Raw genomic sequence first — 56127 nt, 5'->3', positions numbered from 1 at the left:
GGGTGCCCACTATGCTGCAGCGGGTGTTGCGCCTGCCCGAGGAGGTCAGGCGAAAGTTCCGTGCACCCGACCATGTGATGGCATTGCATTCAGCAGCTCCATGCCCGGTGCCCGTCAAACGCGCCATCATCGACTGGTGGGGACCCATCCTCATGGAGTATTACTCCGGTACCGAAGGCGTCGGACTGACAATGCTCGGTTCGCCCGAATGGCTGAAGCATCCGGGCTCCGTGGGGAAGACATGCAAGGGTGTCCCGCATGTGCTGGATGATGACTGGACCGAGTTGCCGGCGGGCGAAACCGGGCGCATCTTTTTTTCCGGTGTCACGCCGTTCCAGTATTTCGGGGATGCCGAAAAAACCGCCAACAGGACCAGCCCGCAGGGCTACCAGACCCTGGGGGATATCGGCTATGTGGACAGCGAAGGGTATATGTACCTGACAGACCGCATGGACGACATGATTATTTCCGGCGGTGTGAATATTTACCCACAGGAAATCGAATCGGCCATCATGGAACTTCCCTGCATCATTGATGCCGGTGTGGTGGGGATGGCCGATGATGAGTTTGGCGAGCGCCCTATCGCTTTTGTGGTGGGCGACGGCAAGCAGCTGCAGCACGAAGTCGAGGCGGCAGTCAGCGCCCATTGCAGTATGCGGCTGGGCCGCATCAAGGCACCTGCGCGATACGTGGTACTGGAGCAGATGCCGCGCTCGCCTACCGGCAAGCTGATGCGCCGTGAACTGCGGGACATGCTGCGCAGTATGTTTCCGGCGCAGGCCGTCCGGGGTTTGCCGTGATTGCATTCATATGTATTGTAAAATATCATATGCATACGTAAATAAACCGGGAAAATGAACTGTGATCGCAGCAGTGGCGTCCCGCGATCAAAACCTAAAACGGAGACAAACCGCATGCGTCTACATCGACTGACAGTCCTCAGGGGCATCGGGCTGGCTTTGCTACTGGCTGCCCTTGGCGCCCAGGCGCAGGAGGGCCAGCGTTATCCGGCAAAGCCGATACGTTTCATTGTTCCTGCAAGTGCAGGCGGGCCCAGCGATGTGATCGCCAGGCTGATTGCCGAGCGGCTGACGCATTCCCTGGGCCAGCCGGTGCTGGTTGAAAACCGGCCCGGCGCATCCCTCATTCTCGGTACCAATGCCGTCGCGAAAGCGGATCCGGACGGCTATACCCTGCTGTTCACGACCAGCACGCCCATCGTGATGGTACCGTTTACGGTAAAGAAGGTTCCTTATGACGTGCAGAAGGATTTCACGGCCGTCTCGCACGTGGGGACAACGCCGCTGGTGCTGTATGTCAATGGCTCAACGCCGATTACAAACCTGCGCCAGTTGTTTGACGCGGCCAGGGCAAGGCCTGAGTCGGCAAACTATGGTTCCTATGGGAACGGCTCCAGTGCGCATGTATTGGGAGAGTTCCTGATCCGGCAGTCGGGGGTCAAGATGGTCCATGTGCCCTACAAGGGCGTTGCACCAGAGTTGCAGGACCTGGTGGGGGGGCAGTTGCTCACGGCCGTGGCAGACATTGGTTCGGCGGCGCCGCTGGCAAAGGCGGGGAAGATCCGGCCGATTGCAGTGACCGGTACAAAACGCTCGCCGGTCCTGCCCGACATTGCCACCTTTGCGGAGCAGGGCATTGCGGGGATGGAGCCGTTTTCTCCCTGGTGGGGGCTTTTTGCACCCCAGCAAACACCCAGGGCCATCGTCGACCAGTTGTCTGCAGAGGTCGCGAAGATCGTCAAGGTGCCTGAATTCAACGCAAGGCTGGTGAGCTTCGGCATTGACCCCAGCGGCACGACATCTTCGCAGGCCAATGAACTCACGCGCACGGAGATGGCCAAATGGCAGCTCATTATTCGTGACATGCCGCATATCAGCTTCGATTGAGGTTTTGCAGATGATGTTGCCAGCCATGCCCCGGGATGTCAGATGAAAGCCATTGTTTGCGAAAAGTGGACGCATTACAGCGAGCTGAAAATCCATGAGACTGCACCGCCCGTGCTGTCTGCCGGGCAGGTCCGCATTGCTGTGTATTTTGCGACTGCGGGCTTCGGGCAGACGCTGGTTATCGCAGGCAAGTACCAGCGCAAGCCGCCGCTGCCGTTTGTGCCTGGCACGGAGATTTCGGGCGTTGTCCTGGAGGTGGCGCCCGGCGTCACGGAGTTTTCACCAGGCGACCGGGTTGCCGCAGCCCTGGATTGGGGAGGCTATGCGGAGGAGGCGGTTGCCACGGTGGCAACGACCTGGCATGTGCCCGACGCGGTGAGCCTTGCAACCGCAGCAAGCGTTCCCCTGACCTATGGCACGGCATATGCGGCCTTGCATTGGCGCGGCCGGCTCAAGGCCGGGGAAACGATGCTTGTTTATGGCGCTGCGGGTGGCGTGGGCTTGCCTGCCGTCCAGCTGGGCCGCCTGGCCGGCGCCAGGGTGATTGCAGTCGCGGGCAGCGAGGACCGGGTAAAGGTCGCCATGGCCTATGGGGCGCATTCCGGAATCGTTCATGGCGGAGGTCAGCTGAACCAGCAGGTCAGGGCCAACAATGGCGGGCGGAACGTGGAGCTTGTCTTCGATCCCGTGGGCGGCACCTTGTTTGATGAGGCCCTGCGCTGCCTCAGGCCGGAGGGGCGGATACTGGTTGTGGGTTTTGCCAGCGGCGAGGTACCGAAGATCCCGGCCAACATCCTGCTCGTTAAAAATGCAGAGATCATTGGTTTTAACTTCGGCCTGTATATAGGGTGGGGCCTGACGGACGAGCGGGAGTATTACATGGACCGTTTGCGCGACATGATGCAGACCCTGTTTGCACAGGTCGCAAGCGGTGAGCTTGAGCCCATCTCGTCCACGCCATACCCGCTGGAGTGCTTGACCGAAGCTTTTGATTCGGTGATCGAACGCCGCTCCGTCGGGCGTGCTCTTCTCCAGATCGTGCCCGACTCTGATCTTTGACATATACACAAGATTGCCGTCATGCAAGCCAAGGACAACGAACCTCTTCTGGCCGGCCTGCGTGTGCTGGACCTCAGCCAGGGCATTGCCGGGCCTTATTGCGGCGCCATCCTGCAGCAGCAGGGCGCCGAGGTCATCAAGGTGGAACCCCCTGGCGGCGACTGGGCGCGGAACATGGGTATCGAGCGGGACGGTTTTTCTGCGGTGGTGCTTGCCTATAACGCGGGTAAATCAGGCTTGTGTGTCGATGCGGGTGTTGATGCCGGACGCGCCGTTTTACAAAGGGTCGCGCAGCAGGTTGACATCGTCATCCAGAACTTCCGCCCGGGTGTGGTGGATAGACTGGGTATCGGTTATGAAACGCTGGCGTCCCTGAATGAACGGCTGGTCTATGTCTCGATCTCGGGCTTCGGCCCCGACGGGCCATTTGCGGACATGCCGGCGACAGACAATGTCCTGCAGGCCATGTCGGGCATGATGCACGCGAACCGCGGGGCCACGGGCGTGCCGCAAAAAGTGGGGCTTTACCTTGCCGATATTGCGGCAGCCGTTTATGCCTCGCAACTGGCCTGCGCGGCCTTGTACCGCCGCTCCATTACCGGGCGTGGGCGCCACATCCAGCTAAGCCTGCTGGAAGCCTGCGCAGCCATACAGAGCAGCAATATTCTGGATGCGGTTTTTTCCTCGGGCCTGTCGCCAGCGCGATCGGCCACTGCGCCCGGCGGAGTATTCCGGGTCAGCGACGGTTTTATTACGCTGGCCACACTTAACAACGGCATGTTCACCCGGCTCTGCAATGTGATTGGCGCCACGCACCTGCTGCAGGACGAACGCTTTGGCTCCAACCAGTCACGCCTGGCCCATGCGGAGCTTCTCAATGAACAGGTCGCCGTGCAGTTGCGGGGTGAATGCCTCGCACACTGGTTGCCCGGACTGAAGGCCGCGGATATCCTGCATGCGGCTGTCGGTAACTATCAGGACCTGCTGGCAAATACGCAGGTCAGCCATGCCGGGATCTTTGGTGAGGTTCGCAATGCGGGGTTGGCTGCATTGCCTCGCGCCCGGCATCCCGGCTGTCCGCGAAGCGCTGCTGCAGAGTCTGCGCCGCGTATCGGCGAGCATACGGCCAAGGTGCTTGCCGGCTTTGGTTTCACCGCACGGGAAGTCGGGGAGCTTGTCGCAAGCCGGGTGGTACGCGTATCGGAGCACGCCGGAAAATAAGGTTCATCCGGCGAGTCATCGCCGGAGTACCTGACGTATCAGCAGCCCTGTGCGGCAGCCGCGGTTGAAGGCGAGGGGGCGGCATACCTCTCGCGCAGTACCCGCTTGAGCAGCTTGCCGTTTTCGCTGCGGGGAAGCTCATGAGCAAAATCCACGGTGCGGGGACACTTGATGCGCGATAGCTGCTCGCGGCAATATTCAACCAGTTCGCCCGCCAGTTCTGTGGAGGGCTGGAGGCCGGCCTTCAACTGGACAACGGCCTTGACCTCCTGGCCAAAGTCCTCATTTGGAACGCCGATGACTGCCGCATCTGCGACCGAGCCGTGTGTCAGCAATACATTCTCCGCTTCCTGCGGATAGATGTTGACGCCCCCGGAGATGATCAGGTCGGTGCGCCTATCGCTCATGAACAGAAACCCGTCCTCATCCAGGTGGCCCATGTCGCCGTAGGTTCCCCAACCGCGCCTGTTGAAGACGGATTGCGTTTTTTGGGTGTCGTTGTGGTACTGGAATCCGACGCCGCCGTTAAAGTAGATCAGCCCGATCTCGCCGGGAGCGAGTTCCCTGTCCTCGCCGTCATCGGCCATGATGTGGACTTCGCCGCATATGGGCTTGCCGACGGAACCTTTGCGGGACAACCATTGCCCGGCATCGATGTAGGTGACGCCCACGTTCTCGGAGCCGCCGTAATACTCGTTGATGATGGGGCCCCACCAGCCGATCATGGCTTCTTTCACATGTTTGGGGCAGGGCGCCGTTGCATGCAGGGCGACACGCTGGCTCGACAGGTCGTAGCGGGCACGGACGGCCGGGTCGAGTGCCAGCATGCGGCTGAACATGGTGGGCACCCAATGCCCATGGGTGATGCGATGGCGTTCGATGGCCGCCAGGGCGGTTTCGGCGTCGAACTTGCGCATGATGACGCAGGTGCCTCCGCATTCGATGACCCGGATATTGAAGCGGCCCGTGGCGTGGTAAAGCGGGGAAACCGACAGGAAGACCGATCCGGCATCCAGCTGGAACATGGCCCTCAACCTTTTTTCCAGCTCCGGCAGCTCACGGCGCCGGGCGTACGGCAGCAGGGGGCGGCGTATGCCTTTTGGGAAACCGGTGGTGCCGGATGAATACATGAACTCGCGTCCAACCGAACGTTCGGGCAGGTCCGCACTCGCGGAGCAAGCTGCCACCGCAATTTCATAAGGTTCAAAACCATCGGCCTGCCCGTCGACCATGAACCGGTGCGCGGGGGCATAGTCCCCGAGGGCACCCAGCGTGTCCGCGGCAAGGCTGGTGTTTGCGAGGCTGCTGATCAGGACCGTGGCGGCGCAATCGCGAACGATATAGGCCGCTTCATGGCCCGTCAGCAAGGTGCTGATGGGAACATAATACAAACCGGCGCGCCGGATGCCCCACCATAACTCGAACGTGCGCAGATTGTTTTCGAGAAGCAGGGCTACCACGGAGCCTTCCGCCAGGTTCAGCGAGAGCAGCCAGTGCGCCACCTTGTTGGCCCGCTCGTCGAGCTCCCGGTAGTTAAGGGCCTGGTCGGTGCCCTGCATCTGCACGGCAATCTTTTGCGGCTGGGTCAGTGCCCACTCATGCAGGAAGGTCATCGTGGTTTTCCCTTGGAAATAAATGGTGTGGTTGCATATTAACTGTGAGCATACTACACTGCCGCCATCCGAGCTGATATTCCGATCAACAACAATCATGGGCCACGCGCCCATGCACAGGAGACAAAGACATGAACGGTTCCCGGCGCCAGGTTCTGGCAGGTACTTTTGCATTGGGCTGCAGCGCACTGGCAAAGGGGGTTTTTGCGCAAGACGCGTGGCCGAGCAAGCCGATACGTTTTATCTCGGCCGGGGCGCCCGGCGGAGGCAGCGATATTTTCGTGCGTGTGCTTGAGACTCGCCTGAAAGACAAGCTGGGACAGAACCTGTTCATCGAAAACCATCCTGGCGCCGGCGGCATGACGGCCGCCGCCGTGGCCAACAGCGCAAGGCCGGACGGCTATACGTTTTTTATCAGCAACGTTGCCACCAACGGCATAGGTGTCAGCCTGTATCGCAAGCCGACCTTTGATCCAAAAAAGGATTTGCCGCCGGTCGCCCGCATAGCGACGTTCTCCAATGCCCTGGCCATACGTTCGGACCGGGGTATCAACTCGGTGGCAGACCTGGTCGCCTACCTGCGAGCGAATCCCAAAAAGGGCTTCTTTGGCTCGGCCGGCTCGGGAACAAGTTCGCACCTGTCCTCACTGTTGTTTGGTCAGCGCATAGGTGTTGAACTGACGCATGTACCCTACAAGGGCACTGCTGCCAACCTGAATGCGTTGCTGGCGGGTGAAGTCCTGTTCTCCATGGACAACCTGCCGCTGTACACACAGCACGCCAAGGCGGGCACCCTCAAACTGCTGGCCGTGACACGCAATGTGCGTTCACCGGGCAATCCGGACCTGCCGACCATGCAGGAGGCCGGTATCAAGGACTTTGACATCTCCAGCTGGTATGGCATTTCAGCCGCGACAGGTACGCCGCAGGCCATCATCGACCGCATGGGACTGGAGATTGTCAATGGCCTGGCTGATCCGTCGGTGGTCTCGAAAATTCGCGATATCGGGGCTGATCCAGCGCCGCTTGGCCCGCAGGCTTATGCGGCATTTATCAATTCGGAAATCCAGAAATGGATGCCGCTGGTCAAATCATCCGGAGCGATAGTTGATTAAGCGGAGGTGAACGCACATCAGGAAAGGCCGCCTTCAGCTCCAAATCTGCGCACAAGCATCAGCTGACATTGCGCTGGGCCTTTTCCTTTTCGGCACGAGAGCGCACCAGCGACTTGGCCTCGGCCCAGTCGTCTGGCGTCAACCGGCCCAATGCGGCGAAGGTGCTGGGGGCGGCCAGATGGTGGCCACCATCGAGGGCAATGTTTTGTCCCGTGAGGTATTCACAGCCGTCGGCCTGCAGAAAGGTCAGCAGATTGCACAATTCGTGCATGCGGCCGAAGCGCTGCATAGGCACTTCGTCCTTTGAAGCAGCGCCCACATTGGCTTTTGGAATCGGCGCGAGTTTTTCCCAGGCGCTTTCGGTTGGAAATGGGCCTGGCGCCACCGCATTGACGCGAATGTTGTGCTGTCCCCATTCGACCGCCAGCGACATGGTCATCGCATGGACGGCAGTCTTGGCCATGACCGAGGGTAAAACGTAGGCCGAACCGGTCCAGACCCAGGTCACCAGCATGCTGACTACCGAGCCCGGCAAGCCCTGGGCAATCCAGCGCTGGCCACAGGCCAGTGTGGCAAACAAGGCGCCGTCCATGACGGTGGAGCGCACCGCCTCGAAACCACGCGGACTGATCTCCACTGACGGCGAGATGAAGTTGGCGGCAGCGTTGTTGACCAGGCCCGTCAGCGGCCCGCCTTGCCAGATGTTTTCCACCATGGCCTCGATCTGATCGGCATCGCGCACGTCACAGAGATGGTACTGGGCGCTGCCGCCATGCTGCGCAGCGGCCTGCAGTTCAGCGACCGCGCCCTGCAGCACGGCTTCCCGGCGCCCGCAGATGTGGACGGATGCGCCTTGTGCGGTGAACTGGCGTGCCAGTTCCTTGCCCAGGCCGGTGCCGCCGCCCGTGATCAGGATGCGTTTACCAGCCAGGGCGTCGGCTCGAAACGGGGTGGCGGGCAAGACGCTCTCCTAGGCCTGGTGTTTGGCGGCGGCGGATGCCCCGGCATCCCTGCCGGATTTCAATCCGGCAAACATCTGGCGCCCTATGATGTGTTTCATGACTTCTATGGAGCCGCCCGCAATCTTGACGATACGTGCGTCGGCGTAAGCACGGGCAATTGGGTATTCCCACATATAACCCCAGCCGCCGAAAAGCTGCAGGCATTCGTCAACGACCTTGCAGTGCAGGTTGGTGAGCCACATTTTGGCCATCGCCGCATCAATTGCGTCCAGCTCGCCTCTCATGAAGGCGTCTATGCACCGGTCCACAAACTGCCGGCCCACCACGGCTTCGGTCTTGAGTTCGGCCAGCTTGAACTGGGTGTTTTGAAAATCCGCAATGGTTTTTCCGAAGGCCTTGCGCTGCGAGGTGTAGTCCACTGTCCATTCAATCACTGTCTCAGCCACCGTGGCCGAGCGTATCGCCTGTGCCAGCCGTTCCTGCGCGAGTTTGGTCATCATCAGCTCGAAGCCCTTGCCTTCTTCGCCCAGCATCGCCGAGGCGGGAACGCGCACGTCGTCAAAAAACAGCTCCGAGGTGTCTTGCGCCTTCATGCCCAGCTTGCTCAGGTTTTTGCCGCGCCTGAAGCCCGGCAGGCTGGTATCGACCAGGAACAGCGTCACGCCTTTCGCGCCGCCGGCGATGTCGGTCTTGGTTGCAAGCACGATCACATCGCAGAGCTGGCCGTTGGAGATAAAAACTTTTTGCCCGGAGATGACATAGTCGTCGCCATCGCGTACGGCCCTGGTACGGATCGCCTTCAGGTCCGAGCCGGCATGCGGTTCGGTCATGCCCAGGGAGCCTATGGCTTTTCCGCTCACCATTTTCGGCAGCCACTGTTTTCGCTGGGCCTCGCTGCCGAAAGCGGAAATATAGGTAGCCACCAGGTCGCAATGAATCATGAAGCCCGGGCCGGTAAAGCCCGAGCGTGCCATTTCTTCAAACACCACCACATCGAACAGGTAGTCGGCGCCGGCGCCGCCATATTGCTCCGGCACCGTGCAACACAGCATGCCTGCCGCACCGGCTTTCAGCCACAGCTCGCGCGGCACGATGCCGGCGCTTTCCCAGGCGGCGTGGTGGGGCGCGATCTCGTTTTCAATAAAGCGCCGCACCATGCTGCGGAACGCTTCGTGGTCTTCATTAAATAGTTCACGCTTTAACACGTTGGATTACCTTTCGGGGGTGGATTGGGTCAGCGAGGTGAAGGGGCCACCGCTCCAGGCCGGTGTGACACCGGCCAGGCAAGCGGCGACATCCAGAAAAACCGGATCGCCGGTGTCCGGTTGCGCCGCATACGCGCTGGCCAGGCGCTGCTGCTGCTCGATAGGCTGGCCGCGTAGGCCCTGCAATATGCTGAGCGGACCGGGGGTGTGCCAGGGCAGGCACCGAAGTTGTGTGGACAGGACAGTGGCGGCCACGGCGCTGCCGCCCTGGGCCGCGATGATTTCGAGTACGCGACCGTAAGGTCCGGATGGCGCCAGTACTGCCCAAGGTATAGCCGGGGCTGTATTGGCTGCTTCAGCGAGCACACGTAAGGCGATGCGATGGCGCTTGCCGTGCTGGTCGACAAGTTCAAGCGTATCGGCGGGCAGGCCTGCATCAGCCGCCTGCGGCAGCTTGATTTTTGCCAGCGCATCGGCCCAGGCTTGCCGCGCGCTGCTGATGGCTCCAAGGCCCATGCGTTCGATGCGCGCATCGGCTGGCGGCGCCAGTTCCCGTTCGGCGCGCAAACGTTCCAGAAACAGCGTGCCTATCATGTTGCCCGCCACCGGATTGAACATCAGGCGCAGGAACTGGTGCATTTCCACCGCAGTGGCTTCAGCCAGCGGTAGGCGCGCACCCTTGAGTACGCTGTCGATGATGGCGCTGTAGGCCGGGTAGTCGGCAAAGTCCTGCCCGCTGATGCCGTGCCGGGAGGCGATGGCGTGCGCCTCGGCCTCGCTGTGCGCGGGAACATCTTCTTGTGCCAGTTGCGGGAACTTGGCTGTGGCGTCATACACCTTGCCCTGCAATCCGCGTGCGACAACCATGGCCTCGTCCAGCAGCCGTATGGTCGGCACCGCCTGTGTAAACAGGCCAAAGCGCACAGCATCGGCCGGCGTGATGGAGCGGCCGCTCAGCAACATGTCCATGGCCGTTTCGAAGCCGGCCAGGCGGGACAAACGCTGCGTGCCTCCGGCGCCGGGCAACAGGCCCCAGCGTACCTCAGGCAGCCCGAGTTGCGTGCGAGCATCGTCGGCGACCAGCCTTGCGCGGCAGGCCAGCGCGAGTTCCAGCCCGCCTCCCAGGGCGATGCCATTCACTGCGGCCACCCACGGTTTTGATGAAGCTTCCAGCCGGACAAATTGGCGGCCCAGCCGTCCGCACAGCTCAAACATTGCATCCGCGCCCGCGGTACGGGCGGCATCGGTATAGCCGCGCACCATGACCAGGTCGGCGCCCGCCAAGAAGCCCGATTTTCCGGAGGTCAGCACCACGCTTTGCACGGCCGGGTCGCTGTCGACGCGGTCCATCAACATGTCGAGCGCATCCATCAACTCGACCGAAAAAACGTTCATGCTCTTGCCGGGCATGTCGATGGTCGCAAGCAGGATGCCGTCCGGCTCCAGGGTGGTATGAATCTGCGTGATCAAAAAGGGTGCTCCATGTTGCAAGGTGTTTAAGCGACCGTACGGTCCTGGCCTGCCCAAAGCTCCTGGCGCAACACACGCTTGAGGATCTTGCCGGCCGGGCTGATGGGCAATGCATCGGCAAAGCGGATGTCCTTGGGCACCTTGTAGCCAGCGATCAGCGTCCGGCAGTGCTGCATGAGTTCCTCCGCCGTTGCCGGGCTGTCTTTTTTGAGCACGACCACGGCCACCACCTTCTCGCCCCAGCGCGGATCGGGTGCGCCTATGACCGCCGACATCGCCACCGCACGGTGTTTCTGCAGTGCCTGTTCGACTTCGGCTGAATAAATGTTTTCACCGCCGCTAATGATCATGTCCTTGACCCTGTCCACGATGTACAGCAGGCCGTCGGTGTCGCGGTAACCGGCATCGCCGGTACGGTACCAGCCGCGCTTTAATACGGCGGCGGTGGCTTCAGGCTGGTTGCGGTAGGCCGCGAACAGCGATGGGGAGCGCACCAGGAACTCGCCGATCTCGCCATCGGGCAGCTCGTCGCCGGCTGCGTTGACGACCTTGAGGTCTATCAATGGCAGTGGTGTGCCGCAGGACTTGAGTTTGTCCTCCCGATTCAGGTCATGCTGCTCGGGACGCAGGATGGTGATGGCGCCGGAGCTTTCGGTCGCGCCATAAAACTGCATGAACTGGCATTTCATCTCGACCATTGCGCGTTTGAGCAATTGGGCATTGATGGGGGAACCGGCGTACATGGTCAGGCGCACGGAAGAGAAGTCGGTATCCTTTGCGGCCGGATGGTCCAGCATCATCTGTATCACCACCGGCGCCAGCACCAGAATGGTTGGCCGGTCGGTCTGCACCAGCCCGAGCAGCTTGCCCGGATCCAGTGCCGGGAGTATGGACACGGTGGAGCCGTTGTACATGGACTGCACCGGGAGCGCCGCCCCCAGCAGATGGAAGTTGGGCATCACCATCAGCAATACATCGTCGGCGCGCCACTGGAACACCGGTTCGAAGTGCTCGCACAGGCGCATGTAATTGAGCCCCTGGTGGGATATCTCGACACCCTTGGCTTGACCGGTCGTGCCCGAGGTGTACATCAGCAACGCGATTGATCGCGGGTCTTCGGGCATGCCGGGGTCGGTCGCGGGTGCGTCTCCGCACCACGCAGTCAGGCCGCTGTCGCCCGGTGCGGCAGAGTCGAAAACCACGATCCTGAAAGGCATGGCTGCCCCATCGCGAACAGCCTCCATCACTGCCGTAAACTCCTTGTCCACAAACACCAGTGTTGGCTGGGCATCGTTGACGATGGGAATCAGTTCCGCCGTCGCCAGTCGCCAGTTCAAGGGCAAGAGGGTGCAACCGGCTTTTCCGGCGCCCATCAGAACCTCAAAAAATGGGATAGAGTTTTTCCCGAAAAAACCAACAACCGCGCCTGGGCCAGCGCCGTGCCGCGTGACTACGCGCGCGATGCGGTTGGTCAAGGTGTCGAGCTCGCTGAAACTCAGCTTGCGCTTGCCTTCGATGAGCGCCGTTTTGCCCGGCGTGGTGCGTGCATAGTGACGCACGATGTCCGGCACCGACTGGATATCTGCATGAAGCCACATGATGCTTGCCTCCTTGGTTTTCCTTGACGCTGCGAGCCGGGTTCCTTCCGGTCTTTCAGGTCACATGTTTCTTGAAGTCCGGCTTGCGTTTTTCATTGAATGCCCGCACACCCTCTTTGGACTCTTCCGACTGGTAGTAATGCTTGACGGTCTGTATGCCCATAAAGCCTATGCCGCGTATGTTCTCGCTGTCGGCGTTGAAGGATCTTTTGGCGATGGTCAGGGCGGTGGGGCTCATCTGGTTGATTTCCCTGCACCATTGCTCAACCTCGGCATCCAGCTGCTCGTGCGCAACCACCTTGTTGACCAGTCCCATGGCCGCGGCCTCTGCGGCGCTGTAGCGGCGGCACAGGAACCAGATCTCACGCGCTTTTTTCTCACCGACGATGCGCGCCAGATAGGCCGTACCCCAGCCCGGATCAACCGAACCGACTTTGGGACCGACCTGGCCGAATGTGGCCTTTTCAGATGCGATGGTGAGGTCGCACATGGTCGCAAAGACGTTTCCGCCCCCGATGGCAAAACCCTGCACCTTGGCAATGGACACCTTGCGCAGGTCGCGCAGCGCGGTTTGCATTTCTTCGATCGGCATGCCCACCGTGCCGCGCGGGCCATACAGGCCATCTTCGCTCAGATGCACCTTTTGATCACCGCCGGTACAAAAGGATTTGTCTCCCGCACCGGACAGCACCATCACATTGGCGGATTTTTCTTCATCGGCGCGGCGCAGTGCGTCGATCAGCTCTTCAAGGGTCTGGTTGCGAAAGGCGTTGTAAACCTCGGGGCGGTTGATGGTGACATGTACGACCCCGTCTTTCACTTCATAGAGGATGTCTTTGTATTGTTTGCTCATGGATATCTCCTTAACCGTGCATGGTGAGACCGCCAGAGACACTGATGGTCTGGCCGGTGATGAAGGCCGCGTCGTCGCTGGCCAGGAAGGCTACGAGTCCGGGGTAATCGTCGGGCACCCCGATGCGGCCAAGAGGCACGCCACGCACCATCGCGTCACGGATCTTCTGGCCCTGTTCTCCGGTGCCGACAAAAGAGTCCATGGCCGGTGTGTCCGTCGGGCCTGGGCAGACCGTGTTGATCGTGATGTTGCTGCGCGCCACTTCACGCGCCAGAGCCTTGCCGAAAGCGATGGTGGCGCCCTTGCAGCCTGAATACACCACCTCGCCCGACGAGCCTACGCGGCCCGCATCCGAGGCAATGTTGATAATGCGCCCGGCCTTGCGGGCTGACATGCCTTGTGCCACGGCGTGTGTCATGTGCAGGGGGCCGAAGTAGTTGATGGACACGACTTTCTTCCAGAAAGCTTCATCCGTCTTGAGGAAAGGAATGGGTGTGTCCCAGCCGGCGTTGTTGACCAGGATGTCGGTCCCGCGTCCGGTGGCGGCTTCGAATTCGGATACCGCCTTGACAACGGCGCTGTAGTCGGTGATGTCGCAGGTAACTGCCACGGCCTTGCCGCCGGCCGCCTTGATGGCGCTCACTGTTTGCCCGGCCGCCTCGGCGCGGATGTCAAACACGCCGACCGTGACGCCCTCGGTGGCCAGTCGATGTGCAATGGCCTGGCCGATGCCGCTGCCGGCGCCGGTCACGATGGCGGTTTTGTCCTGGATGCCTCGCATCGGGATCTCCTGTGTTGGTTCGAGAAACGCATCAAGCTAATGCAGCAATAATGATAAGCTAGTGAACTATATGGTGGCAATCAATTTAATGCAGAATTGATTGGGGTTTTCCCTGTTATTTCTGTGTGCCAGTTTCTTTTTCCTTTGATGGTTTTGATAAAATGTATGCAAACATATTGTAATTAATGGGTCATATTGGCTGTGAGGTGTTATGGTCAAAAAAAATCACGGTATTGATTGGGAGCTCCGGCTTGGATACCTGATCCACGATGTTTCACGCCTGCGCCGCAGTGCTTTCGACCGCTGCATGAAACCTTTGAATGTGACGCGTGCGCAATGGTGGGTGCTGGCCTACCTGTCGCGTGAAGACGGCATGCCCCAGACCCGGCTGGCGGAAGAGCTTGACATCGGCAAAGTGGCTATAGGTGGGCTGATTGACCGGCTCGAAAAATCGGGATTCCTCAGGCGTGAACCTGATGCGTCTGACCGCCGCGTGAACCGTGTGTTTCTCGAGGCGGAAGGCCAGCGGCTGGTCACCAGCATGCGCAAGATCAATCACGGCATGAACGAGAAGATTCTGGCGGGTCTGGGTGATGACAAACTTGAGTCAACGGCTGCTGCATTGATAGCGATCAAGGTCAACCTGCTGGCCTATCTCCAGGCTACCGAGGTCTGAAAAAGGTCCGAGCGCAGGCCTTGAACCCAAACGCACCCCATCCGGACTGCTCATAGTCATCGGCCCGACAGGAGGCCGCACAAATTTCCTAAACGCCCCGCGTCAGGGCAGTTGGGCTGCCACCAATCCAGCGGCAGCGGGATTCAACCCTTCTCTTCAAATGTCACATCCTGCTCCCAGCTCGCGTTGTCAAGACGCTGCATGCGTGGATAGTGCTCGGCAAACACCTGGAGCAATTCGTCGCGCGGGATTTCATCGAACTCACCCCGAAAATTGACATACTCCATGTGGCGCTGGCCAGCTAGGTCCAGGGGGTGATAGATCGAGTCGGCTGTGCCGTCGAACTCCAGCGTATGAAGGTGCAGCTTGTCGCAAAGCTCCTTGTTGAATGCGGGTGTTGCCTTGAGCCACTGCCCGCCAATCTGGATGGCCGTGTAGCCATGGCAATAGAACATGTCGGTACCCATGACTTCGCGCAGCCGCGCGGTCGACAGATGGTTGCGCACGTCCGCCAGACCCACCCGCGCGGGCACGCCTGCAGCACGGCATGCGGCTGCCAGCAATGTGGCTTTGGTCACACACCAGCCAAAGCCGTCCGCCAGCGTGCGGCTGGCCTTCAGGCCATCAACCGACAGGTCGATCTTGTAGGGGTCGTAACGAAAGTTGTCGCGCACTGCGTAATACAGGTTCACGGCACGCTCGCGGTCGTCCGCTGCATTGTGCACCGCAGACTGGGCGAACGCCACGACCGCGGCGTGACTGGAGTCCACCATCGCGGTAGGACGAAGCGCGGCAGAGATATCGGTGATATGCATCAGCAGCCCCTGAAGACCGGCTTGCGGCGTTCTGCCTGGGCCGCAACACCTTCCTGCGCATCGGCGCTACCCGCCACGCGAGCCAGCGTCAGGGCCTCGTCTTCGAGTTGCGCCGCAAACTGCAAGGCCCCGGCGCGCAGGAACAAACGCTTGATCTCGCCGTAGGCCACAGTCGGCCCCCCGGCCAGCTCCTGCGCGAGCACCAGTGCCTGGGCCTGCAGTTCGACATCCGGGACCACGCGGTCCACCAGGCCGGCTTGCAGCGCGGCCTGGCTGTCCAGCACCTCGCCGAGCAGGACAAACCGGCGCGCCCGCGCGGCGCCCATGCGCGATGTGAATGTGACACTGGAGCCGGAATCGCAACTGAAACCTATCCTGGAAAATGCCGAACCAATGCGCGTTGATTCGCCCGCGAGCACCATGTCACAGCCCGCCAGTAGGGCGGCAGCGCCGCCCATGGCCCAACCCTGTACCGCAACCACCACGGGTACCGGCAACTCCCACAGGCGTTGCAGGCCCATGTGCAGGTCGCTGGTCCAGTTGCGTACCAGAGAGCCGAGCCCGTCGCGCTGCGGGTAAAGGGCCTTCAGGTCGCCGCCAAAACTGAAGTTTTCGCCATCGGCGCGCAGCAGCACACCGCGCAGTGCGGGCTTGTCCCACAGGTCCAGCACCACCTGTTTGAAGTCGCGTGTAAATTTGCCGTCGAAGGGGTTGCCGCGTGCCGGCTGGCAAAGGCTGATGATGGCCAGTCCTTGCTGCATCTCGACACGCATGCATGACAGGGCACTCATGCCGCTACCTCGCCTAGCGCCTGTAAGCGGGCAACCTCATCGCCTGTAAAACCCCAGTCCACCAAGGTCTGTGCCGTGTTGCTTCCCGGCACAGGTGGTGCATTGCGCAAAGAGGAAGGTGTCCGGCTGAAGCGTGGGGCTGGCTGCGGCTGTATGACGCCGTCCACTTCGGTGTAAACACCGCGTGCCACGCTGTGGGGGTGGGTCACCGCCTCATGAGGGCTGAGAACGGGCGCAAAGCATGCATCGCTGCCTTCCAGCAGCGTGCACCATTCATCGCGTGTGCGTTTGGCAAAAATCCCGGCCAGTCGTTCGCGCAGCCGCGTCCAGCCGTTTTGATCGTTCTGTTTGGGCAAGGTTTCATTTTTCAGGCCTAGGCGTTCCAGCAACTCTTCGTAAAAGCGCCGCTCGACGGCTCCGACGGAAACGTGCAGACCGTCGGAGGTCTCGTAAACGTCGTAGAAGGGCGCGCCTCCATCGAGCAGGTTTTCACCGCGCGGATTTTTCCACATACCCATTTGCAGGAGTGCGTATTGCATGGTCATCAGGCTGGCCACGCCGTCAACCATGGCGGTGTCAACCACCTGACCCTTGCCGGAGCTACGCGCTTCGATGATGGCCGCCAGCATACCCATGGCCAGGAAGAGCGCGCCGCCTCCGAAGTCGCCGATCAGGTTGAGCGGCACGGCGGGCTTGCCATGGGCCGGGCCGATGCCGTGCAGGGCGCCGGCTAGCGCGATGTAGTTCACGTCATGCCCGGCAGCAGGCGCCAGGGGGCCGTTTTGCCCCCAGCCGGTGATACGGCCATAGACCAGTTTTGGGTTTATGCGGAGGCAGTCGTCCGGGCCCAATCCAAGTTTTTCCATCACGCCGGGCCGGAAGCCTTCCGTCAAGGCATCGGCATTGCCGATAAGTCGCAGCAGGCTGTTCCGGCCTTCTTCGGATTTCAGGTTGATCGCCACGGAGCGTTTGTTGCGGTTGAGCAGGTCAAAACGGGACGGGAAATCAATCCCGCGATCCGATGCCGCCAGGCGCTCAATACGAACGACATCCGCACCCATGTCGGCCAGCAGCATGCCGCAGAACGGGCCGGGGCCCATGCCGGCCATTTCAATCACGCGAATACCGTGCAGCGGTCCAGCCATAGCCATCTTGCCTTTTTTTTGTGGTTCAGTGTGTGACGGACGCAGCAGCCGGGTTGCGCGTCTTGAATGTGATCGGGCTGCTTTTTTGTGCACATGCAGGCGCGCACATCATGCCGGCCGTCATTAGCTGGTCGACTTCGCCCTCGACTTTCAGGTCTTGCTGGCGGCGGCTGGCGCCTTCCTGGCGCAGGTCATCCAGCGCGAACAGCGCGGCGCCCAGCGCACCGGCGACCTGGGGGTGGCTGGGAATGATGAGTTTTGTATTGAGCGCTTCCTCAATATGCTTGATGGCCGCGATGTTGCGCGCAACGCCACCGGTCATCACGATGGGGTCGCGCTGCCCGACACGGGAGACCAGCCCGACGATGCGTTTGGCCACGGCCGCATGCACCCCGTCCAGAACGACGGGTTTGGCGCAACCTTCAGCCAATAGCGCGATGACTTCGGTTTCCGCAAAAGTGGCGCACATGCTGGTGACCTTCACGGATTCGGTGGCAGCCAAAGCCATTGTTCCCATGTCTTCTATCTCGACGTTGACAGCGCGCGCCAGCACTTCCAGGAATTTCCCCGTGCCTGCGGCGCAGCGATCATTCATTGCGAATTGCGCCACCAGTCCGCCGGAGTCCACTGCAATCACCTTGCTGTCCTGCCCGCCAATGTCGATCACCATGCGGGCCTCGGGCACCAGGGCCACTGCACCGCGCGCGTGGCAGGTGATCTCGGTGATCGTGCGGTCGGCGAGGTCCAGCATGCGCCGGCCATAACCCGTGGCGACACAGCGTTTGATCTCGTCAAGCGTGATGCCGGCCTCCTGCAGCGCGCCCGCCAGCGCGTGCTTCACCCCTTCATCGCTGACCGCCCCTTTTTGCGAGACGCAGGAAGCGACTACCGCGCCTTCATCATCGAGGATGACGGCCTTGCCCGTGGTGGACCCAAAATCAATGCCGAGTACATAGGTTGTCATGACAACTCCTGGTATATATGGGACGGGCTGCTACAGCCCCGCCGCAAGCACTGCCCGCAACCAATTTAAAAGCGATTGCGCTGCCGGCGCGCTTCGATCGCCTCAAGCATGGCCTCCACGCGGCTGTTGACGACCTCGTCCTTGTAGTAGGACTCGTCAACCATGTCGCCCTCGAACATGCAGGTCTGGATACCCAGGCGCTTGGTAACGGCCTCGGCGAGCATGAACTGTGGGTATGAGAAAGCGCGGCAGGTACGTGCACCGTGCAGCACCAAGCCGTCAATGTCGTAGAACTCGCAGTGTTCGATGACCTTGTCTATCATCTGCGGCGCTGAAATGCTGATCGGGCAGGTCAGGTAGTTTTGCGCCATGCCGTCCAGCGGGTCGCTCAGGTCAATCACTTCGGTTTCGTGCCAGAAACCCATGTGGGTGTAACGCCCGGCCACCATGCAGGCGTCATAACCGGCCATCTTGTCGGACAGCCAGCCGATCTTGTTCCAGTTCATGATGCCGTCCCAGAACAGGCGGTACTTCTCAACGGGGACCGAGCCAATCCCGTTGTTGACACGGTCCTGGATCTCGTCTCTTTTGATGGTGAAGTAATCCACGATGTCCTGGTTGCCGGGCAGGAAGTTGACGGGCGCAATGCTGTTCGTCCATTCAAAGAAATTGGCAGGAGAAGGCTTGGCATTGCACAGGCGCATGGCCTCGATCTTGATTTCGGCGGCCTTCTTGATAAAGCCCATGATTTCACGCAGTTTGTCGTGATCAAAGGGTTTGCCGGTGATGCCTTCGATAAAGCTGATGCAGCCGCGCAACTGTTGCACAAGAAAGTCGACCGACTCACGGTACTCGGGACCGCTCATGTATTTGGCCGAGGGTTTGTTGCCCCAGATCCAGGGCAGCGAAATGTTGAATACCGGAACCTTCTTGCCGAACTGGCGGTAAATCATGTCGTCCCACTGCTGACCGGTGCTGCAAAACGGATAGGCGCTGATGATCATGTCGGGCACGGGAATGCGAGAGGCCAGGCTGCGGCGCTCGGCCGGGTCGCTTGGCAGCATGATGTTTTTGGCTTCTTCGGTCGAGCGCTGGCTCAAGATGCCGCAGCCAATGTGGGTGCGGGCGTAGGAACACAACTCGCGGTCATAGCCCGCCGCCTCGGCGGCCTCTTGCGCAGGCCCTTCTTCATTGCGGGCGGCCATCAGTGCGGCGGCTGCCTCGCCATGGCACCAGGCGATGTCGGCGGCCTGCAGGATGGGGTTAATGGCCACGCCCTCATACCAGCATACCAGCTTGCCGTTTTCCTTGGCCTTGAAAAGATCTTCCCAGTAATCGGTGACCATTTTGTTGTTCAGCTTGGTCGCCTTCAGCCGGTTGGACCGCTTGACGACCGGTTCCTCGATGGTGCTTGTGTTCATTGCGAATTTCTCCAGTTTGGGTTTGTACTCAGGCCATTGCCGCGGTATTGACTTCATTGCGCCGCTTGATCATTTCGACGAAGGACTCGACGCGTGTGCGGATGTTGCCCGCTGCGACCATCTCGTGCTCGGTTTCAACCAGCAGGTGCGGCATGCCGTTGGATTCGAAAGTTTTCTTGATGCGCGGGTAGTAGAAGTAATGCGGTTCGCAGAACTTGGCCATCAGCACGATCATTCCCTGGGCGCCACAGGCGCCGACGGCCTTGAGCAGCCATTCGTCCCAGTCGGTCTTGGGGTCGATGCGGGTCGGGCAGGGCGCGCCCCAATTGCGGCCGATGTACCACCGGGCGAGCGCCAGCACCGGATCGCCGCGGGTGTCCACGTCGGTAGATACATAACGGTAGCCGTGGTACAGGTCGTCATCGACTACCGTCACGCCGCACTGCTCGATCAGGTCCAGCACTTCAAGCTTGGGCGCCTGGCACAGGTGACCGGACAGGTACAGGGGTACTTTGCCGACGTTGCCGTCACCTGTGCCTTGCAACTGGGCGGTCAATTCGCGCAGCATCCGGTTGTGTGTGGCCTTGTCCATCACCATGCTGGACTTGACGATATGCTGCATCTCGCTGGAACTCAGGCTCACCGTGCCTGCGCGGCGTTGCGCATAAAGGTTGCGGATGAGCTGGCGGTTCTCGTTGAACAGCGCAATGCTGGCGTGCAATGCTTCTTCCGTGACCGTGACGCCCAGTGTCTCTTCGAGGCCTTCAATCAGGCGGCGCAGGATGCGCACCGCATTTTCTTCCGACCAGGCATCACGCAGCGAGGGAATGAGCTGGTAGAAATGAACCTTGGTCTCGGGCATGCGCAGGCGCATCATGTCCGCCGCGCTCAGCACCTGCACGCAATGGTCGCCAAACATGATGGCGTCAACGAAGCCCAGGTCGCCTTTTGCGGCCTGGTCAACCAGGCTGCGCGTGTAACCGCAGTAAAAGGGATAAATCGATGCATGCCCGACGGTAATGGGGTCCTCCGCTTCCTGCAGGATCATGGGCAGTGCGCCCGCCGCATGCACGGCCTCGGCCGGGAAATGCATGGGAAACGAGCCGACGACCTTGCCGCCGGTTGCCTGTTTCCAGGCGACGGCGCTTGCGCCGGGCGCCGCTGCAGCGGCGGCAAGTTGTTCAAGGATCTTGTTCATCGTTGGGGTCTCCGGTAATTGTGTGTATGCAGGAAAACTGGCTGCTTTTGAATAATATAGTGAGTAATACTCACCAAGTCAAGCTGGGGATTAACCTGAAAAAAATCAGGCGGCTGAGATGCCGCCATTGGGGCTGATCGTCTGGCCCGTGATGCGTACGGCTTCTGGTCTTGCAAGAAACAAGATGAGGTGGGCCAGGTCTTCCGGCTGGGTCAATCCCAGGCTTGCCATGCGGGCTGCCTTTTCAAATAGCTTGGCGCTGAATCCATCGCGCGTAACACGGTCATAAGTGAGTGTTCCTTCTATAAGTGACGGTGTCAGCGTGTTGATGCGGATGCCGTCCCGTTTGGCTTCCATGGCCAGCGTGCGCGAAAACATCACAATGCCGGCCATGGCCGCGCCAATCACGGATTCGCCTGGCGTGGCCAGCTTGCCTGCATCCGAGGCGATGTTGACGATGAGTCCGCTGCGCTGCTCTCGCATCCAGGGCAGCACGATACGGCTCATCAGGAGGGGCGCGAGCATCTGGCCAAGCAGCATGGGTGCGATGTCTTCGACGGGTGTGTCGTGCAGCAGGCGTGGCACGATGGCGGCTACGGTGGAGTTGACCAGTACGTCAATGCGGCCCAGATGCTGGCGCGCCTTGTCTGCCGCCTGCATGGCTTGCGCCGGGTCATTGGCGTCGCCGGCGATGAACTCCACCCTGGCGGCGGGGGCGTGAGCGTGAACTTCGGCGCAGGCCTGGCGGCCCCGTTCCGCATTTCGCCCGACGAGGGCAATCCCGGGGGATCCCGCGAGGGCGAACTGTATGGCGGTGGCCAGGCCAACACCGGCGGTGCCGCCAACGATCAGCACGTGGCTTTCGGTGAGTGCGCGAGCGGGGGGTCTTTCATCTTGTGGCATGGAGTTCTTTCTGGTGATGTGGTGCGATGCTGATCGGCTGATATTTTTAATATTGCATATCTTGTGTTGGCATACTATATTAATTGCTTGGTTGTTAAAAAAGCTCAACTCACCATTAAAAAATATGAATTTACAGAGGAGATTACATCTAAGTGTGAAGTAAAACAATATTTTTCAATAGTCGTACTTACTGGTGTTTACCCCCATTTATGTGGAACCGTATTGCTCTATAAAATTCGCTTGCGTACTAAATTCGCAAATCAACAAAAGTTGCGAAAACCAAGATGCCCAAACTTACAGTTACGAATGCCCAGATCTTCTACGACGACTCAATAGAGGCGGTGCGTGACGTCTCCTTCATGGTTCCTCCTGGAAAGGTCATTACCATCCTTGGTGCCAACGGCTCCGGCAAAAGTACGCTGCTGAAGGCCATATCCGGAATCCTGAAGCCTGAGAAGGGCGCCCTCGTCGCGGGCAGTATCCAGTTCGGCGACGAGGACCTGTCGGTCACCCCGTCTGATGAAATTGTGCGGCAGGGCATCGTGCATGTGCCTGAGGGGCGGCGCCTTTTTGTCAACCTGACAGTTGAAGAAAACCTGATCATGGGCGGGGCAACCCGCAGCCGCGCAGACCGTGCGCAGTCCCTGGAGCGGGTTTACACGGTTTTTCCGGATCTGGTGGATCACCGGCAACGCATTGCCGGCTACCTGTCCGGCGGCCAGCAACAGATGGTGGCGATCGGCCGCGCGCTGATGTCGCACCCCTCGCTGCTGATGCTGGATGAGCCTTCACTTGGCCTGGCGCCGAAGATCGTCGAACAGATATTCGAAGTCATTGCGCGCCTCCCCGCGGAGCAGGGCATAGCGATCCTGCTGGTGGAGCAAAACGCCAGCCTGGCGCTGTCAGTTGCCGATTACGGCTATGTGCTGGAGCGCGGGCGAGTGGCCTTCGACGGCACGGCGGAAGCCCTGGCAAGCAGTTCCGAGATACAGGAGTTTTATTTGGGCATGAGTGCCACGGACACCAAGCGGTCCATGCGCGAGGTCAAACATTACAGGCGCCGCAAGAGGTGGTTGTCATGACTGCAGTTGATCCATTGCTGAGTATTCGCGGCCTGAATATGCGTTTTGGTGGCGTCAAGGCCTTGACGGACGTTTCCATGGACGTTGCGCCAGGAAGCATTGTCAGCATCATTGGCCCCAACGGCGCGGGCAAGACTACTTTTTTCAACATGATCTGCCGGCTGTACGAACCGAGTGCCGGGCAGATCCGGTTTCAGGACCGGGATTTGCTGCATTGCAAGCCGCATGACCTGGCCGGACAGGGTATCAGCCGCACATTCCAGAATCTTGCGTTGTTCCGTCATGGCACCGTGGTGGACAACCTGCTGGTGGGAATGCATGCACATCTGAAGTCCGGTGTCTTTGGCGGTGCCTGGTACTGGGGCAGGACCTCGCGTGAGGAGTGCATGGCGCGTGAACGTGTTGAAACGATTATTGAATTCCTTGAAATCGAGGAAATCCGCCATCAACCTGTATCGACGCTTTCTTATGGCCTGCAAAAACGGGTGGAGCTGGGGCGTGCGCTGGCGACCCAGCCAAAGTTGCTCTTGCTCGACGAGATGGTTTCCGGCATGAACCATGAAGAGACGGAAGACATTGCCCGCTTTGTACTCGACCTGCGTGATGAACTGGGTATCACGGTGCTGATGATTGAACACGACATGGATGTTGTCATGGACATCTCTGACACCGTGCATGTGCTGAATTTCGGTTGCATGATCGCTTCCGGAACACCTGCAGAGGTTGCCGGCAACCCGGCTGTCGTCGAAGCTTACCTGGGGGTCGCAAAATCATGACGATAGACATGGTACGGACGACGTTGCCGCATCTTTTGCGTTACCGCGCCGAAACAATCCCTGACAGGGTGGCAATGCGCGAGAAGGTGCGCGGCATCTGGCACCGCACGAGCTGGGCTGAATATGAGGACAGGGTCATCAACTTTGCAAAAGGACTGGCGGACCTGGGGTTCAAGCGCGGCGACCGCCTGGCAATTGCCAGCGAAGACACGCCGGAGTGGATTATTGCGGACATGGCCACGCAGGCGCTGGGCGGCGTTTCTGTAGGCATTTACCCGACCAATTCGTGGTTCGAGACCCAGTACATCGTGAGTCATTCCCGGTGTCGCTTCGTTGTTTGCGGTGACCAGGAGCAGACCGACAAACTTCTGCAGGCGGCCGCCAGTGAAGCCGGGCTTGCGCTGGTTGAAAAGCTCATCTGCGTTGACATGAAGGGCATGCTTCACTACAACAATCCGGGCATCGTGCCTTTCGAAACGGTTTCCGCCGCGGCAAAGCAGGTTCCGGCTACTGAAAAGCTGGCGTGGTGGCGGGGCGTGCTCGAGCAGATTGGCCCTGATGATGTGGGCATTATTGTCTATACCTCAGGCACGACCGGGCCGCCCAAGGGCGCACAGCTCAGCCCGTCGAACCTGCTGCACTCAGCTGATGCGCTGGCCAGGACCTACAAGCTCAATGCCGACAATTATTCGGTGCTTTGCTATTTGCCCTTGTGCCACGTGGGGGAGCGCATCTGTTCCATGACGGTGCATTTGCGCACCGGTGGGGTCGTCAATTTTGCGGAATCGATTGACACGGTTCAGCAGAACATCCGTGAGATCAGTCCCTCGGTTTTCCTGGGCATGCCACGTATATGGGAAAAACACCGCCTGACTGCGCTGACCAAACTCAAGGAGGGGCACTGGATACAGGGCCGAATCTTTGAGAAGATTTTCAATCGCGCCTATAGCAAGCTGGCGCGCGATGAAGCACGGGGCAGCGGGCAGCGGGGCAGGCTGTCGCGGATCGAGGACTGGTTCTACTGGCTGCTGATGTTCCGCAGCGTGATCCGCCATATGGGACTGGACCATTCAGTTGTCAGGATTTGCGGCGGATCCTCGGTGTCACCTGAAACCCTTCGCTTTTTTGAGGTCATGGGGCTGCCGGTATACCAGGTTTATGGCCTGACCGAAAGTGGCGGCATCACCTTTGCGCAGCACGACGAAGCGCGCCTGGCCGGTTGCGCCGGGCGGGCCATCCAGGGCATCGAATACCGCATCGCCGACGACGGCGAGATCATGATCAAGGGTCCGACAGTGTTCTCGGGTTATCTGTTTGATGACGAAAGCACCGCGAAAGTACTGGATCAGGACCGCTGGCTTGCCACGGGCGACATTGCCGAGCAGGCGGCCAACGGGGAAATCCGCATTGTCGACCGCAAGAAGGCAATCATCATCACCAGTGGCGGCAAGAACATCGCGCCTTCGGAGCTGGAGAACGCGCTCAAGGAGTCTCCCTATATTCGTGAGGCCATCATTCTTGGCGAAGCGCGCCATTTCGTTGCCGCGCTGATCCAGATCGATCCGGAAACGGTTGGCAAGTGGGCGCAGGAAAAAAACCTGGCTTACACCAACTACCGCTCCTTGGCCGTCCTGCCCGAGGTGAATACCCTGGTTTCGATCGAAGTGGATCGCGTGAACGAACGGTTTGCCCGTGTGGAGAGCGTCAGGAAATTCGCCATCCTGGCCAAAGAGCTGGACCAGGATGATGGCGAATTGACTGCTACGCAAAAAGTCAAACGCTCCGCGATTGAGAAAAAGTACGCTGACGAAATCGCGCGTATCTATGGAGTCGCCACGCAATGAGCTATCTATCGAGTCTGGTCGTGTCCGGCCTGGTGGTTGGAACCATGTACGGTTTGGTCGCGATGGGGTTTGCGATCATCTTCAAGGTAAGCCGTGTCGTGAACTTCGCACAGGGCGAGGTCATGATGCTGATTGCCTACATCTCATTTTCCGTCGCGTTGCGAACCAATGGAAGCATGCCCCTGGTTGTCCTCAGCGTCATGGCCTCCTCGGTGTTGCTGGGCATACTGATTGAGAGGCTGGTGGTGCGGCCCATGCTCGGCCAGCCCATTTTTTCACTGGTCATGATGACTATCGCCCTGGCGGTTCTGTTGCGTTCCGTCATCGGCCTTGTCTGGGGTACTGATCCCATGCGCATGCCGGGTGGAAGTGCCGGCTCGTCCATCGACGTACTGGGTACCAATATCCAGCCCGCACAGATTGCACTGGTCGGCATTTACCTCTCCGCATGCGCGGGCATCTGGGCTTTCCTGCGTTACAGCGTGCTGGGTATCGCCATGCGCGCCACGGCAACCGATCCCACGGTTGCATTGTTGATGGGCCTGTCCGTCAGCAAGCTCTACCGGGTGGCCTGGATTCTTTCCGCAATTCTTGCCGGGCTGACCGGTTTGCTGTTTGCAAATATTTACCACGTCGGGCTGGACATGGGCCATGTGGGCATACAGGCCTTCCCCGCGGTGATCCTGGGCGGACTGGATTCCGTGCTTGGCGCGGCTTTGGGCGGCCTGGTGATAGGCGTGGCAGAGAATCTGGCCGGAGGCTACATCGGCTCCGGCTACAAGGAAATTGCCGGCTTTGCAATCATCCTGCTCGTCATGATGGTGCGGCCTCATGGCCTGTTTGGTGAAAAAGACATCGAGAGGGTTTGATGCGGACGAAAACTTTCAGCGAATCCTACCGCGCGCTGACGCGGCTGGTGCCTTACATGGATACCTGGGGCTGGTACGCGAGCCTGATGCTCGTACTCGTCGTCTTGCCGCTGGTGGCGCCAGCTTATATCGCCAACTATGGCACCATGATTTTTATCGCGGCCACCGGTGCGGTGGGGCTGAACCTGGTGACGGGAACCGCGGGCATGATCTCGCTCGGTCACGCGGGCTTCCTGGCGCTGGGGGCATACACCACAGCCATACTCGTGACGGATCATGGCTGGGGCCTGTTGCCTGCGATGGCCGCTTCCGGTGGCCTGTCGGCGCTGGTGAGTTTACTGGTCGGTATACCGTCGCTTCGTCTTAAAGGCTTGTATCTCGCCATTACTACTTTGGCGTTTTCAATTATTGTCACCACATTGATTCTTGAGACAAGTTCGCTCACAGGCGGATCTGGCGGGAAGACCGTTACCCGGCCCAGCTTTTTTGGGCTTTCAATGGACTCAGGGCCGGCCATCTACTATCTTGCGCTCGCGGTAGTCGTGGTCACCGTCCTGGTCGCCCTCAACCTTCTGCGCAGCCGCGTTGGCCGCGCCTGGAGCGCGCTGCATGACTATGACATTGCGGCCAGCCTGATGGGCATCAACCTGCGCAGCTACAAATTACTGGCTTTTGCCGTCAGTGCCTTTATCGCCGGGGTAGCTGGCTCGGTACTGGCATTGCACCTGCGTTACCTCAATATAGACAGTTTCGCACTCATCACCAGCATTGAAGTACTCACGATGATCATCGTCGGCGGCCTGGGCAGCGTGCAAGGCGCGGTGCTGGGTGCCATCGTGATCACACTGCTGCCTGAACTGAGCGGCCGGATATTCGATTTGATAGGCGGACCCATGAGGTCGCTCTCGGCGGCCAACGCGCCTGAGCTCAAGGGCGTGATCTATGCGCTGGTCATCATGGTTTTTCTTCGCTTCGAGCCGGACGGCATGGCTTCGCGATGGAAGCACATCAAACGTTTCTGGTCCGACTGGCCGTATGCCCGGAAGAGCAAATAGGCACCTGCCGATGACCGAATCCGAATCATGGGGGCCTTACACAGCCGCCTGGTAGTTAGTAGTCAATGACAATAAAGGAGCAATCACCATGCGCAAAGTATTGAAACTGGCCGCCGTAGCGGCACTGGTCGCAGCCTGCGGTTCGGCATTTGCTGCGGACCCAGGTGTGACGGACAAGGAAATCGTGATCGGCGGCGTCGCGCCGTATACGGGACCGGCTGGCCAGCTCGGCTATACCATCACCCTCGGCCTGCGCCTTGGCGCCGAGGAAATCAACGCTGCAGGCGGCATCAATGGCCGCAAGATAAAAGTCATTGTCGAGGACGACCAGTATGTGCCGGCGCAATCTGTGCAGGCACTGCAAAAGCTGATCGACGTGCACAACGTGTTTGCGCTGGGAACCATCTCGGGCGGCTCGCACGGCCTGGCGATGATGCCCATCCTGGAAAAGAACAAGATCCCGGTCATCAACCCGGCGGTCACCACCGAGGCCCACTACGCGCCAAACCGGCCGGTGTTTGGTATTGGTATGACCTACCAGGATGGCTCTTATGAACTGCTCAAGGCCGTCAACAAACTGCACCCGAATGAAAAGTGGGCGTCGCTGGTCCAGGACGATGAATCCGGCGCACCTCGCGAGGCTGGTTATGACCGTGCCGTCAAGGAGCTGAACCTGAACTCTGTGCTCAAGCAGCGCTTCAAGCCAAAGCAGATCGATTTCTCTTCCGAGATCCTGCGGCTGAAGGCTTCTGGTGTCACCGCCATTCACCTGGGTGGATTGCCGGCCATCAATTCGGCCATCATCAAGGAGGCAAAAAAACAGGGCCTCAATGTCAAGTTCGCCGGTCTCTGGACTGACCATACGCCGCCGATGATTGACCTGGCCGGTGCCGAGGGTGACGGCATGTACATCTATGACTTCGTCCCGTCCATTACCGACAAGGTTGCTTCCGGAAAATTCCTGGGTCTTGCGGAAAAATACCTGCCGAAGGACGACCAGGCCAAGGCCAACCGCTACACCATGCTGGCTTACGTGGCCATGAAGGTGTACGGCAACGCCATCGCCGCGTGCGGCAAGGACGTGACGCGCGCTTGCGTGGTGGCCAACATCGAGAAAACGAAGAATTTTTCTGCCGGCGTTGGCGCGCCGGTGTCTTTCGGCCCGGGCGTACGTTTGTCGGCCCCTGCCGGGGGCCTGCTGAAAATCGACTTTGCCGGCAAGCAGTTTGTACCGGTGAAATAAGTATCTTCGGGGCGGGCGGGAGCCATGCCGTCGTTGATTCCGGCGCAGCGATGGACCGGATCGTTGACCGTGGTCTTTGCGGCGACTCAACAAGCATGAACAGGCTCCCGCCAGCGGTGTTCCGCACATGCGCGCGGTTCTCTTACCTGCGAAAGCAATTGAACCTTCATTGCCATGAAATTACACGAATACGAAGAATTCCGGCACCAGGTGCGGCGCCTGGCTCAGGAGAAGATCAGGCCGCACGCCGGCGTTGTGGACGAGGAGTCGCGCCTGCCCAGGGATTCGATCGATGCCTTTCGCGCGATGGCCCTCAATGGGTTGCCGTTTCCGGAGGCATTGGGCGGCGCTGGCGGTGATTTGATGTCGCAGGTCATTGCCGTTGAGGAGGTGGCCCGGGTGTGCGGTTCTTCGTCGCTGGTGCTGCTGATTCCCTGGGCTGCATTGACGCCGCTGGTCTGGTTCGGAAGCGAGGAACTGAAACAGGAAATCGTTCCAGCCGTAGCGGCTGGTCAATGCGGAGCCAGTTTTTGCCTGACGGAGCCGGGCGGGGGGTCTGACCTGCGCGGCATCAGGACGCGCGCCGAACGTGTTGCCGGTGGATGGCGCATCAATGGCCAGAAACGTTTTATCTCCAACGTCGGGTGGTCCGACTGGTACGCGGTTCTGGCCCGGGTATCCGACAACGCCTTTGGCGTGTTCATGCTGCATTGCGACGCGCCCGGCTTCCGGATCGGCCGCCATGAACGCAAAATGGGCATGCGCGGCAGCCCCACCGCGGACCTGATTTTTGAGGACTGCATGGTGCCTGAACACCGGGTCGTTGGTGATCCGGAGCGGGGGCACGACTACATGATCCAGACCCTGACCTACACGCGTCCGCTGGTGTCGGCGCAGGCCCTTGGCCTGGCCCAGGGCGCGCTTGATGAGGCCGTGACTTATACCGCGGGGCGAGACCAGTTTGGAACCAGGGTGTCGCGCTTCCAGATGGTACGCGGCATGGTGGCCGATATGGCGATTGCGGTCGAGTCGGCGCGGGCCTTGCTGTACCGCACGGTGGAGATCGCGGGCGAGTCCAATGACGGACGCGCGCGGGGGTTTGCATCAATGGCCAAGACGTTGTGCTCGGACACAGCCATGAAGGTCACGACCGATGCCGTGCAACTGCACGGCGGTTACGGCTACATGAAGGACTATGCGGTCGAGCGCATGATGCGGGACGCCAAGGTCTCGCAGATATGGGAGGGCACCAATCAGATCCAGCGTCTATTGGTGGCCAAGTATGTTTACGACGAACCCGGCTCGGGCAGGGCCCGGGTTTGACGTCCGGGACGCGTAGCAGCGCCTGCAGCATTGTGTTCGAGTTTTGCCGCCACGCGCTCCAGCCGGGCCACCGCCTCCCCGAGCCCCTGTTGCGCTGCTGCCCCGGGCAGGGATGGCGTGGTGCGCATCCCGCGAAAGATCACGGTCGCAATGCCGTCGGTAGCTTCTTCAACGGAAAAATTGCCTTCGCCGCGCAGAAAGGCCCATGTCTGGTGTTCAATGCAGCCGAAAATCATGTCGCGAAGCAGGCTGACGGGGACGTCGTCTTTAAGCTCGCCGCAACGAACGCCTTCGACAAGGACTTCCGTCACCTGTGCGGTGAAGCGGCGATTCAATTCAAAAACCGGCATCGAGCGGTAGGCCGGGTCCGGCCTCAAGTCCAGCAGCACAAAGCGTGTCAGCGCGGGTTCCCGCCGTACCACCGACAGGTTGCGCCACACCAGTTGCCGCAGCGCCTCCAGGGTACCGCGGCCTGCCACGCTGCGGTGGTCTTCGCGCAGCAGTTCGTCGAACCACTGCTCGGCCACCTGGATCAGCAGGTCGCGCTTGCTTTCAAAGTACTTGTAGATCGTGGCTTCGGAGATGCCGCAGCGTTCAGCCACTTCCGTGGTCACGATATTGTCGTGGCCCTTCTCGGCAAGCATCGCCCGGGTGACGGACATGATCCTGGAGATGCGTTCATCCCGCGGCAGCCTGCGAGTCGTGGGACGGGAGCGCGGTGGTGGCATGGGGTTCCGGGATGAAAGTCTTGTGAGGGGGCATCGCATTATGCAGCAGGCCCTGCAGGCGCATGAGTGGGTGCCCAGGCCGTGTGAAAAGGCATTGTCATTTTATGTTGATGCATATGATAATCTAGCATATTATTTCTTTGCAAGAAAAGAAACAACTGAAACATTGCTTGGGAGACGCTTCTGATGGTACTGACCGATGACCAAAAAGCCCTGCAGGAGACCGCGCGACGGTTCGCCCGTGAACGTCTGCTGCCCGATTACCAGAAACGCGAAAAAGCGGGGGTGCTTGACCGCGCACTTGTCGCCGAGATGGGCCGCCTGGGCCTGTTGGGCGTGGACCTGCCTGAAGAGTTCGGCGGGCTTGGCGCTGATGCTGCCACGACCGGCCTCATCACGGAAGAACTGGCTTATGGCGACTTCAACGTGAGCGCGGTGCCGGTAGGCATTTCCCTTAACGGCGCCATATTGATGCGCCATGCGCAACCCGGGATTGTCAGGGCGTGGGTGCCGCGGATGGTGCGTGGCGAGGCCATCATTGCGATTTGCCTGACCGAGCCCCGTGGCGGTTCGGATGCGAGCAACCTCCAGTTACGCGCCCGCCGGGATGGCGAGCATTATGTAATTAACGGTGAGAAGACCTCGATCACGTTTGCCGATTGCGCGGACGCTTTCCTGGTCTTTGCGCGGACCGGGCAGGCGGACGAGGGGGCCAAAGGCGTGTCGGCTTTTTTCATACCCGGAGACACACCCGGCATTTCCCGCACCCGTTTTGATGATGTGGGCAGCGCCATCATCGGGCGTGGATCGGTATTTTTCGACGATGTGCGCATACCGGCCAGTCACCGCCTGGGTGACGAGGGCAAGGGTTTTACGCAGGTGATGCAGGGCTTTGACTACAGCCGCGCCTTGATCGCACTGCAATGTTGCGGTGCTGCCCAGGCTTCGCTTGACGAGGCCTGGGCCTATGCCGCGGAGCGCGAGGCATTCGGCCGGCCGATAGGCCAGTTCCAGGGTGTGAGTTTTCCCCTGGCGGAGGGCGAATCGCATGTCGCGGCCGTGCGCCAGCTTTCCTACCATGCGCTGGCCCTGCGCGATGCCGGGCAGCCGCACACGGCAGAGGCGGCGATGGTCAAGTGGATGGGGCCGAAGACCGCGTTTGACGTGATTCACCAGTGCCTGCTGACCTTCGGCCATTACGGCTGGAGCAAGGACCTGCCGCACCAGCAGCGCATGCGTGACGTGATGGGGCTGGAAATCGGTGATGGCACCGCCGGCGTGATGAAGCTGGTGATAGCGCGCACGCGAATTGGCCGGGCCGCAGTTCAATATTGAATTCGAAGGAGTCTCATGTCTGACCAATCTGCTTATCAATCCGTATTCCGCGCAGACCTGTTCGCCGGCCAGGCCATCATTGTGACGGGCGGCGGCAGCGGGATAGGCCGCTGCACGGCGCACGAGCTTGCTTCACTGGGTGCCCATGTTGTGCTGGTTGGCCGAACCGCCGAAAAGCTGGAGGCGGTGAAGGCCGAGATCACCGGAGATGGCGGCAGCGCGGATGTGCAGGTCTGCGATATCCGCAACGAGGCGGCGGTCGGCCAGACCATCGATGCCGTGTTGCAGTCGCGCGGGCGGCTGGATGGCCTGGTCAATAACGCCGGTGGACAGTACCGGACCGCGATGAAAACAATCTCGACCAACGGCTTCGAAGCGGTGGTGCGCAACAACCTCACCGGCGGCTTCATCTTCATGCGGGAGGCCTATACCCGATGGATGGAGGCCAACGGCGGTGCGATTGTCAATGTCATAGCCGATATCTGGAACGGCTGGCCCGATTTTGCGCATTCCGGGGCAGCCCGGGCCGGCATGCTGAACCTGAGCGAGTCCGCTGCCTGCGAGTGGGCGGCTTCCGGCGTGCGTGTCAATACGGTGGCGCCCGGCGGGATTGCATCGAGCGGATTTGACACCTATTCCCCCGAGGCCAAAAAGAAGATCCTGGGCTATACAAAGACCGTGCCGCTTCAGCGCTACGGCACCGAGGCGGAAATTTCGGCCGCCATCGTCTACCTGCTTTCCCCTGCAGCAGCCTACATCACCGGTTCCTGCATCCGTGTTGACGGCGGGACGCCCAATGCCCGCGGCACGTGGCAACTGGAGCCGCACGGGCGCAGCAAGCCCTTTGAGGGGTTCCACCGTGCAACGCTGCCGAAACTGCTGGCTGGGCAGGGCTGAAAACCATCGCCGCAACGCCCTCCCTGATTTCTCCAAGGACACCAGATCTCATGAATAAAGCATCGACCATCCACATTGAAATGCAGGCGGGCCTGGCCATTGTCAGCCTGACCCAGCCGGAGCGAGGCAACCCGATCGACAGCGATCTGGCGCGTGATTTCAGGCAGGCCATCCAGCAGCTCTGGGACACGCCTGGTTTGCGTGCAGTTTTGTTGCGGGCCGAGGGTGAGAACTTCAGTTTCGGCGGGGATATCAAGATGTTTTACCCGGAGCGCGCCAACATGGCGCCACTCTTGCGGAGCTGGACTGCTGACATGCACATGGGCCTGCAGCGGGCATGGCAACTGCCGGTGCCTGTTGTGGTGGCCGTGCAGGGTTGGGCTCTGGGCGCCGGTACCGCGCTGCTGGCCGGTTGCGACATGGTGCTGGCAGGCGAGTCAGCTCGGATCGGCTCCGCTTTCGCAAAGATCGGGTTCAGCTGCGACTCGGGATCCAGTGTCACGCTGACAGCGCGCATGGGCGTGGCACGGGCGCGCCGGTTCGTGTTGATGCGGGAGGTGCTGGGTAGCCAGGAGGCGCTGCAGGCAGGCCTGGCAGACCGCGTCGTGCCGGACGCCGAACTGCAGGCCCAGGCGCTGGCGCTGGCCCAGGAATTTGCTGCAGGACCGACTGTGGCCTATGGCGAGATCAAGCGGCTGTTCCTGCGTGCGGGTTCGGCGCAGCTTGAGGCGCAACTGGAGGATGAAGCGATGACGCTGGCACGTGTTTCCGTGACGGCGGATGCCCGGGAAGGCATTTCTGCCCAGGTGGAACGCCGGAAGGCTGTATTTCGCGGCTGCTAGTTGGCGGATCCGGCGCCGTGCGAAGCGCGCGCGGGTGTTCACATTTGCAGGGCTCCGGCGGCGCGCAGGGCCTCTACGGCCGCGTGGTCAAGGCCTGCTTCACGCAGCACTTCATTGGCGGCCTCGCTGCTGGCGCGCGGTGCTGCGGGCAGCGCGCTGGCTGTCCGGCTGAAGCGGGGCGCCGGCGCCGGCTGCCAGGCGCCCGCCACATCGACAAAGGTGCCGCGTGCACGGTTGTGCGGATGCAGTGGCGCCTCCGCGAGGCCGAGCACGGGCGCAAAGCAGACATCGGTGCCTTCGAGGAGCGCGCACCATTCATCACGCGTACGGCTGGCAAAACGCTGCGCCAGGCGCTCCTTCAACAGGGGCCATGCCGATCGGTCGTCACGCTGGCGGAAAATCTCGTCGCTGATCTCCATGAGGTTCAGGAAGAGTTCGTAGAACTGCGGCTCCAACGGTGCGACAGAGATAAAGCGGCCGTCGCTGCAGCGGTAACTGCAATAAAAGGGGGCCGCGCCGTCAAGTGTGTTGGACTCGCGTGCATCGCGCCATGAGCCGCTTGCAAACATGGCATAAAACGGCGCCATCAGCAAAGCCGCACCGTCGCTCATGGCGGCGTCAATGACTTGCCCCTGGCCCGAGCGCTGGCTTTCATAAAGTGCGCTGCTGACCCCGAAGGCCAGCATCATGGCGCCGCCGCCGAAGTCGCCCACCAGGTTCAGCGGTGGAAGCGGCTGCCCGCTGGTGCCTGTCGCATGCAGGGCGCCCGACAAGGCGATGTAGTTGATGTCATGTCCTGCTGCCTGCGCGAACGGGCCGGTCTGCCCCCAGCCGGTCATGCGGCCGTAAACCAGTCGCGGATTCCTGGCCAGGCAGGTGTCCGGCCCAAGCCCCAGCCGCTCCATGACGCCGGGCCGGTAGCCTTCAAGAAGGACCTGGGCGCCTTCCACCAGGCGCAGCAGGAGTTGTGTGGCTTCGGGTTTCTTGAGGTCCAGCGTCAGGTGGCGCCGTCCGCGGGCCAATGCGTCCGTGGCAGGGTTGCGTGTGTTGCCTGACGGTTTGGCATTGGGCCGGTTGATGGTCACCACGTCGGCGCCCGCGTCGGCCAGCATCATGGCGCAAAACGGGGTGGGGCCAAGGCCGGCCATCTCTATGACTCTGACGCCGTGCAGCGGACCGGGCATGGTGAAATTCCTGTTGACCTGGCATTGAATGGTTTTTGATTATTGCATATAGTATGTATGAATACATAAATGAAATGCGAAAGCCAGAAAACATGTCCAGGGAAAAAGTCCGCGCCATGAAGCGCGCCATCGTGGCCTTCGAAAGGCCGGAGCCGTCATGTGAAGAGGAAAGCGCTGCCAGGGCGTGCGCCGCTGCGCTGCTGGACAGAAGTATCGAGTACGGCCACGCCCGGCTGGCCGTGTTGCGGCTGGCGGTGGCCGCCAGGATTGGCGCGGATATTTCCGCTGCGCATTGGGATTACTGCTTCAGTGTCACCGCGGACTGTAATGACCCAGGTTTGCAGCAGGTATTTTCAAAAGCGCTCTCGCAGGCCAAAGGCGTCCGTCAAGACCTGCTGCCAAAACAGGCGCAGCCCCGGCGCAGGCATTGAGCGTTTGACGCCGTTGGCCGCACAATAGCCGCCATGCGCAAACATATTTCTGAAACTACCGGCCCGCAGCGTCTTGTATACGGCTTGCTGGCCGGTATGGCGGTCGCGGCGCTGCCTTTGCCCACGGGCTGGCAGTTTCGCGGTTTGTTTGGCTGGTGTGTGGGCATTGCCGTCTACCTGGCGCTGGCATGGTGGCTGTGCGTGCGTTTTGATGCCAGGCGCACGCGCGTACGTGCGCAGGCGCAGGATGAACCCAGCGTGGTGCTCTTCCTGGTGCTGCTGCTGGCCACCATGGCCTGCGTGGCGGCGATTACCGTGTTGATGCAGCAGAGCCGCGATCTTTCGGGCCTGCAGCGCGTGCTGCACATTGGTTTGTCTGTGGTTGCGCTGGTCGCTTCCTGGCTTTTCATTCACACCATCTTTGCGTTCCGTTATGCCCACCGCTATTACCACGAGGAAAAGCTGAATGAGCCCGACGGGCCGGGCCTGCAGTTTCCGGGCGGGCTGGATCCGGATTACTTTGATTTTCTGTATTACGCCTTTGTGGTTGGCATGACCTCGCAGGTGTCCGACGTGCAGGTCACATCGCGCGAGATGCGCAGGCTCACGCTGCTGCACGGCGTGCTCTCGTTCGGCTTCAACATGCTGATCCTGGCGCTCAGCATCAACGTGGTGGCGGGTGTCCTGCAGTAGGTTTTACGGGCGGCTCAGGTTTTCCTGCCCAATTTAAGCAACCCGGTTGACAGCGCTGTACCGCACACGATGACCACGGCACACAGCAGCATCCACGGCGTGACCACTTCACCGAGGACCACGGCGCCATAAAAAATGGCAAACACCGGCACCAGGAATGTCACCGACAGCGCACGCGGCGGGCCGGCGTTTTCGATCAGCCTGAAAAACAATATGTAGGCCAGCCCGCTGCAGAGCACGCCGACTACCAGCAGCGCCAGCCAGGCCCGGGTGCCCGGCATCTGCGCGGGCCAGAGCCAGGCGGCAGGCAGGGCAAGGCCCAGGGTAGCGCCCATCTGGCTGCCCGCTGCAGTGACCAGTGGCGGGATGCCTGTCAGGTAGCGTTTGGTGTAACTGGCCGCAATGGCGTAGCAGATGCAGGCGAGCAGGCAGGCCAGCACTGCCCAGCCGGGCGCGATGCCCGATGCATCGGGTTTGAAGCTGGCCTTGTCCCAGGCCAGCAGGGCAACACCGGCAAAACCCAGCACCAGCCCGAGAATCCGCGAGGCATCGGGTTTGTCCTTGAGCCAGAGCCACGCGACCAGGGCGCCGAACATCGGCACCGTGGCGTTGAGGATGGCTGACAGCCCGGTCGTGATGGACAGCAGTGCGAACGCAAAGCACGCAAACGGGATGCCCGAATTGAGCACGCCCACAAAAAATACCCGGCGCCAATGCCGCTTCAAATCAGGCAGCAAGCCGCGCAGGCAGACCAGGGGAAACAGGAACAGCGCTGCAATCCCCACGCGCACTGCAGCGGTCGGCAAAGGGCCGAACTCCACCGTACTGATGTGCATCAGCAAAAACGAGGCACCCCAGATCGCGGCCAGCATGATCAGGTCGGACAGCCACGGTTTGGCGCCGGCAGCGGCGGTGGTTGAGGGAGTGGCAGTGGGTGGTGTGTTCAAAACATGGTTTCCTGAAGCGCGCCCTCCAGCTTGAGCAGCGCGGTTTTGCGGTCCAGCCCCCCAGCATAGCCGGTGAGCGAGCCGTTCATGCCGACCACACGGTGGCACGGCACGATGATGCTAACCGGATTGCGCCCAACCGCCGCACCGACCGCGCGTACGGCAGCGGGTTTGCCAATGCGGTTGCTGACCTCGCTGTAGCTGCTGGTGCGGCCCTGGGGAATGGCCAGCAGCACCTGCCACACCGCCTGCTGGAAGTCCGTGCCGCCGGACAGGTCCAGCGGGACATCAAACTGCGTGCGCTGGCCGCTGAAATATTCGGTGAGCTGCTGAATGGCTTTTTTCAGCACTGGGTGCTTTTCGTTGTTTGGCCAGACGGTGGTGCCGATCAATTCCTCTGGCAGATGTTTTTGCCCTTCAAACCACAGGCCGGCCAGACCTTTGTCGGTGGCGGCAATGATCATGGTGCCCAGGGGGCTTTGGAAAGTTGTCTGAACGATGGAGCGATCGAATTTCATGATGGGATTCCTTTGGCTGACAGGTGCTGAAAATTGCTTTTCAAGAGCAATTCAATGCCGTGGCCACCGTTTTCCGTGCGCGGCCAGCTGCATTTTTGATAGCGCTGGTTTTGTTGTCCGGTGGAGTGCTGGCCGGCGCACCGCTCCAGGCGCCGCTCCAGACCCTGATGACCGCATAACTGCGCCAGGGCTTCCAGGCCATGGAAGCCAGCTCTGCTTGCCGGGCCGGGTTTTTCTGGCCCTGCACGCCAAGCGCCTTGTGCAGCGCCACGTCGCCTGTCGGAAATGCATCCGGCCAGCGCAGCGCGCGCATGGCGATGTATTGCGCCGTCCAGTCGCCAACGCCGGGCAGTTCCTTGAGCGCGGCGATGGTGGCATTGACGTCCGCACCGCCGTGCAGTTGCAGGCGTTTCTCAAGCACCGCCTGCGCGATGCCGACAATGGCTGCCTGCCGCTGCCTGACGATGCCCAACTGGCCCAACGCATCGCCGCTGGCTGCGGCCAGAACGGCAGGGGCCGGAAACAGGCGCGTCAACTCCGGCCAAGGGGTTTGAATCGGTTCACCGAACTGGCCCACCATGCGCTGCGCCAGCGTGCGTGCGGCCGCCACCGTGATCTGCTGGCCCAGCACGGCGCGCACGGCCAGCTCGTAACCGTCCAGCGCGCCGGGCACGCGCAAGCCGTCGCCGGACGGAAAGCTCGCATGCAGCACGCTGTTGATGGCGCTGGGGTCGGCATCCAGGTCGTAGGCCGCACGCACGCGGCGAATCACCAGCGGCAGCACGTCGCGCAGCGAGTCGCTGACAGTCAGCACCAGCTGCGAGCGGACCTCGTCAAAGCGCATGCGCAGCCAGCCGCTGTGCGGCTTGCCGCCAGAATCGATGCGTAAAGTCCTGCCGGTCACCGTTCCGTGAGCGCTGTTAGCTATGAATTCAATAGCATCAATCATGCGCTTGTTGAAAAAGGCCAGCATGGCCGCCACGTCGTAAGGTGGGCGGTAACCCAGCCGTATGGTGATGCCCTGGTCCGTGCCGGCGCTGCCTTCCGCGTTGCTGCTGCCGTTCATACCCTTACGCCGCAGTTGTGTCGGGTTGAGTTTGTAGTGCTCCAGAAAGGCAGCATTAAAGCGCCGCACGCTGGCGTAGCCGCTCATCAGCGCAATCTGCGTGATAGGCAGGGCGGTGTCGGCCAGCAACTGTTTGGCGGTGTGCAGCCGCCGCGTTTGCAGGTATTGCATGGGCGACACGCCAAACTGGGCTTCAAATATGCGCCTTACATGGCGGTCGCTCACACCCAGCCTGGAGGCCAGCTTATCGACAGACGGGGCTTCTTCAGTCCACATTTCCGGTTCATCCAGCAGGCGCGCGGCCTGGTGGGCCAGGATGTAGGACGCATCCTGGATGGACCACACCACCGAATGCGGCGCCAGTTCGGGGCGGCAGCGCAGGCAGGGGCGAAAGCCGGCGTTTTCGGCCTGCGCGGCATGGTGGAAAAAGCGGCAGTTTTCGCGCTTGGGCGTCTTGACGCTGCAGACAGGCCGGCAGTAGATACCGGTGGAAGTCACACCGGTGAAGAAGCTGCCGTCAAAACGGGCATCCCGCGCTTTCAGGGCGAGGTAACAATCGTTGTCGGCGAGGGCGAATTCGGTGTTCATGGGCGCAATACTACGCCTCATCCGGCTTTGTACTAGCCGTTTTCGGACATCCCCATGAAGACCTCGGGGACTGCCAAAAAGGGCCGTTCAACGGCCGTCGCCGCCTACAATCGACGCTCTTCGTGCTTCCATTCGCGGCACGGCACTCAATGTGCCTCCCAAATGTTTCCCAACTGCCAGGAACCCCTTCAATGCAAGTCAGCGCATCGATTTTCAAGGCCTACGATATTCGCGGCATCGTGCCCGCCACCATCAACGAAGCTCTGGCCGAGGCGCTGGGCAAGGCTTTTGGTACCGTGGCCCTGAAAGAAGGTGAAACCACCGTCGCCGTCGGCCGCGACGGCCGGCTCAGCGGGCCTTCGCTCAGCGCGGCCCTGGTGCGCGGCCTGGCGGCTGCGGGCGTGAACGTGGTGGATGTGGGCATGGTCACCACGCCCATGCTTTATTTCGCAGCCAGCACGCTGGCCACCTCGGGCATACAGGTGACCGGTAGCCACAACCCCAAGGACTACAACGGATTCAAGATGGTGCTGGCCGGGCGTGCGATCTATGGCGATGACATCCAGGCCCTGCGAAAAACCATTGAATCAGAAAACTGGATGCTGCCGGCCCAACCCGGCACGGTCAACCAGGTCAATGTGGAAGCCGACTACCGTGAGCGCATTGTCTCGGGTATCAAGCTATCGCGCCCCATGAAAATCGTGGTTGATTCAGGTAACGGCATCGCGGGTGCATCGGCGCCGGCAATTTTTCGCGCACTGGGCTGTGAAGTGACCGAGCTGTTCAGCGAAGTTGATGGCAATTTCCCCAACCACCACCCCGACCCGAGCAAACCTGAAAACCTGAAAGACCTGATCAACGCCCTGCAAAGCTCCGACGCCGAGCTTGGCCTGGCTTTTGACGGCGATGGCGACCGGCTGGGCATTGTGACTAAAGACGGGCAAAACATTTACCCGGACCGGCAGATGATGCTGTTTGCACGCGATGTGCTGTCGCGCGTGCCTGGCGCAACGATCTTGTTTGACGTGAAATGCTCGCAGCGCCTGGCTCCGGCGATCGAGGCGGCGGGCGGTGTGCCCCTGATGTACAAGACCGGCCATTCCCTCATCAAGGCAAAGATGAAAGAGATCAATTCACCGCTGGGCGGCGAGATGAGTGGCCACATCTTTTTCAAGGAGCGCTGGTATGGTTTTGACGATGGCACCTATGCCGGCGCGCGCCTGCTGGAGATCGTGAGCCGCGTGCCCGATGCCGGCGCCTTGCTGAACAGCCTGCCGACCAGCTTCAGCACGCCCGAGCTCAATGTGGCGTGCAGGGAAGGCGAGCCGCACACGGTGGTTGAGGCGCTGATTAAATTTGCGAAGTTTGCTGAACCCGCAAAAATTTCGACGATTGACGGTGTGCGTGTTGACTGGCCGGACGGCTTTGGCTTGATACGCGCTTCCAACACCACGCCGGTGCTGGTACTGCGCTTTGAAGGCCATACACAGCAGGCCCTTGACCGGATCGAGGCTGACATGCTGGCCTTGTTGCGCAGCGTCAAACCCGATGCGAGTTTTGCGGCGGCCGCGCACTAGAACTGTTTAACCGGCTTGATGAAAATCCTTTTGGTCAAACTGTCGTCGCTGGGCGATGTGGTGCATGCGCTGCCCGTTGTGCAGGATATTCGCGCCGCCATGCCCGATGCGCAGATTGACTGGGTTGTTGAAAAAGCCTTCGCCCCGCTGCTATCAAAGTGTGCTGGTTTGCAGCGCGTGATTCCCTGTGAGATCCGGCGCTGGCGCAAGTCGCCTTTTTTTTCTGCGGCCACACGCAGCGAATGGCGGGCATTCAGGGCTGACCTGCAGCGCGAAGGCTACGACGCAGTGATTGATTTGCAGGGCCTGACCAAGTCTGCCCTGGTAGCGCGGCTGGCAAAGCTGGCGCCTGGCGGCAAACGTTATGCGCTGGCCAACCAGACCGAGGGCTCGGGTTATGAAGCGCCGACGCGCTGGGTCGCCGATGTGGCGATTCGCATGGAACCGCACATCCACGCCGTGCAGCGCTCGCGGGAACTGGCGGCGCGCGCGCTGGGCTACACCTTCGCCCCTGTGCCGGATTTTGGATTAAACAGGCCCCAGGCCAGCGTGGAACGCGCGCAAGCAGCTATCGAAAACATAGCGGATGGCCGGCGCCGAAACACCGTCGTTTTTGTGCATGGAACCTCGCGCGCCGACAAGGAGTGGCCGCTGGATCACTGGATAGCGCTGGGCCGGCAGCTGAATGCGGCCGGCTGCAAAGTCGCGCTGGCGCATGGCAATGCCAAAGAGCTTGCAACCAGCCAGGCGATTGCAGAGGCCCTGGATGGACCGGATGTAACGGTCTGGCCCATGCTGTCACTGGATGCTCTGACTGACGAACTGGCGCAATGCGGCGGCGTGATTGGCGTGGACAGCGGCGTCAGCCACATCGCCGTCGCGCTGGACTTGCCGCATGTTCAGATCTACAACTTTGACACTGCCTGGCGCACGGGGCCTGGCGGGTTTGCCGGCGGTGGCCGGCAGGTCAGCGTGTATGCGACGCCCACACCTGGCGTGCAGGCTGTCTGGCAGGCATGGCTGGGTTGCCGGGGCAAGGTGTGATGAGCGGCCTGGTTCGTGCCGCATATTCGCTGCTGATGTGGCTGGCACAACCGTTTTTACGCCGCAAGCTGGCCCGCCGCAGCCGGCAGGAGCCGGGTTATGGCGAAGCGGTGCAAGAGCGCTTTGGGTATTACACCCAGCCGCCCGAAGCCGCGTCCGAGCTGGTCTGGGTCCACGCCGTCTCTCTTGGTGAAACGCGTACGGCGGCTATTTTGCTCAAGGCCTTGCGTGCACAAACGCCGGGGCTGCGCATTTTGTTGACACATGGCACGGCCACCGGCCGCGCTGAAGGCCTGGGCCTGCTGCAGCCGGGTGACGTGCAGGTCTGGCAGCCGTGGGACAGCAGGGCTGCGGTGGGCCGGTTTTTCAGGCACTTCAAGCCGCGCCTGGGCCTGCTGATGGAAACCGAAATCTGGCCCAACATGGTGGCGGCGGCCAGCGCGCGCGCCATGCCGCTGGTGCTCGTCAACGGCCGACTGTCGGAAAAATCATTGCAGCAGGCCTTGCGCATGGCGTGGCTGTCGTATCCGGCCTACGGTGCGCTGTCGGCGGTGTATGCGCAGACGGAGGATGACGCCAGGCGTTACCGCCAGCTTGGCGTTGAGGCCGCCGGCATTTTTGGCAGCCTCAAGTTTGATGCCGCGCCTGATGAACACCAGCAAGCCATGGGCAAGGCCTGGCGGCAGGGGCTGGGGCGGCCGGTGGTGATGTTTGCCAGTTCTCGTGAAGGCGAGGAGGGCGATTTTTTCAGCGAAATAAGTGCCGTAGCTAAGGCTGTATGCGCGCAACCAGCTATTAATTTGGTAGCAGAAACGACCGCGGTTTTGCCAAAATTCCTGGTGGTGCCGCGCCATCCACAACGCTTTGACGAGGTCAAGGCACTGGCAGAGCAACATGGCCTCAGGGTCTCGCGCCGTTCGGGCTGGCTGGATGCAGGGCAGGGGCCAGCAGCGAGTGAAGAAGCCATGCAAGCCGATGTCTGGCTGGGCGACTCGCTGGGCGAGATGGCGCTGTATTACGCGCTCAGCGACGTGGCCCTGCTGGGCGGCAGCTTTGCCCCACTGGGCGGGCAAAACCTCATAGAGGCCGCGGCCTGCGGCTGCCCGGTCGTGATGGGGCCGCACACTTTCAACTTCACGGAGGCCGCTGAGCGCGCCGAGGCGGCTGGCGTAGCGCTGCGTGTGGTGGATATGCCGGGCGCCGTGCGGGCCGCGCTGGGGCTACTGAACGACCCGCCCGCACAGGCCAGGGCCGTGGCCGCAGGGCAGGCGTTCACCGCGCGCAACCGCGGGGCAACTACGAAAACGCTGGATGCGTTGCGAGCCTATCTTTGGCTGTTGTAGTCCGTATCCTCTTGGGCGTCATCCAGTCGCCGGGTGCTCAGCGCTTGACCACTGCCTTGTAGCTGAACCCGTCACCGCGGAAGTACATTTCTGAATAACAGAGGGGCTGGTCGGACACATCGTATGGCGTGAACCGGATACGCAGCACGGGATCGTGCTCCGAGATATTCAGTTGGCGCGCACGCGCCTTGCCGGCAGGTATGGCACTTGTCTCTATGTGTGTGGCCTTGAGGCGGTAACCCAGCCGGCTTTCCAGCAACGTCATGGCGTCATTGGTCTCGATGTCTTCCCGCAGCACGGCTTCTATCAAGGCTGTTGGCCCATAGATGACGCAGATAGCCAGCGGTTTGCCGTTGACCATCCGGATACCGGTGACGGCGGTCAGTTCCACCCCGGGCGCTATCCGCAAGGCTTCGGCAGCTTGCGCTGGCGCCCTTACTTTCCTGACGTGCAGGGTGCGGCCGTGGGCCTGGTGGCCCTGTGCGCGCATGTGCTCATAAAACCCCGTCAAGGGCCCGAGGTCCGGGGCGTCCGTCGGACGGGTCACAAAGCTGCCTTTGCCATTGATCTTTTCGATCAGGCCGCTGGCGTGCAGCGCTGCCAATGCCTGCCGCACGGTGATGCGGCTCACGCCAAATTCCGTTTCCAGTTCCGCCTCCGAAGGCAGCTTGCTGCCTGCCGCCAGCTGGTTGTTGAGTATCCGCTGGCGAAGGTTGGATTCGATCTGGGCAAAAAGCGAAAGCGTGGCAGGCGCGGTGACGGTCATAAATGGACTGGTTGGTAGGTGTTGCATGGATCATCGCGCAACAACCTATTATGACAGGATAGGTAAAACCCCCAATACCTGTTATGACAGGTTAGGGCATCATGCAGGGGTTCACCGCAGCCTGCGCGGCGGCGACACACGAGTCACCCACTACTGGAAACATTCATGAAGCATTCGATCACAAACCTTGTTGTCCTCGGCCTCACGGTATTGTTCGCGGCGGCACCGGCCATGGGCGCAGATCCCTTTCCTTCCAGGCCTATCCGGGTGATCGTCCCTTACCCGGCCGGTGGTGTCGTCGACGTCCAGACACGTGCCGTGACGCAGCGTATGGCCACCGAGCTGGGCCAGCCCATCGTGGTGGAGGCCAGGCCGGGCGCCGGCGGCAACATTGCCGCAGAGTTTGTCGCCCGCTCACCTGCGGATGGCTACACCGTGCTGGTATCCGCGGCTTTCATCATCAACAACCCGCTGATGGAAAACAAGTTGCGCTGGGCGCCAAAAGACTTCACACAGGTGGCGCGTTTTTCGCTGGCACCCAGCTACTTTGTTGTGCCGGCATCGTCGCCAGCCAGGTCCGTAAAGGAGTTCGTCGAACTGGCCAAAAGGGCGCCCCAGCCCTTGCAGTATGGTGACAGCGGCCCTGGCAGCCCCCAGGTCATGGCCGTCGCGATGTTCAGGAGCGTTGCCGGGCTCCAGCTCGAACCCGTGACTTACAAGGGCGCCCCGCCCCTGGTGCCGGACCTGATCAACGGCGCGATTTCCATGACGATCCTGCCTTCGTCGGTGGCCTATCCACACATCAAGTCTGGAACGATTCGTGCGCTGGCCAATATCAGCAGCCACAGATCGGCACAACTGCCTGATGTGCCGACGATTGCCGAGGCCGGTTACCCGGATGTCACGGCACTGTCCTGGTACGGATTTCACGTGCCGGCCGGCACGCCGCCCGAGGTCATCAAGAGGCTGGAGGCTGCGGCACAGGCCGCCACCGCAACGAATGAAGTCAAGGAGAGGCTGGTGAACGCCGGTGGCGAGTCGGCATTCATGAGCCAGCCAGACTTCGGTGTATTTTTGAAAGCCGATACCGTGCGTTGGGAGAGTGTGGTCAAGGTGATCAAGAGGTAAGTGTTAATGCGTGTTTTTTGGAAAGGACTAAAACGTGAGCCTGACAAGACCCCCGGCAGAGTTCTCGGCGCTGATCGCTGAGCTGCGCAACTTCATGGATACCGTCGTGATCCCCAGTGAGGACCTGAAGACGGCACATGATGGCGACGCCATCAACAAGCAGGCCAGCGAGCTGCGCGTGGAGGCCCTCAAACGCGGCCTGCGTGCTCCCAGGCGTGCCGTGAGCGATGGAGGCCTCGGGCTCTCGTGGGAAGAGTGCTGCTTCTTTCTTGAAGAAGCCGGTCGGAGTTTCCTGGGACCGACGACATTGCAATGCGCGGCACCCGGCCAGCCTGATATAGCCGCGCTGGAAAAACTCGCCAGCCCGTGGCAGCGTGAGCGCTATCTTGAACCGCTGGCGCGCGGGGACATCCGCTCCTGTTTTGCAATGACCGAGCCGGCACCGGGCGCGGGGTCGGACCCGCGCATGCTGAAAACGACTGCAACACGAACCGATTCAGGCTGGGTCATCAACGGCGACAAATGGTTTATCAGCGGTGCCGTGCGGGCCGATTTTGCGATCGTCGTCGCGCGCAGCGATGCCGGTGTGTCCTGGTTCCTGGTGGACAAGTCCAATCCTGGCTTTCGCGTGGTGCGCGACATACCGACCATGGAGCCTTTCGATGCCGGTGGGCACGGAGAGATCCGGCTGGAAAACTGCAAGGTCGGGCCGCAAGCCCTGGTTGGCGAGGAGGGCAAGGGCCTGGAGCATGCGCAGCTGCGGCTTGAAGGTGCACGGCTGTTCCATTGCATGCGCTGGATTGGTTTGTCCTCGCGGGCGATGAGTGTGGCGCAGGACTATGCTGCCGGTCGGGACTCATTCGGCACGCGCCTGTCGGAGCATCAGATGGTGCAGTCCATGGTGGCCGATGCGCATATCAGTCTTTATGCGGCACGCCTGATGACGCTGGATGTTGCCAGAAAGCTCGACAGGGGCGAATCGATCCGCCACGAGTCGTCGATGGCCAAGGTCTTTGTATCCGAAGCCGTGAACAAGGTGGCGGACTCGGCCGTGCAGATAGCGGGCGCGCCTGGTATTTCAGAGGACCTGCCGTTGTCAATGATCCTGCGCATGCTCAGGCCCTTTCGTATCTACGACGGCGCCTCCGAGGTGCACCGTGCGGCCATTGCCAGGCGTGCTTTCTCAAAGCGCCTGAGCGCCTGAGGCACTAAGGGCCTGAACATCGATTCTGAAAGAAAAAACATGTCTTCAAACCCAAGCCTGCAGGAATTCAGGCAGCAGGTGCGTTCATTCGTCCGGAGCAAGCTGCCGGGCGACATTCGCGAGGCCGTGCGCAGCGGCCAGCCGGTGCCGCGTGAACGCTCGATCGCCTGGAACAGGCTGCTCGCTGAAGAAAGTTTGCTGGTGCCTCACTGGCCCAGTCAATGGGGCGGGGGCGGCTGGACGGTACAGCAGCAGATGGTCTTTGACGAAGAGATGTGCACCAACGATGCGCCCGAACAGAACTCCGTGACTTTTGACATGATAGGCCCGGTGCTGGTCCGATACGGCAACGATGCGCAGCGCGGGCGCTTCCTGCCGGCCATCGCGTCCGGCGAGCAGTGGTGGTGCCAGGGCTATTCGGAGCCGAATGCAGGCTCGGACCTGGCTTCGCTCTCCACGCGGGCGGAACGCCGCGGTGATCACTACGTGGTCAATGGTTCCAAGATCTGGACCTCTTACGCGCAGTACGCCGACTGGATGTTTTGCCTGGTCCGCACCGATGCCTCGGCCAAGGCGCAGCAGGGTATTTCCTTTATGCTGATTGACATGAAAACGCCGGGGATCACAGTACGGCCGATTCTCGGGATTCATGGCTGGGTGGTTTTTAACGAAGTGTTTTTCGATAACGTTTCGGTGCCGTTCGAGAACCTTGTGGGGGAGGAAAACCAGGGCTGGACCATTGCCAAGTCCCTGCTGGAATTCGAGCGCCTGAAACTGGCGCGCATTGGTGAGAACAAGCGCCGCATGGCGCGGGCGCGGGAGGCCGGCATGACGCATTGCGAGGCCGGCGTTCGTGTGGCCAATAGTTCCTGGTTCCGGCAGCGGTTTTCAGAACTCGAGGTGAGGCTGATGGCACTTGAGGCGAATGCCGGACGGTTCATTGCCCGGGCTCAGGCCGGCCATCCCATAGGCGCAGACGTCTCCATGCTGAAAATGCGCGGCAGCCAGCTGATCCAGCTGTGGGAGGAACTTACCGTGGATGCGCTCGGCTCTGCAGCCCTGTCGCATGATGCTGTGGACACGGCTGAGGGCCTGAGTGAGATTGCGGCGACTGCGTCGTCGCGACGTTTTTTGTCGCGCGGCTACACGATTGCCGGCGGGTCAAGCGAGATTCAACACAATATTTTGGCCAAGCAGGTACTGGGACTATGAGCGATTCAATGTTCAATGAAGAGCAGCAGATGCTGGCCGACAGTGCACGCCGTTACGTGGAGCGTGGATACGGTGCTGCTGAGCTGCAGGCTTCGATTGCCCATCCCGCCGGTTGCCTGCCGGAAAAGTGGAAAGAGTTCGGCGAGCTGGGCTGGCTTGGCATTGTTTTGCCCGAAGCCGACGGCGGTTTTGGTGGGTCGTTTTCCGACGTGTGCATTGTTTCGGAGGAACTTGGCCGTGGTGTGGTCAACGAGCCGTTTGTAGCGTCCGGTATTGCAGCCAACATGTTGCTGGCGGAGCTCGCTGTCGAAGACGTAAAAGCAAAATGGTTGCCGGGACTGATCGATGGCAGCCGCCGGGCGGTGCTGGCCTTCCTGCCGACAGGCAACGCGTACCGCATTCCATGCGCCGATGTGCGGGCACGCACTGTTGAGGGCGGATTCATTCTGGGTGGCGAGACCTCGCTGGCGCTGGGCCTTGCAGGCGCCGATGGCTATATGGTCCTGGCCCGTATGGATGACGGCCCGAAGATGGGCCTTTTCCTGCTGGACGCCGGCTTGCCGGGGTTGACGGTACGGCCTTGCGCCTTGTATGACGGGCAGGGCGCGGGACGGCTCCGCCTGGAGGATGTGCCGGTTGCGCACGCGCTGGACGTACAGGCGGAGCCCGCCATGCTGGAGCGCCTGGCGCGCTACATTGACGGCACCATCATTGCGCATTGCGCGCAGACGGTGGGGACCATGCAGCGTGCCTTCGAGATTACGCTGGACTACCTGAAAACAAGGCAGCAGTTTGGCAAACCCATATCGGCGAACCAGGTTGTGCAACACAGGCTGGTTGACCTTTTTGTGGAAATCGAGGAAGCACGTGCCTTGAGCCGCGCGGCCGCTGGAATTTTTGACGAGTGTCGCGGCGAGGATAACGGTGCGCGCCGCAAATACGCCGCTGCCGCCAAGGCCTGCGTGGCCCAGGTTGCCAAACACTGCTGGAAAGAGGCGGTGCAACTGCACGGGGCCATCGGCATGACGCAGGAATATGTGGTGGGCCAGTATGTCAAGCGCCTGGCTGCGGCCGCCACCCTTTACGGCACGGAAGAGGCGCAACTGGAAACGGTCGCCGACCTGACGTTTGACACTGTTCGTGCGTGAACAATTTTTCAACCATTGAATTTACCCATGCCTATTTCAAAACCTGGTTCTCAGCCGGTTCATACGGAGCGCAAGGCTGGCGTCCTGCAACTCACAATTGAGGTGCCCGCCTTGCGAAACTCGATAGCTGCCCCGGGTGTGCTGGAGGGCCTTCTTGCCGGGCTGGATGAACTGGAAAACGACAAGGAGCTGCACTGCGCCGTGCTCACGGGCGCGGGCGGCGCCTTTTGTTCGGGCGGCGACTTGCGGCAGCTCGCTGACACCTCCGAGGTTGAAACACGTGCCCGCATGCAGGCCAATGCATCGCTTTACCGCCGTATTGCCCTGTCGGAAAAGCTGCTGATCGCTGCGGTCGATGGCCCCGCGTATGGGGCTGGGTTGGGCCTGGCGACCTGTTGCGACCTGATTGTTGCCGGTGAAACCGCGCGCTTTTGCAGTGTTTTTGTCCGCGTCGGTGCCATGCCCGATGCCGGCCTGTTCTGGTCGCTTCCGGCCCGTGTTGGCGTCACGAAGGCGCGCCAGATGATGTTGTTCGCAGAAGAGATTGCTTCTGCCGAGGCGGTCTCTATTGGCCTGGCAGACCGTTGTGTCGAGTCCGGCTCTGCATTGCCCGCCGCCCATGAGATGGCCCAGCGCCTGGTGCGCGGGCCCGGCCGTGCTTTCAGCCGCATCAAGGCGGGGCTGCGTGAGGCTCCCATGGAAATGGAACAGGCGCTGGCGTTCCAGCTGGAACATGCGCCTGGCTTGTTCGCGAGCGAGGATTTCAGGGAAGGGGCTGCGGCTTTTTTTGAGAAAAGAAAACCTGTATTTAAAGGCTGCTGAGGTTCAACGATGTCGCAAACCAGACCCCCATTCCATGATGTCCAGGTTACGGATGAAGATGCACCCCTGAAAGGCTTGCGTGTCGTCGAATTCGGGCAATTCATTGCAGCGCCCGCTGCCGCCCAGGCCTTGGTCGATCTGGGTGCAGATGTCATCAAGATAGAGCCGCCTGCTGGCGATACCGCACGTGCAGCCGGGTGGACGCGGGATGCTTATGGCCCCATGTTTACCGCTTACAACCGTTGCAAGCGATCAGTGGTTCTTGATCTGCGCACTGAAAAGGACAGGGACCTAGCCCGCAAGCTGGCGTGTACCGCGGACGTGCTGCTGCACAACACGCGGCCGGGTGTGATGGAAAAGGCCGGACTGGATGCGGCCACGCTGATGAAGCTCGCGCCGCGCCTGATCTATGGCCAGGTCAGCGGATTCGGCCAGACAGGCCCGGCCAGTGTCAGGCCGGGGTTCGACATCGCCGCGCAGGCCGAAAGCGGCATGATGAGTCTTAACGGCCGCGGTGATGACGATCCGACACGCGTGGGATTTACGGCAGTGGATTCGATGGCAGCTCACGCGCTCACGATCGGCGTGCTGGCGGCACTTGTGCGGCGCTCGGTCAGCGGCCGCGGCAGCTTGGTGGATGTGTCACTGATTGATGTGGCGGTAGAGGCGCTGACCAATGTCTGGGCGGAGTACCGGTTGAGCGGCGTTCTGCCGCTGCGTTGCGGGAACGGCCAGCCCCGCGTGGCGCCTGCAGCCGATGTGATCACCACGGCCGATGGCATGGTGGTTGTTTCCGCATACACGCAAGAGCATTTCCCGCGCCTGTGCGCCGCGATCGGGCGGCCTGAGATGGCGTCCGATCCCCGGTTTGCGGAGAATGCCGGCCGTGTTCTCAATCGGGCTGCATTGCGGGTCGAGTTGGGCGAGGCCATGAGCCATATGACCTCCGATGCCTTGTGCGATCTGCTGACGCAGGCGGGCGTGGTGGTTGGCGCTGTTCGCACCATGGCCGAAGTTTTGCCTGGCAAGGCCGGCGTTTCAAATGATCTTTTTGTTGAAGTTGGTGCCGCGGGACGCGACGCCGTTCAAATTCCTGGCATGCCCCTGAAAATCGATGGTGTTGCCCGGCGGGGTGGTCAGCTGCCTGCCCTCGGACAGCACACGGCCGAGGTTCTCGCAGAACTGTTGGATGGGCCCCTGAACAGGTGAGGGGGCTTCATCGGTGCGGGCAATAGACCCCGTACCACCGGCTTCGGCCCTTGCATAAATGTCGCCAGTCATCTAAGGTGATCTGCCAGACGTTTGTTTCCACCGGAAGGCGGTGCCCCATGAATAAAAAAAGCTCCGTGGCGCGGCAAGCGCCTGCCCCGAAGCGGGTGGGTTTTACTTCCGGTTTCGGGGTGCTGGCCGCTACCCTGGGCTCAGCGGTCGGTCTGGGCAATATCTGGAAATTCCCCTATCTGACTGGCGCCAATGGCGGTGCGGGCTTTTTGCTGGTGTACCTGCTGGCGACCTTGCTGGTCGGGCTGCCGGTGATGATTGTCGAAATTGCGCTCGGACGCGAGGCCAGGGCCAACCCCATCTCCGCCCTGCAGGCGCTGGCACCCAGGCGGCAGCCGTGGTGGCTGATAGGCGCTGCCGGCATGCTGGCAGCATTTTTGATCCTGTCTTTTTATTCCGAAGTCGTGGCCTGGGTTTTTGCCTATGTGCTCAAGGCCATGCGCGGGTCCATCCTCAGCAGCGATCCGCATGTCACAGAGGCTGCTTTTAGCGCGCTGATCGGCGACCCGCTGCAATCGTTGTTGTGGCAATGGGGCGTATTGGTTTTTATAGGCAGCATATTGCTGATGGGCGTGACCAGGGGCATAGAGGCCTTGAGCAAGAAACTGATGCCCTTGCTTTTCCTGCTGCTGTTGCTTCTGTGTGCCGTCAGCCTGTCGCTGGACAGGGTGGTGGACGGCCTGGCATTCCTGTTCAAACCCGATTTCAGCAAAATGAGCGCGGCGGTGGTGCTGACGGCCGTTGGATTGGCATTCTTCAAACTGTCGGTAGGCATGGGCACCATGCTGACATATGGCAGCTATTTTCGCGATGACCAGAACATACCGGTCACGACATTTTGCGTGATGAGTGCGGATCTGTGCGTCTCCATGCTGGCCGGCATTGCCATTTTCCCGGCGGTATTTACGTTCGGCTTTGCGCCGGCAGCAGGGCCGGCGCTGGTGTTTATCACCATCCCGGCAGTGTTTTCCCGGATACCCATGGGGCAGTGGCTGATGGTCGTGTTTTTTGTGCTGGCTGCGGTCGCTGCAACCGGCGCCATGCTGTCGATGATGGAGGTGCCGGTGGTCATTTTGCATGAGCGTTTTGGCCTTTCGCGTACCAGTGCAATCCTGCTGACCATTGTGCTGCTGGTTTTTTCGGGTGCAGCTTGCGCGCTGAGCAACAGTACCCTGGCCAGCTTCAAGCTGTTTGGCCTGAACCTGTTTGACCTGTTCGATTTTGTGTCGTCGAACATCATCCTGCCGGCCGGAGGCATTTTTATTGCCGTGTTTGTCGGCTGGGTCTGGGGCAGGGACAAGTTCAGGCTGGCGCTCTCCAATCATGGCCAGCTGCACAATGAAAAACTGGTGGATGTGGTGTTTTTCCTGCTGCGTTATGTCTCGCCGCTATTGATCCTGATTGTGATGCTCAAGGGCCTGAATCTTTTTTAGCCCTTGCCCAGTACCTGGTGGCATGTGCAGTTGCCCCAGGCGTAGAGGTGCAGGTGGTGCGCCCAGTCGCGCAGCGTGGCCCAGGCGCCGCCAGTGGCTACTTCGTACGGCGTGAGGCCGAACATGCCCAGGCTGATGGATGGTTCCCTTGAAACCACCGAGTGCCAGGTGCGTTTGGGAATGAAGAGCGCATCACCGGCTTCGACGCGTGCATAAATGCCGCTGGCTTTCTCAAACGACGCGAGCTCTTTGGGCTGCTCCGGCAGGCGCGAGACATTGATATCGCTGAGTGTCGCGCCCCAGTCATATTTTTTGGCCGGGCACAGGTGCGGGCTTTGGTCCGGCGGGAAGAGGATGAACTCCTTGGTGCCCCTGAACTGGCAAAACCAGTTGTGCGGGAAGTCGTTGTGCAGGCCGGTCACGGTGTTGGCCGGGCCCATGAAGATGTATTCCCAGGTCAGGCGTCTGTCCAGCGCGGACTTGTCGGGCCACAGGCTTTTGATCAGCAGTTCCTTGCGCAGGGCCGGGAATTTTTCAAGGATGTCCCACTGCGCCAGGTACAGCGTCGTGGGTTTGAAGGACTGCATGTGCACCCAGTTCAAATGAAAGCGCTCGCCTGGATTTTTCCGGATGTGTTCCAGCCTTTCCACGGTCAGCAAACCGGCCTGCGGGTCTGGTGTTTTCCGCGCCGCCTTGCCGAGCTCGCGCAGGTAAGGCGCCACCGGCAAAAATGGCCTGCCTTTGGTCACGCCTTGTTCCACCAGGCCATCCGTGAATTTGACGGGGGCTTCCGATGCATCGCTTTCACAGAGATCAGCCAGCGATTCGAAGGACCATTGCCGGAACGCGGGCCAATGCTTCACGCCGCCCTTGACCAGCACTGGCCTGTCAAAAGGTCATTGCCTGCCGGCTGTTTTTAAGGCATCCCAGGTGGTTTCTTCAATCAGCTCAAAGCCTGGGCCTGCGGGCACGATGGTGGGGGCCGTGGTGACAGGCTCTGCCTCAATCGGCAGTTCGCCCATCATCAGCGTTGCATCTTCTATCGGCATCAGCATGGCGGCAATACTGCTTGGCGTTATTTGACCAGTAGCGAGTTGATACCCTGCAGGTCATCAGGCGTCAGGGTGCCGTTGGCTTGCCGCAGCCGCAAGCTGCCCAGCAACACGTCGTAGCGGGCTCGGGCCAGGTCGCGTTTGGTCTGGAAGAGCTGGCTTTGCGAGTTGAGCACGTCGATGTTGATGCGTACGCCGACCTGGTAGCCGAGCTTGTTGGCGTCCAGCGCGCTCTGGCTTGACAGCTCGGCGGCCTCCAGTGCCTTGACCTGCCCCTGGCCGGATAGCACACTGAAGTAGGCGGTACGTGTGTTGAGGGCCACGGCGCGCCGCGTGCCTTCCAGGTCGCTGCGCGCCTTGTCCTTGAGCGACAGGGTTTCCCTGACGCGGTTTTGTGTCGCAAAGCCTGCGAACAGCGGCACATTCAGCAGCACGCCAATGGTGCCCGTGTTGTTTCGTGTTCCTAGGTTGCTCACGGTCGTCCCCGAAGGACTGTGGGTGACGTTGTAGCTGGCGTTGAGGTCCACGGTTGGCTTGTGGCCTGCCTCTGCCTTGTTGACCTCAAGGTCGGCAATGTCGAGATTGCTTTGGGCCTGGCGGACGCCGGGATGCACCAATGCCGACTGGTCCACCCATGTATTGACGTCGGCGGGCACCACGGGCGGCAACGCCACCGGGACGATCAGGCCTTTGGGCTGTGCTTCGGGCCTTCCGACCAGGGTGTCGAGCGCGAGTTTCCTGACGCGCAAATCGTTTTCGGCCGCGATTTCCTGGGCAACTACCAGGTCGTAACGCGCCTGCGCTTCACGGGTGTCGGTGATCGTGGAGGTTCCCACTTCAAAATTGCGCTTGGCAGAAGCGAGCTGCTCGGCCACGGCGACTTTTTGCGCACGCACAAATGTCAGGGTGTCCTGTGCTGCCAGCACGTCAAAGTAGGCCTGGCTGGCACGCACGATCAGGTCCTGCTCGGCTGCATCAAGTTGCGCCTTGGCCAGGTCTACCTGTCTCAGGCCCTGTTCGTAGGCCGCCCAGTTGGCAGGCCGGTACAGGGGTTGCGAAGCCGTGATCGTGGCGTTTTCCGTGCTGAATCTGCGGTCCACGGCCGGATTGTTGTTGCTGAAGTTGGAGCTTGAGACCCCGGCGGACAGCCCGGCCGTTGGCAGGATGCCGGCTTTGGCCTGGTCTGCCTTTGCGAGGTTGGCGTCGTACTGCAGCCTGGCCGACTGGTAGCTTGCATCAAAAGCGCGGGCGGACTCATACAACTCCACAAGGCTTTGCGCCTGTGTCTGCGGGGCGAAAGCCATCAACACCGAGGCGAGGGCCAGCGACAGGGGCTGCAGCCTCGGCCGGGCCGCGCAGGCCGCGGGAGCCGGGGGCATCGGCAGTTTTCTGGGCGTTGTCATAAAAGTCCTGAAAAGATTGAGTGTGCGTTGGCAAATAAAAACAGAGGCAAGCAGATCGGGCGGCTCCGCCGGACAGAATCAATAGCGCGGAACGCCCGGGTCGACCTGTTGCGCCCATGCATCGATTCCGCCCTGGAAATTGACGACTTCGGTAAAACCGTGTTGCTCCAGAAAATTCCCCACTTGCAGGCTGCGCATGCCGTGATGGCACAGGCAGGCAATGGGGTGTCCGTTGCCGTAGCTGGCCTCCAGTTCGGCGACGCGTGCCGGAACTTCGCGCATGGGAATATGCAGCAGGGTAAAGCCGTCCGGCTTGACCGATGCTGTCTGCAGCTCCCACGGTTCGCGCACGTCGAGCACTATGGGCAGGGCTGCGGGCGTGCCGGAAAGACCGGCTTGGGCGCTGTCGCGCCAGGCCGCAAAGCTGGAAGGGTTCAATTGGGGGATCATCAAAGCACTCTGGTGAATGGGCTTATGCCGTGTTCAAGTCGCGTTTGCTCAAAAATCAAAAGATGAATTTCGAAGGCTCGGGGAAATTGAGCAGTTGCGGCGCCACCGTATCCCAGGCCTGCGTGGTGCGCCAGGCGTCCTCTGCCACACGTGTGATGAGCGTGGCACGCATGACCGGTTCGGTACCGACGATGGCGCTCAGGCGGCCGCCGACCTTGAGCAATGACAGCAGCGCAGGCGGCACTTCCACCACGGAGCCGCTGAGCACAATCACATCAAAAGGCCCGCGCAGCGGGTCGCTGCCCGATACCGATTGGGCCAGCTTGGCGGCGCCGTCGCCGGTGCGTACTTCCGCGTTGTAGATGCCGGCTTTCTGCAGGTTGTCGCGTGCGGTCTCGGCCAGCGCGCTGTCGATTTCAATGGTGATGACCTGCTGGCCGCGGTGCGCCAGCAGCGCCGCCATGTAGCCGGAGCCGGTGCCGATTTCCAGCACCTTTTCGTGCTTTTGAACGGCCAGGTCCTGCAGGATGCGTGCCTCGACCTTGGGCGCCAGCATGCACTGGCCAGGGTTCTTCTGCAGGTCGGAGGTCAGGGGGATCTCCATGTCGACAAACGCCAGCGCCTTGTGGGCCAGCGGAACGAAATCTTCGCGCTTGACCACCGCCAGCAGTGAAAGGATCTGGTTGTCCAGCACTTCCCAGGGGCGGATTTGCTGCTCAATCATGTTGAAACGGGCTTGTTCGTAGTTCATGGCGGACCTGTGGTTTGGCGGGGAAAAGTAAGGGGAGGACATACGGGAAACCTTTAATTTTAGTCGTGGCCCGTGACACCTGCGGACACCCCGGAAGCGGCCTTGCGGCCGGCTTTGGGGCCGAACTTGCGCTTGAACCATTGCGCCAGGTCGTCCATATAACAATAGGTTACGGGCACCACCACCAGGGTGAGCAGCGAGGAGGTGATCACGCCGCCAATCACGGCCTGTCCCATGGGGGCGCGCTGCTCCGAACCTTCGGTCAGTGCAAAGGCCAGCGGGATCATGCCGAAAATCATGGCCAGGGTGGTCATCAGGATGGGCCGCAGCCTGACTTTTGCGGCCATCAGCAGTGCTTCGCTGCGTTCCATGCCGGGGATGCGGCGGCCGTCCGT

Annotated in this window: 55 protein-coding genes (2 of these 55 running past the window's edge); 29 read left to right on the top strand and 26 right to left on the bottom strand. The window is 60.9% G+C overall.

All coding sequences use genetic code 11. From position 1 onward, the window contains the following. From ACFQND_RS19985 to ACFQND_RS19970, 4 genes are all read left to right on the top strand, one after another. Positions 1-800, top strand: the 3' portion of a protein-coding gene (locus ACFQND_RS19985) for an AMP-binding protein (RefSeq protein ID WP_371438141.1). 751 nt of this gene lie to the left of the window's left edge; the window shows 800 of its 1551 coding nt (coding positions 752-1551); the start codon falls outside the window, past its left edge; its stop codon occupies positions 798-800. 114 nt (positions 801-914) lie between these two features. Next, positions 915-1907, top strand: a complete 993-nt coding sequence (locus ACFQND_RS19980) for a tripartite tricarboxylate transporter substrate binding protein (RefSeq protein WP_371438140.1) — start codon at positions 915-917, stop codon at positions 1905-1907. Between the two features lie 42 nt (positions 1908-1949). Next, positions 1950-2966: an NADPH:quinone oxidoreductase family protein gene (locus tag ACFQND_RS19975; protein ID WP_371438139.1), complete on the top strand. Its 1017-nt coding sequence runs from the start codon at positions 1950-1952 to the stop codon at positions 2964-2966. Positions 2967-2987: 21 nt separating this feature from the next. Further along, complete coding sequence (locus tag ACFQND_RS19970) at positions 2988-4187, top strand: CaiB/BaiF CoA transferase family protein (RefSeq protein WP_371438138.1); 1200 nt, start codon at positions 2988-2990, stop codon at positions 4185-4187. Positions 4188-4225: 38 nt separating this feature from the next. Here ACFQND_RS19970 and ACFQND_RS19965 read toward each other — a convergent pair whose 3' ends face one another. Next, positions 4226-5800, bottom strand: a complete 1575-nt coding sequence (locus ACFQND_RS19965; RefSeq protein ID WP_371438137.1) for an AMP-binding protein — start codon at positions 5798-5800, stop codon at positions 4226-4228. A 131-nt stretch (positions 5801-5931) separates the two neighbouring features. Between ACFQND_RS19965 and ACFQND_RS19960 the strand changes: the two genes are divergently transcribed. Then, the gene (locus ACFQND_RS19960; RefSeq protein ID WP_371438136.1) at positions 5932-6915 is read left to right on the top strand and encodes a Bug family tripartite tricarboxylate transporter substrate binding protein; all 984 of its coding nucleotides are present in this window, start codon (positions 5932-5934) and stop codon (positions 6913-6915) included. Positions 6916-6973: 58 nt separating this feature from the next. Here the strand turns inward: ACFQND_RS19960 and ACFQND_RS19955 are convergent, their stop codons facing one another. Genes ACFQND_RS19955 through ACFQND_RS19930 form a run of 6 tightly spaced genes read right to left on the bottom strand, consistent with a single transcriptional unit; the run spans position 6974 to position 13784 of the window. Next, positions 6974-7876: an SDR family oxidoreductase gene (locus ACFQND_RS19955; protein ID WP_371438135.1), complete on the bottom strand. Its 903-nt coding sequence runs from the start codon at positions 7874-7876 to the stop codon at positions 6974-6976. Between the two features lie 9 nt (positions 7877-7885). Beyond that, positions 7886-9082: an acyl-CoA dehydrogenase family protein gene (locus tag ACFQND_RS19950; protein WP_371438134.1), complete on the bottom strand. Its 1197-nt coding sequence runs from the start codon at positions 9080-9082 to the stop codon at positions 7886-7888. 6 nt (positions 9083-9088) lie between these two features. Beyond that, positions 9089-10552, bottom strand: coding sequence for an enoyl-CoA hydratase-related protein (locus ACFQND_RS19945; RefSeq protein WP_371438133.1), 1464 nt, complete (start codon positions 10550-10552; stop codon positions 9089-9091). Positions 10553-10578: 26 nt separating this feature from the next. Beyond that, on the bottom strand, positions 10579-12150 hold the full coding sequence (locus tag ACFQND_RS19940) for a long-chain-fatty-acid--CoA ligase (protein ID WP_371438132.1): 1572 nt from the start codon (positions 12148-12150) through the stop codon (positions 10579-10581). Positions 12151-12205: 55 nt separating this feature from the next. After that, on the bottom strand, positions 12206-13003 hold the full coding sequence (locus ACFQND_RS19935; protein WP_371438131.1) for an enoyl-CoA hydratase-related protein: 798 nt from the start codon (positions 13001-13003) through the stop codon (positions 12206-12208). Positions 13004-13013: 10 nt separating this feature from the next. Then, positions 13014-13784, bottom strand: coding sequence for a glucose 1-dehydrogenase (locus tag ACFQND_RS19930; protein ID WP_371438130.1), 771 nt, complete (start codon positions 13782-13784; stop codon positions 13014-13016). 307 nt (positions 13785-14091) lie between these two features. Here ACFQND_RS19930 and ACFQND_RS19925 point away from each other — a divergent pair, with 307 nt between their 5' ends. After that, positions 14092-14460 (top strand): MarR family winged helix-turn-helix transcriptional regulator, encoded by a 369-nt coding sequence (locus ACFQND_RS19925; protein WP_371438129.1) that lies wholly within the window; start codon positions 14092-14094, stop codon positions 14458-14460. A gap of 143 nt (positions 14461-14603) precedes the next feature. Here the strand turns inward: ACFQND_RS19925 and ACFQND_RS19920 are convergent, their stop codons facing one another. The 7 genes from ACFQND_RS19920 to ACFQND_RS19890 all read right to left on the bottom strand — a co-directional run bounded on the left by ACFQND_RS19920 (position 14604) and on the right by ACFQND_RS19890 (position 21697). After that, positions 14604-15275: a transglutaminase-like domain-containing protein gene (locus ACFQND_RS19920; protein WP_371438128.1), complete on the bottom strand. Its 672-nt coding sequence runs from the start codon at positions 15273-15275 to the stop codon at positions 14604-14606. Beyond that, positions 15275-16066, bottom strand: a complete 792-nt coding sequence (locus tag ACFQND_RS19915) for an enoyl-CoA hydratase/isomerase family protein (protein ID WP_371438127.1) — start codon at positions 16064-16066, stop codon at positions 15275-15277. Before ACFQND_RS19915 ends, ACFQND_RS19920 begins: the two co-directional genes overlap by 1 nt. Continuing rightward, positions 16063-17217, bottom strand: coding sequence for a CaiB/BaiF CoA transferase family protein (locus ACFQND_RS19910; protein ID WP_377414419.1), 1155 nt, complete (start codon positions 17215-17217; stop codon positions 16063-16065). Before ACFQND_RS19910 ends, ACFQND_RS19915 begins: the two co-directional genes overlap by 4 nt. A 19-nt stretch (positions 17218-17236) precedes the next feature. Then, a complete protein-coding gene (locus ACFQND_RS19905; RefSeq protein WP_371438125.1) occupies positions 17237-18175 on the bottom strand; it encodes an acyl-CoA dehydratase activase in 939 nt (312 codons plus the stop codon). A 65-nt stretch (positions 18176-18240) separates the two neighbouring features. After that, positions 18241-19596 (bottom strand): 2-hydroxyacyl-CoA dehydratase subunit D, encoded by a 1356-nt coding sequence (locus ACFQND_RS19900; RefSeq protein ID WP_371438124.1) that lies wholly within the window; start codon positions 19594-19596, stop codon positions 18241-18243. Between the two features lie 28 nt (positions 19597-19624). After that, positions 19625-20794 (bottom strand): 2-hydroxyacyl-CoA dehydratase subunit D, encoded by a 1170-nt coding sequence (locus tag ACFQND_RS19895; RefSeq protein ID WP_371438123.1) that lies wholly within the window; start codon positions 20792-20794, stop codon positions 19625-19627. A 105-nt stretch (positions 20795-20899) separates the two neighbouring features. Then, a complete protein-coding gene (locus ACFQND_RS19890; RefSeq protein WP_371438122.1) occupies positions 20900-21697 on the bottom strand; it encodes an SDR family NAD(P)-dependent oxidoreductase in 798 nt (265 codons plus the stop codon). Positions 21698-21981: 284 nt separating this feature from the next. On the opposite strand from ACFQND_RS19890, the gene ACFQND_RS19885 reads away from it, so the two are divergent. The 7 genes from ACFQND_RS19885 (at position 21982) to ACFQND_RS19855 (ending at position 29889) form a co-directional block, all read left to right on the top strand. Continuing rightward, complete coding sequence (locus tag ACFQND_RS19885; protein WP_377414416.1) at positions 21982-22779, top strand: ABC transporter ATP-binding protein; 798 nt, start codon at positions 21982-21984, stop codon at positions 22777-22779. Then, on the top strand, positions 22776-23555 hold the full coding sequence (locus ACFQND_RS19880; protein ID WP_371438120.1) for an ABC transporter ATP-binding protein: 780 nt from the start codon (positions 22776-22778) through the stop codon (positions 23553-23555). Before ACFQND_RS19885 ends, ACFQND_RS19880 begins: the two co-directional genes overlap by 4 nt. Continuing rightward, positions 23552-25399, top strand: coding sequence for an AMP-dependent synthetase/ligase (locus ACFQND_RS19875; RefSeq protein WP_371438119.1), 1848 nt, complete (start codon positions 23552-23554; stop codon positions 25397-25399). Before ACFQND_RS19880 ends, ACFQND_RS19875 begins: the two co-directional genes overlap by 4 nt. Further along, positions 25396-26268: a branched-chain amino acid ABC transporter permease gene (locus ACFQND_RS19870; RefSeq protein WP_371438118.1), complete on the top strand. Its 873-nt coding sequence runs from the start codon at positions 25396-25398 to the stop codon at positions 26266-26268. Before ACFQND_RS19875 ends, ACFQND_RS19870 begins: the two co-directional genes overlap by 4 nt. Next, positions 26268-27323, top strand: a complete 1056-nt coding sequence (locus tag ACFQND_RS19865; RefSeq protein WP_371438117.1) for a branched-chain amino acid ABC transporter permease — start codon at positions 26268-26270, stop codon at positions 27321-27323. The genes ACFQND_RS19870 and ACFQND_RS19865 overlap by 1 nt, the downstream gene beginning before the upstream one ends. Positions 27324-27411: 88 nt before the next feature. Then, complete coding sequence (locus tag ACFQND_RS19860) at positions 27412-28566, top strand: ABC transporter substrate-binding protein (protein WP_371438116.1); 1155 nt, start codon at positions 27412-27414, stop codon at positions 28564-28566. Positions 28567-28740: 174 nt separating this feature from the next. Beyond that, a complete protein-coding gene (locus ACFQND_RS19855) occupies positions 28741-29889 on the top strand; it encodes an acyl-CoA dehydrogenase family protein (protein WP_371438115.1) in 1149 nt (382 codons plus the stop codon). On the opposite strand, the gene ACFQND_RS19850 is transcribed toward ACFQND_RS19855, so the two are convergent. Then, positions 29853-30551, bottom strand: coding sequence for a TetR/AcrR family transcriptional regulator (locus ACFQND_RS19850; protein ID WP_377414412.1), 699 nt, complete (start codon positions 30549-30551; stop codon positions 29853-29855). The two genes, ACFQND_RS19855 and ACFQND_RS19850, sit on opposite strands and share 37 nt — an antisense overlap. On the opposite strand from ACFQND_RS19850, the gene ACFQND_RS19845 reads away from it, so the two are divergent. Genes ACFQND_RS19845 through ACFQND_RS19830 form a run of 4 tightly spaced genes read left to right on the top strand, consistent with a single transcriptional unit; the run spans position 30550 to position 33691 of the window. Next, positions 30550-30804 carry a hypothetical protein gene (locus ACFQND_RS19845; protein WP_377414409.1) on the top strand — a complete coding sequence of 85 codons (255 nt, stop codon included), beginning with the start codon at positions 30550-30552 and terminating at the stop codon, positions 30802-30804. The two genes, ACFQND_RS19850 and ACFQND_RS19845, sit on opposite strands and share 2 nt — an antisense overlap. Beyond that, entirely contained in the window at positions 30804-31952 is a 1149-nt protein-coding gene (locus ACFQND_RS19840) for an acyl-CoA dehydrogenase family protein (RefSeq protein ID WP_371438113.1), read from the top strand. Before ACFQND_RS19845 ends, ACFQND_RS19840 begins: the two co-directional genes overlap by 1 nt. Positions 31953-31967: 15 nt before the next feature. Continuing rightward, positions 31968-32849, top strand: coding sequence for an SDR family oxidoreductase (locus tag ACFQND_RS19835; RefSeq protein WP_371438112.1), 882 nt, complete (start codon positions 31968-31970; stop codon positions 32847-32849). 50 nt (positions 32850-32899) lie between these two features. Further along, positions 32900-33691, top strand: a complete 792-nt coding sequence (locus ACFQND_RS19830; protein ID WP_371438111.1) for an enoyl-CoA hydratase/isomerase family protein — start codon at positions 32900-32902, stop codon at positions 33689-33691. Positions 33692-33729: 38 nt separating this feature from the next. Here ACFQND_RS19830 and ACFQND_RS19825 read toward each other — a convergent pair whose 3' ends face one another. Continuing rightward, entirely contained in the window at positions 33730-34875 is a 1146-nt protein-coding gene (locus ACFQND_RS19825) for a CaiB/BaiF CoA transferase family protein (protein ID WP_371438110.1), read from the bottom strand. 74 nt (positions 34876-34949) lie between these two features. On the opposite strand from ACFQND_RS19825, the gene ACFQND_RS19820 reads away from it, so the two are divergent. Both ACFQND_RS19820 and ACFQND_RS19815 read left to right on the top strand, forming a co-directional pair. Next, entirely contained in the window at positions 34950-35306 is a 357-nt protein-coding gene (locus tag ACFQND_RS19820) for a hypothetical protein (RefSeq protein WP_377414405.1), read from the top strand. A gap of 33 nt (positions 35307-35339) precedes the next feature. Then, positions 35340-35999 carry a DUF1345 domain-containing protein gene (locus ACFQND_RS19815; protein ID WP_371438108.1) on the top strand — a complete coding sequence of 220 codons (660 nt, stop codon included), beginning with the start codon at positions 35340-35342 and terminating at the stop codon, positions 35997-35999. Between the two features lie 14 nt (positions 36000-36013). Here ACFQND_RS19815 and ACFQND_RS19810 read toward each other — a convergent pair whose 3' ends face one another. The 3 genes from ACFQND_RS19810 to ACFQND_RS19800 are packed head-to-tail and all read right to left on the bottom strand — an operon-like array spanning position 36014 to position 39118. Continuing rightward, positions 36014-36946, bottom strand: coding sequence for a DMT family transporter (locus ACFQND_RS19810; protein ID WP_371438107.1), 933 nt, complete (start codon positions 36944-36946; stop codon positions 36014-36016). Then, positions 36943-37464 (bottom strand): methylated-DNA--[protein]-cysteine S-methyltransferase, encoded by a 522-nt coding sequence (locus tag ACFQND_RS19805; RefSeq protein ID WP_371438106.1) that lies wholly within the window; start codon positions 37462-37464, stop codon positions 36943-36945. The genes ACFQND_RS19810 and ACFQND_RS19805 overlap by 4 nt, the downstream gene beginning before the upstream one ends. A 40-nt stretch (positions 37465-37504) precedes the next feature. Beyond that, positions 37505-39118 (bottom strand): Ada metal-binding domain-containing protein, encoded by a 1614-nt coding sequence (locus ACFQND_RS19800; RefSeq protein WP_371438105.1) that lies wholly within the window; start codon positions 39116-39118, stop codon positions 37505-37507. Positions 39119-39309: 191 nt separating this feature from the next. Here ACFQND_RS19800 and ACFQND_RS19795 point away from each other — a divergent pair, with 191 nt between their 5' ends. Genes ACFQND_RS19795 through ACFQND_RS19785 form a run of 3 tightly spaced genes read left to right on the top strand, consistent with a single transcriptional unit; the run spans position 39310 to position 43082 of the window. Beyond that, the gene (locus tag ACFQND_RS19795) at positions 39310-40695 is read left to right on the top strand and encodes a phosphomannomutase/phosphoglucomutase (protein ID WP_371438104.1); all 1386 of its coding nucleotides are present in this window, start codon (positions 39310-39312) and stop codon (positions 40693-40695) included. An 18-nt stretch (positions 40696-40713) separates the two neighbouring features. Further along, positions 40714-41739 carry a lipopolysaccharide heptosyltransferase I gene (waaC, locus tag ACFQND_RS19790; RefSeq protein ID WP_371438103.1) on the top strand — a complete coding sequence of 342 codons (1026 nt, stop codon included), beginning with the start codon at positions 40714-40716 and terminating at the stop codon, positions 41737-41739. After that, on the top strand, positions 41739-43082 hold the full coding sequence (locus ACFQND_RS19785; protein WP_371438102.1) for a 3-deoxy-D-manno-octulosonic acid transferase: 1344 nt from the start codon (positions 41739-41741) through the stop codon (positions 43080-43082). The genes waaC and ACFQND_RS19785 overlap by 1 nt, the downstream gene beginning before the upstream one ends. 37 nt (positions 43083-43119) lie before the next feature. Here the strand turns inward: ACFQND_RS19785 and ACFQND_RS19780 are convergent, their stop codons facing one another. Next, on the bottom strand, positions 43120-43848 hold the full coding sequence (locus ACFQND_RS19780) for a GntR family transcriptional regulator (RefSeq protein ID WP_371438101.1): 729 nt from the start codon (positions 43846-43848) through the stop codon (positions 43120-43122). A gap of 165 nt (positions 43849-44013) precedes the next feature. Between ACFQND_RS19780 and ACFQND_RS19775 the strand changes: the two genes are divergently transcribed. The 7 genes from ACFQND_RS19775 to ACFQND_RS19745 all read left to right on the top strand — a co-directional run bounded on the left by ACFQND_RS19775 (position 44014) and on the right by ACFQND_RS19745 (position 52076). After that, positions 44014-44976, top strand: a complete 963-nt coding sequence (locus ACFQND_RS19775; RefSeq protein WP_371438100.1) for a Bug family tripartite tricarboxylate transporter substrate binding protein — start codon at positions 44014-44016, stop codon at positions 44974-44976. Between the two features lie 34 nt (positions 44977-45010). After that, positions 45011-46180, top strand: coding sequence for an acyl-CoA dehydrogenase family protein (locus tag ACFQND_RS19770; protein WP_371438099.1), 1170 nt, complete (start codon positions 45011-45013; stop codon positions 46178-46180). 39 nt (positions 46181-46219) lie between these two features. Beyond that, the gene (locus ACFQND_RS19765) at positions 46220-47392 is read left to right on the top strand and encodes an acyl-CoA dehydrogenase family protein (RefSeq protein ID WP_371438098.1); all 1173 of its coding nucleotides are present in this window, start codon (positions 46220-46222) and stop codon (positions 47390-47392) included. After that, the gene (locus ACFQND_RS19760) at positions 47389-48540 is read left to right on the top strand and encodes an acyl-CoA dehydrogenase family protein (RefSeq protein WP_371438097.1); all 1152 of its coding nucleotides are present in this window, start codon (positions 47389-47391) and stop codon (positions 48538-48540) included. Before ACFQND_RS19765 ends, ACFQND_RS19760 begins: the two co-directional genes overlap by 4 nt. Before the next feature lie 27 nt (positions 48541-48567). Then, positions 48568-49362: an enoyl-CoA hydratase/isomerase family protein gene (locus ACFQND_RS19755; protein ID WP_371438096.1), complete on the top strand. Its 795-nt coding sequence runs from the start codon at positions 48568-48570 to the stop codon at positions 49360-49362. 9 nt (positions 49363-49371) lie between these two features. After that, positions 49372-50571 carry a CaiB/BaiF CoA transferase family protein gene (locus ACFQND_RS19750; protein WP_371438095.1) on the top strand — a complete coding sequence of 400 codons (1200 nt, stop codon included), beginning with the start codon at positions 49372-49374 and terminating at the stop codon, positions 50569-50571. A 119-nt stretch (positions 50572-50690) separates the two neighbouring features. Beyond that, a complete protein-coding gene (locus ACFQND_RS19745; RefSeq protein ID WP_371438094.1) occupies positions 50691-52076 on the top strand; it encodes a sodium-dependent transporter in 1386 nt (461 codons plus the stop codon). Here the strand turns inward: ACFQND_RS19745 and ACFQND_RS19740 are convergent. From ACFQND_RS19740 to ACFQND_RS19715, 6 genes are all read right to left on the bottom strand, one after another. Beyond that, on the bottom strand, positions 52073-52957 hold the full coding sequence (locus ACFQND_RS19740) for a cupin-like domain-containing protein (RefSeq protein ID WP_371438093.1): 885 nt from the start codon (positions 52955-52957) through the stop codon (positions 52073-52075). The genes ACFQND_RS19745 and ACFQND_RS19740 overlap by 4 nt on opposite strands. 15 nt (positions 52958-52972) lie before the next feature. Continuing rightward, positions 52973-53131: a hypothetical protein gene (locus ACFQND_RS19735; RefSeq protein ID WP_371438092.1), complete on the bottom strand. Its 159-nt coding sequence runs from the start codon at positions 53129-53131 to the stop codon at positions 52973-52975. A 20-nt stretch (positions 53132-53151) separates the two neighbouring features. Next, on the bottom strand, positions 53152-54507 hold the full coding sequence (locus tag ACFQND_RS19730; RefSeq protein WP_371438091.1) for a TolC family outer membrane protein: 1356 nt from the start codon (positions 54505-54507) through the stop codon (positions 53152-53154). Between the two features lie 102 nt (positions 54508-54609). Then, entirely contained in the window at positions 54610-54981 is a 372-nt protein-coding gene (locus tag ACFQND_RS19725) for a rhodanese-like domain-containing protein (RefSeq protein WP_371438090.1), read from the bottom strand. A gap of 55 nt (positions 54982-55036) precedes the next feature. Beyond that, entirely contained in the window at positions 55037-55732 is a 696-nt protein-coding gene (locus ACFQND_RS19720) for a protein-L-isoaspartate O-methyltransferase family protein (protein ID WP_371438089.1), read from the bottom strand. Between the two features lie 59 nt (positions 55733-55791). Next, on the bottom strand, positions 55792-56127 hold the 3' end of the coding sequence (locus tag ACFQND_RS19715) for an efflux RND transporter permease subunit (protein ID WP_371438088.1). It continues 2892 nt past the right edge of the window; only the last 336 of its 3228 coding nucleotides appear in the window; the start codon falls outside the window, past its right edge; the stop codon is at positions 55792-55794.

The organism is Polaromonas aquatica (assembly GCF_042659145.1).
GTDB classification, from domain to species: domain Bacteria; phylum Pseudomonadota; class Gammaproteobacteria; order Burkholderiales; family Burkholderiaceae_C; genus Polaromonas; species Polaromonas aquatica.
The sequence above is the reverse complement of the archived record's forward strand: the minus strand, read 5'-3'. Positions and strand labels throughout refer to the sequence as shown.

Coding starts and splice junctions, on each gene's coding strand:
- ACFQND_RS19980 (WP_371438140.1), top strand. CDS start 915: ATGCGTCTACATCGACTGACAGTCCTCAGGGGCATCGGGCTGGCTTTG.
- ACFQND_RS19975 (WP_371438139.1), top strand. CDS start 1,950: ATGAAAGCCATTGTTTGCGAAAAGTGGACGCATTACAGCGAGCTGAAA.
- ACFQND_RS19970 (WP_371438138.1), top strand. CDS start 2,988: ATGCAAGCCAAGGACAACGAACCTCTTCTGGCCGGCCTGCGTGTGCTG.
- ACFQND_RS19965 (WP_371438137.1), bottom strand. CDS start 5,800: ATGACCTTCCTGCATGAGTGGGCACTGACCCAGCCGCAAAAGATTGCC.
- ACFQND_RS19960 (WP_371438136.1), top strand. CDS start 5,932: ATGAACGGTTCCCGGCGCCAGGTTCTGGCAGGTACTTTTGCATTGGGC.
- ACFQND_RS19940 (WP_371438132.1), bottom strand. CDS start 12,150: ATGTGGCTTCATGCAGATATCCAGTCGGTGCCGGACATCGTGCGTCAC.
- ACFQND_RS19935 (WP_371438131.1), bottom strand. CDS start 13,003: ATGAGCAAACAATACAAAGACATCCTCTATGAAGTGAAAGACGGGGTC.
- ACFQND_RS19930 (WP_371438130.1), bottom strand. CDS start 13,784: ATGCGAGGCATCCAGGACAAAACCGCCATCGTGACCGGCGCCGGCAGC.
- ACFQND_RS19925 (WP_371438129.1), top strand. CDS start 14,092: ATGAAACCTTTGAATGTGACGCGTGCGCAATGGTGGGTGCTGGCCTAC.
- ACFQND_RS19920 (WP_371438128.1), bottom strand. CDS start 15,275: ATGCATATCACCGATATCTCTGCCGCGCTTCGTCCTACCGCGATGGTG.
- ACFQND_RS19915 (WP_371438127.1), bottom strand. CDS start 16,066: ATGAGTGCCCTGTCATGCATGCGTGTCGAGATGCAGCAAGGACTGGCC.
- ACFQND_RS19910 (WP_377414419.1), bottom strand. CDS start 17,217: ATGGCTATGGCTGGACCGCTGCACGGTATTCGCGTGATTGAAATGGCC.
- ACFQND_RS19905 (WP_371438125.1), bottom strand. CDS start 18,175: ATGACAACCTATGTACTCGGCATTGATTTTGGGTCCACCACGGGCAAG.
- ACFQND_RS19900 (WP_371438124.1), bottom strand. CDS start 19,596: ATGAACACAAGCACCATCGAGGAACCGGTCGTCAAGCGGTCCAACCGG.
- ACFQND_RS19895 (WP_371438123.1), bottom strand. CDS start 20,794: ATGAACAAGATCCTTGAACAACTTGCCGCCGCTGCAGCGGCGCCCGGC.
- ACFQND_RS19890 (WP_371438122.1), bottom strand. CDS start 21,697: ATGCCACAAGATGAAAGACCCCCCGCTCGCGCACTCACCGAAAGCCAC.
- ACFQND_RS19885 (WP_377414416.1), top strand. CDS start 21,982: ATGCCCAAACTTACAGTTACGAATGCCCAGATCTTCTACGACGACTCA.
- ACFQND_RS19880 (WP_371438120.1), top strand. CDS start 22,776: ATGACTGCAGTTGATCCATTGCTGAGTATTCGCGGCCTGAATATGCGT.
- ACFQND_RS19875 (WP_371438119.1), top strand. CDS start 23,552: ATGACGATAGACATGGTACGGACGACGTTGCCGCATCTTTTGCGTTAC.
- ACFQND_RS19870 (WP_371438118.1), top strand. CDS start 25,396: ATGAGCTATCTATCGAGTCTGGTCGTGTCCGGCCTGGTGGTTGGAACC.
- ACFQND_RS19865 (WP_371438117.1), top strand. CDS start 26,268: ATGCGGACGAAAACTTTCAGCGAATCCTACCGCGCGCTGACGCGGCTG.
- ACFQND_RS19860 (WP_371438116.1), top strand. CDS start 27,412: ATGCGCAAAGTATTGAAACTGGCCGCCGTAGCGGCACTGGTCGCAGCC.
- ACFQND_RS19855 (WP_371438115.1), top strand. CDS start 28,741: ATGAAATTACACGAATACGAAGAATTCCGGCACCAGGTGCGGCGCCTG.
- ACFQND_RS19845 (WP_377414409.1), top strand. CDS start 30,550: ATGATCCTGGAGATGCGTTCATCCCGCGGCAGCCTGCGAGTCGTGGGA.
- ACFQND_RS19850 (WP_377414412.1), bottom strand. CDS start 30,551: ATGTCCGTCACCCGGGCGATGCTTGCCGAGAAGGGCCACGACAATATC.
- ACFQND_RS19840 (WP_371438113.1), top strand. CDS start 30,804: ATGGTACTGACCGATGACCAAAAAGCCCTGCAGGAGACCGCGCGACGG.
- ACFQND_RS19835 (WP_371438112.1), top strand. CDS start 31,968: ATGTCTGACCAATCTGCTTATCAATCCGTATTCCGCGCAGACCTGTTC.
- ACFQND_RS19830 (WP_371438111.1), top strand. CDS start 32,900: ATGAATAAAGCATCGACCATCCACATTGAAATGCAGGCGGGCCTGGCC.
- ACFQND_RS19825 (WP_371438110.1), bottom strand. CDS start 34,875: ATGCCCGGTCCGCTGCACGGCGTCAGAGTCATAGAGATGGCCGGCCTT.
- ACFQND_RS19820 (WP_377414405.1), top strand. CDS start 34,950: ATGCGAAAGCCAGAAAACATGTCCAGGGAAAAAGTCCGCGCCATGAAG.
- ACFQND_RS19815 (WP_371438108.1), top strand. CDS start 35,340: ATGCGCAAACATATTTCTGAAACTACCGGCCCGCAGCGTCTTGTATAC.
- ACFQND_RS19805 (WP_371438106.1), bottom strand. CDS start 37,464: ATGAAATTCGATCGCTCCATCGTTCAGACAACTTTCCAAAGCCCCCTG.
- ACFQND_RS19800 (WP_371438105.1), bottom strand. CDS start 39,118: ATGAACACCGAATTCGCCCTCGCCGACAACGATTGTTACCTCGCCCTG.
- ACFQND_RS19795 (WP_371438104.1), top strand. CDS start 39,310: ATGCAAGTCAGCGCATCGATTTTCAAGGCCTACGATATTCGCGGCATC.
- waaC (WP_371438103.1), top strand. CDS start 40,714: ATGAAAATCCTTTTGGTCAAACTGTCGTCGCTGGGCGATGTGGTGCAT.
- ACFQND_RS19785 (WP_371438102.1), top strand. CDS start 41,739: ATGAGCGGCCTGGTTCGTGCCGCATATTCGCTGCTGATGTGGCTGGCA.
- ACFQND_RS19780 (WP_371438101.1), bottom strand. CDS start 43,848: ATGACCGTCACCGCGCCTGCCACGCTTTCGCTTTTTGCCCAGATCGAA.
- ACFQND_RS19775 (WP_371438100.1), top strand. CDS start 44,014: ATGAAGCATTCGATCACAAACCTTGTTGTCCTCGGCCTCACGGTATTG.
- ACFQND_RS19765 (WP_371438098.1), top strand. CDS start 46,220: ATGTCTTCAAACCCAAGCCTGCAGGAATTCAGGCAGCAGGTGCGTTCA.
- ACFQND_RS19760 (WP_371438097.1), top strand. CDS start 47,389: ATGAGCGATTCAATGTTCAATGAAGAGCAGCAGATGCTGGCCGACAGT.
- ACFQND_RS19755 (WP_371438096.1), top strand. CDS start 48,568: ATGCCTATTTCAAAACCTGGTTCTCAGCCGGTTCATACGGAGCGCAAG.
- ACFQND_RS19750 (WP_371438095.1), top strand. CDS start 49,372: ATGTCGCAAACCAGACCCCCATTCCATGATGTCCAGGTTACGGATGAA.
- ACFQND_RS19745 (WP_371438094.1), top strand. CDS start 50,691: ATGAATAAAAAAAGCTCCGTGGCGCGGCAAGCGCCTGCCCCGAAGCGG.
- ACFQND_RS19735 (WP_371438092.1), bottom strand. CDS start 53,131: ATGCTGATGCCGATAGAAGATGCAACGCTGATGATGGGCGAACTGCCG.
- ACFQND_RS19730 (WP_371438091.1), bottom strand. CDS start 54,507: ATGCCCCCGGCTCCCGCGGCCTGCGCGGCCCGGCCGAGGCTGCAGCCC.
- ACFQND_RS19725 (WP_371438090.1), bottom strand. CDS start 54,981: ATGATCCCCCAATTGAACCCTTCCAGCTTTGCGGCCTGGCGCGACAGC.
- ACFQND_RS19720 (WP_371438089.1), bottom strand. CDS start 55,732: ATGAACTACGAACAAGCCCGTTTCAACATGATTGAGCAGCAAATCCGC.